Origin of the sequence: Streptococcus sp. 1001283B150225_161107_H12 (assembly GCF_015552665.1) — a bacterium.
Classification (GTDB): Bacteria; Bacillota; Bacilli; order Lactobacillales; family Streptococcaceae; genus Streptococcus.
Genome location: NZ_JADNFC010000006.1, coordinates 57,672 through 110,662, shown reverse-complemented (window position 1 = coordinate 110,662; position 52,991 = coordinate 57,672). Strand labels below are relative to the sequence as shown.

60 protein-coding genes and 2 pseudogenes (1 of these 62 only partly in view) are annotated in these 52,991 nt (G+C 42.2%); 8 read left to right on the top strand and 54 right to left on the bottom strand.

The window, feature by feature from the left end; all coding sequences use genetic code 11:
• Positions 1 to 157: 157 nt before the first annotated feature.
• The 31 genes from I2C87_RS08870 to tgt form a co-directional block, all read right to left on the bottom strand.
• Entirely contained in the window at positions 158 to 1,459 is a 1,302-nt protein-coding gene (locus tag I2C87_RS08870) for a glutamate-cysteine ligase family protein (protein ID WP_195324664.1), read from the bottom strand.
• Between the two features lie 197 nt (positions 1,460 to 1,656).
• Positions 1,657 to 2,043: a 50S ribosomal protein L17 gene (gene rplQ / locus I2C87_RS08865; protein ID WP_006595176.1), complete on the bottom strand. Its 387-nt coding sequence runs from the start codon at positions 2,041 to 2,043 to the stop codon at positions 1,657 to 1,659.
• Between the two features lie 11 nt (positions 2,044 to 2,054).
• Complete coding sequence (locus I2C87_RS08860; RefSeq protein WP_006595177.1) at positions 2,055 to 2,993, bottom strand: DNA-directed RNA polymerase subunit alpha; 939 nt, start codon at positions 2,991 to 2,993, stop codon at positions 2,055 to 2,057.
• Between the two features lie 45 nt (positions 2,994 to 3,038).
• On the bottom strand, positions 3,039 to 3,422 hold the full coding sequence (rpsK, locus tag I2C87_RS08855) for a 30S ribosomal protein S11 (protein ID WP_001118385.1): 384 nt from the start codon (positions 3,420 to 3,422) through the stop codon (positions 3,039 to 3,041).
• 26 nt (positions 3,423 to 3,448) lie between these two features.
• The gene (gene rpsM, locus I2C87_RS08850) at positions 3,449 to 3,814 is read right to left on the bottom strand and encodes a 30S ribosomal protein S13 (protein ID WP_003009631.1); all 366 of its coding nucleotides are present in this window, start codon (positions 3,812 to 3,814) and stop codon (positions 3,449 to 3,451) included.
• 17 nt (positions 3,815 to 3,831) lie between these two features.
• Entirely contained in the window at positions 3,832 to 3,948 is a 117-nt protein-coding gene (gene rpmJ / locus I2C87_RS08845; RefSeq protein ID WP_001808836.1) for a 50S ribosomal protein L36, read from the bottom strand.
• Positions 3,949 to 3,971: 23 nt separating this feature from the next.
• On the bottom strand, positions 3,972 to 4,190 hold the full coding sequence (infA, locus tag I2C87_RS08840) for a translation initiation factor IF-1 (protein WP_001029883.1): 219 nt from the start codon (positions 4,188 to 4,190) through the stop codon (positions 3,972 to 3,974).
• 116 nt (positions 4,191 to 4,306) lie between these two features.
• Entirely contained in the window at positions 4,307 to 4,945 is a 639-nt protein-coding gene (locus I2C87_RS08835; protein ID WP_006597039.1) for an adenylate kinase, read from the bottom strand.
• Positions 4,946 to 5,041: 96 nt separating this feature from the next.
• Entirely contained in the window at positions 5,042 to 6,349 is a 1,308-nt protein-coding gene (gene secY / locus I2C87_RS08830; RefSeq protein WP_195324663.1) for a preprotein translocase subunit SecY, read from the bottom strand.
• Positions 6,350 to 6,361: 12 nt separating this feature from the next.
• Positions 6,362 to 6,802, bottom strand: a complete 441-nt coding sequence (gene rplO / locus I2C87_RS08825; RefSeq protein WP_006595181.1) for a 50S ribosomal protein L15 — start codon at positions 6,800 to 6,802, stop codon at positions 6,362 to 6,364.
• Positions 6,803 to 6,947: 145 nt separating this feature from the next.
• Positions 6,948 to 7,130 carry a 50S ribosomal protein L30 gene (gene rpmD, locus I2C87_RS08820; protein WP_002894509.1) on the bottom strand — a complete coding sequence of 61 codons (183 nt, stop codon included), beginning with the start codon at positions 7,128 to 7,130 and terminating at the stop codon, positions 6,948 to 6,950.
• A 14-nt stretch (positions 7,131 to 7,144) separates the two neighbouring features.
• The gene (gene rpsE / locus I2C87_RS08815; protein ID WP_006595182.1) at positions 7,145 to 7,639 is read right to left on the bottom strand and encodes a 30S ribosomal protein S5; all 495 of its coding nucleotides are present in this window, start codon (positions 7,637 to 7,639) and stop codon (positions 7,145 to 7,147) included.
• Between the two features lie 17 nt (positions 7,640 to 7,656).
• The gene (gene rplR / locus I2C87_RS08810) at positions 7,657 to 8,013 is read right to left on the bottom strand and encodes a 50S ribosomal protein L18 (protein ID WP_003010871.1); all 357 of its coding nucleotides are present in this window, start codon (positions 8,011 to 8,013) and stop codon (positions 7,657 to 7,659) included.
• A gap of 83 nt (positions 8,014 to 8,096) precedes the next feature.
• Positions 8,097 to 8,633, bottom strand: a complete 537-nt coding sequence (gene rplF / locus I2C87_RS08805) for a 50S ribosomal protein L6 (RefSeq protein ID WP_048716291.1) — start codon at positions 8,631 to 8,633, stop codon at positions 8,097 to 8,099.
• A 188-nt stretch (positions 8,634 to 8,821) separates the two neighbouring features.
• Positions 8,822 to 9,220 (bottom strand): 30S ribosomal protein S8, encoded by a 399-nt coding sequence (gene rpsH / locus I2C87_RS08800; protein ID WP_006595183.1) that lies wholly within the window; start codon positions 9,218 to 9,220, stop codon positions 8,822 to 8,824.
• A gap of 284 nt (positions 9,221 to 9,504) precedes the next feature.
• Entirely contained in the window at positions 9,505 to 9,690 is a 186-nt protein-coding gene (locus tag I2C87_RS08795; RefSeq protein WP_001085699.1) for a type Z 30S ribosomal protein S14, read from the bottom strand.
• A 17-nt stretch (positions 9,691 to 9,707) separates the two neighbouring features.
• Positions 9,708 to 10,250, bottom strand: a complete 543-nt coding sequence (rplE, locus tag I2C87_RS08790) for a 50S ribosomal protein L5 (protein ID WP_006595184.1) — start codon at positions 10,248 to 10,250, stop codon at positions 9,708 to 9,710.
• Between the two features lie 23 nt (positions 10,251 to 10,273).
• Entirely contained in the window at positions 10,274 to 10,579 is a 306-nt protein-coding gene (rplX, locus tag I2C87_RS08785) for a 50S ribosomal protein L24 (protein WP_006595185.1), read from the bottom strand.
• 77 nt (positions 10,580 to 10,656) lie between these two features.
• Positions 10,657 to 11,025 (bottom strand): 50S ribosomal protein L14, encoded by a 369-nt coding sequence (gene rplN, locus I2C87_RS08780; RefSeq protein ID WP_002894494.1) that lies wholly within the window; start codon positions 11,023 to 11,025, stop codon positions 10,657 to 10,659.
• Positions 11,026 to 11,050: 25 nt separating this feature from the next.
• Positions 11,051 to 11,311, bottom strand: a complete 261-nt coding sequence (gene rpsQ, locus I2C87_RS08775; RefSeq protein WP_000440801.1) for a 30S ribosomal protein S17 — start codon at positions 11,309 to 11,311, stop codon at positions 11,051 to 11,053.
• A gap of 23 nt (positions 11,312 to 11,334) precedes the next feature.
• Entirely contained in the window at positions 11,335 to 11,541 is a 207-nt protein-coding gene (rpmC, locus tag I2C87_RS08770) for a 50S ribosomal protein L29 (RefSeq protein WP_003002350.1), read from the bottom strand.
• A gap of 9 nt (positions 11,542 to 11,550) precedes the next feature.
• Complete coding sequence (rplP, locus tag I2C87_RS08765; protein WP_023024998.1) at positions 11,551 to 11,964, bottom strand: 50S ribosomal protein L16; 414 nt, start codon at positions 11,962 to 11,964, stop codon at positions 11,551 to 11,553.
• A 3-nt stretch (positions 11,965 to 11,967) separates the two neighbouring features.
• The gene (gene rpsC / locus I2C87_RS08760) at positions 11,968 to 12,621 is read right to left on the bottom strand and encodes a 30S ribosomal protein S3 (RefSeq protein WP_006595187.1); all 654 of its coding nucleotides are present in this window, start codon (positions 12,619 to 12,621) and stop codon (positions 11,968 to 11,970) included.
• Between the two features lie 12 nt (positions 12,622 to 12,633).
• Positions 12,634 to 12,978, bottom strand: coding sequence for a 50S ribosomal protein L22 (gene rplV, locus I2C87_RS08755; RefSeq protein WP_006595188.1), 345 nt, complete (start codon positions 12,976 to 12,978; stop codon positions 12,634 to 12,636).
• A gap of 11 nt (positions 12,979 to 12,989) precedes the next feature.
• Entirely contained in the window at positions 12,990 to 13,271 is a 282-nt protein-coding gene (rpsS, locus tag I2C87_RS08750) for a 30S ribosomal protein S19 (protein ID WP_000533766.1), read from the bottom strand.
• A gap of 102 nt (positions 13,272 to 13,373) precedes the next feature.
• On the bottom strand, positions 13,374 to 14,207 hold the full coding sequence (gene rplB, locus I2C87_RS08745) for a 50S ribosomal protein L2 (protein WP_195324661.1): 834 nt from the start codon (positions 14,205 to 14,207) through the stop codon (positions 13,374 to 13,376).
• 17 nt (positions 14,208 to 14,224) lie between these two features.
• Positions 14,225 to 14,521 (bottom strand): 50S ribosomal protein L23, encoded by a 297-nt coding sequence (locus I2C87_RS08740; RefSeq protein ID WP_006595190.1) that lies wholly within the window; start codon positions 14,519 to 14,521, stop codon positions 14,225 to 14,227.
• Entirely contained in the window at positions 14,521 to 15,144 is a 624-nt protein-coding gene (gene rplD, locus I2C87_RS08735) for a 50S ribosomal protein L4 (RefSeq protein ID WP_003009591.1), read from the bottom strand. The genes I2C87_RS08740 and rplD overlap by 1 nt, the downstream gene beginning before the upstream one ends.
• Before the next feature lie 24 nt (positions 15,145 to 15,168).
• The gene (gene rplC / locus I2C87_RS08730; RefSeq protein ID WP_003010846.1) at positions 15,169 to 15,795 is read right to left on the bottom strand and encodes a 50S ribosomal protein L3; all 627 of its coding nucleotides are present in this window, start codon (positions 15,793 to 15,795) and stop codon (positions 15,169 to 15,171) included.
• Positions 15,796 to 15,878: 83 nt separating this feature from the next.
• Positions 15,879 to 16,187, bottom strand: a complete 309-nt coding sequence (gene rpsJ, locus I2C87_RS08725) for a 30S ribosomal protein S10 (protein WP_003009585.1) — start codon at positions 16,185 to 16,187, stop codon at positions 15,879 to 15,881.
• 433 nt (positions 16,188 to 16,620) lie between these two features.
• A complete protein-coding gene (tgt, locus tag I2C87_RS08720; RefSeq protein ID WP_195324660.1) occupies positions 16,621 to 17,763 on the bottom strand; it encodes a tRNA guanosine(34) transglycosylase Tgt in 1,143 nt (380 codons plus the stop codon).
• Between the two features lie 151 nt (positions 17,764 to 17,914).
• Here tgt and I2C87_RS08715 point away from each other — a divergent pair, with 151 nt between their 5' ends.
• Entirely contained in the window at positions 17,915 to 18,802 is an 888-nt protein-coding gene (locus tag I2C87_RS08715; RefSeq protein ID WP_229046334.1) for a DUF975 family protein, read from the top strand.
• Between the two features lie 159 nt (positions 18,803 to 18,961).
• On the opposite strand, the gene I2C87_RS08710 is transcribed toward I2C87_RS08715, so the two are convergent.
• The 13 genes from I2C87_RS08710 to asnA all read right to left on the bottom strand — a co-directional run bounded on the left by I2C87_RS08710 (position 18,962) and on the right by asnA (position 35,019).
• Positions 18,962 to 19,402 (bottom strand): CoA-binding protein, encoded by a 441-nt coding sequence (locus tag I2C87_RS08710; protein WP_129822754.1) that lies wholly within the window; start codon positions 19,400 to 19,402, stop codon positions 18,962 to 18,964.
• A 134-nt stretch (positions 19,403 to 19,536) separates the two neighbouring features.
• Entirely contained in the window at positions 19,537 to 22,182 is a 2,646-nt protein-coding gene (polA, locus tag I2C87_RS08705; protein ID WP_195324658.1) for a DNA polymerase I, read from the bottom strand.
• 575 nt (positions 22,183 to 22,757) lie between these two features.
• Positions 22,758 to 23,381: an HAD-IA family hydrolase gene (locus I2C87_RS08700; protein WP_195324656.1), complete on the bottom strand. Its 624-nt coding sequence runs from the start codon at positions 23,379 to 23,381 to the stop codon at positions 22,758 to 22,760.
• A 5-nt stretch (positions 23,382 to 23,386) separates the two neighbouring features.
• Positions 23,387 to 24,670, bottom strand: coding sequence for an MATE family efflux transporter (locus I2C87_RS08695; protein WP_129822756.1), 1,284 nt, complete (start codon positions 24,668 to 24,670; stop codon positions 23,387 to 23,389).
• Between the two features lie 122 nt (positions 24,671 to 24,792).
• Positions 24,793 to 26,277, bottom strand: a complete 1,485-nt coding sequence (gene thrC / locus I2C87_RS08690) for a threonine synthase (RefSeq protein WP_195324654.1) — start codon at positions 26,275 to 26,277, stop codon at positions 24,793 to 24,795.
• A gap of 195 nt (positions 26,278 to 26,472) precedes the next feature.
• Positions 26,473 to 27,063, bottom strand: coding sequence for an anaerobic ribonucleoside-triphosphate reductase activating protein (gene nrdG, locus I2C87_RS08685; protein ID WP_195324652.1), 591 nt, complete (start codon positions 27,061 to 27,063; stop codon positions 26,473 to 26,475).
• Complete coding sequence (locus tag I2C87_RS08680; RefSeq protein ID WP_129822759.1) at positions 27,060 to 27,578, bottom strand: GNAT family N-acetyltransferase; 519 nt, start codon at positions 27,576 to 27,578, stop codon at positions 27,060 to 27,062. The genes nrdG and I2C87_RS08680 overlap by 4 nt, the downstream gene beginning before the upstream one ends.
• Before the next feature lie 9 nt (positions 27,579 to 27,587).
• Positions 27,588 to 28,088, bottom strand: coding sequence for a GNAT family N-acetyltransferase (locus I2C87_RS08675; RefSeq protein WP_048716276.1), 501 nt, complete (start codon positions 28,086 to 28,088; stop codon positions 27,588 to 27,590).
• Positions 28,089 to 28,133: 45 nt separating this feature from the next.
• On the bottom strand, positions 28,134 to 28,274 hold the full coding sequence (locus tag I2C87_RS08670; protein WP_129822760.1) for a hypothetical protein: 141 nt from the start codon (positions 28,272 to 28,274) through the stop codon (positions 28,134 to 28,136).
• A 12-nt stretch (positions 28,275 to 28,286) separates the two neighbouring features.
• Positions 28,287 to 30,497, bottom strand: coding sequence for an anaerobic ribonucleoside-triphosphate reductase (gene nrdD, locus I2C87_RS08665; RefSeq protein WP_195324650.1), 2,211 nt, complete (start codon positions 30,495 to 30,497; stop codon positions 28,287 to 28,289).
• A 125-nt stretch (positions 30,498 to 30,622) separates the two neighbouring features.
• Entirely contained in the window at positions 30,623 to 32,404 is a 1,782-nt protein-coding gene (locus I2C87_RS08660) for an MFS transporter (RefSeq protein ID WP_129822762.1), read from the bottom strand.
• Between the two features lie 157 nt (positions 32,405 to 32,561).
• Complete coding sequence (gene hisS, locus I2C87_RS08655; protein WP_129270518.1) at positions 32,562 to 33,836, bottom strand: histidine--tRNA ligase; 1,275 nt, start codon at positions 33,834 to 33,836, stop codon at positions 32,562 to 32,564.
• Between the two features lie 190 nt (positions 33,837 to 34,026).
• Positions 34,027 to 35,019 (bottom strand): aspartate--ammonia ligase, encoded by a 993-nt coding sequence (gene asnA, locus I2C87_RS08650; RefSeq protein ID WP_048692049.1) that lies wholly within the window; start codon positions 35,017 to 35,019, stop codon positions 34,027 to 34,029.
• Between the two features lie 402 nt (positions 35,020 to 35,421).
• Here asnA and I2C87_RS08645 point away from each other — a divergent pair, with 402 nt between their 5' ends.
• From I2C87_RS08645 to I2C87_RS08635, 3 genes are all read left to right on the top strand, one after another.
• A complete protein-coding gene (locus tag I2C87_RS08645) occupies positions 35,422 to 37,143 on the top strand; it encodes an LPXTG cell wall anchor domain-containing protein (protein ID WP_195324648.1) in 1,722 nt (573 codons plus the stop codon).
• A gap of 210 nt (positions 37,144 to 37,353) precedes the next feature.
• Positions 37,354 to 37,635 (top strand): autorepressor SdpR family transcription factor, encoded by a 282-nt coding sequence (locus I2C87_RS08640; protein ID WP_195324646.1) that lies wholly within the window; start codon positions 37,354 to 37,356, stop codon positions 37,633 to 37,635.
• Positions 37,622 to 38,257: an SdpI family protein gene (locus tag I2C87_RS08635; protein WP_195324644.1), complete on the top strand. Its 636-nt coding sequence runs from the start codon at positions 37,622 to 37,624 to the stop codon at positions 38,255 to 38,257. Before I2C87_RS08640 ends, I2C87_RS08635 begins: the two co-directional genes overlap by 14 nt.
• Before the next feature lie 424 nt (positions 38,258 to 38,681).
• On the opposite strand, the pseudogene I2C87_RS08630 reads toward I2C87_RS08635, so the two are convergent.
• A pseudogene (locus tag I2C87_RS08630) lies at positions 38,682 to 39,230 on the bottom strand (IS30 family transposase); the annotation flags it as partial.
• Positions 39,231 to 39,551: 321 nt separating this feature from the next.
• Here I2C87_RS08630 and I2C87_RS08625 point away from each other — a divergent pair.
• The gene (locus I2C87_RS08625; RefSeq protein WP_195324642.1) at positions 39,552 to 40,157 is read left to right on the top strand and encodes a DUF4230 domain-containing protein; all 606 of its coding nucleotides are present in this window, start codon (positions 39,552 to 39,554) and stop codon (positions 40,155 to 40,157) included.
• A gap of 110 nt (positions 40,158 to 40,267) precedes the next feature.
• Positions 40,268 to 41,450: pseudogene (locus I2C87_RS08620) on the top strand (ISL3 family transposase).
• A 97-nt stretch (positions 41,451 to 41,547) separates the two neighbouring features.
• Here I2C87_RS08620 and I2C87_RS08615 read toward each other — a convergent pair.
• The 3 genes from I2C87_RS08615 to rpmF all read right to left on the bottom strand — a co-directional run bounded on the left by I2C87_RS08615 (position 41,548) and on the right by rpmF (position 43,160).
• The gene (locus tag I2C87_RS08615) at positions 41,548 to 42,459 is read right to left on the bottom strand and encodes a DUF4268 domain-containing protein (RefSeq protein ID WP_229046332.1); all 912 of its coding nucleotides are present in this window, start codon (positions 42,457 to 42,459) and stop codon (positions 41,548 to 41,550) included.
• Positions 42,460 to 42,812: 353 nt separating this feature from the next.
• Positions 42,813 to 42,962 (bottom strand): 50S ribosomal protein L33, encoded by a 150-nt coding sequence (gene rpmG / locus I2C87_RS08610; protein ID WP_001265622.1) that lies wholly within the window; start codon positions 42,960 to 42,962, stop codon positions 42,813 to 42,815.
• A gap of 15 nt (positions 42,963 to 42,977) precedes the next feature.
• The gene (gene rpmF, locus I2C87_RS08605; protein WP_003009516.1) at positions 42,978 to 43,160 is read right to left on the bottom strand and encodes a 50S ribosomal protein L32; all 183 of its coding nucleotides are present in this window, start codon (positions 43,158 to 43,160) and stop codon (positions 42,978 to 42,980) included.
• Between the two features lie 238 nt (positions 43,161 to 43,398).
• Here rpmF and ilvD point away from each other — a divergent pair, with 238 nt between their 5' ends.
• Positions 43,399 to 45,102 (top strand): dihydroxy-acid dehydratase, encoded by a 1,704-nt coding sequence (ilvD, locus tag I2C87_RS08600; RefSeq protein ID WP_006597056.1) that lies wholly within the window; start codon positions 43,399 to 43,401, stop codon positions 45,100 to 45,102.
• A 48-nt stretch (positions 45,103 to 45,150) separates the two neighbouring features.
• On the opposite strand, the gene I2C87_RS08595 is transcribed toward ilvD, so the two are convergent.
• On the bottom strand, positions 45,151 to 45,492 hold the full coding sequence (locus I2C87_RS08595; protein WP_048690700.1) for a metal-sulfur cluster assembly factor: 342 nt from the start codon (positions 45,490 to 45,492) through the stop codon (positions 45,151 to 45,153).
• 595 nt (positions 45,493 to 46,087) lie between these two features.
• Between I2C87_RS08595 and I2C87_RS08590 the strand changes: the two genes are divergently transcribed.
• A complete protein-coding gene (locus tag I2C87_RS08590; protein ID WP_156677137.1) occupies positions 46,088 to 47,260 on the top strand; it encodes a CynX/NimT family MFS transporter in 1,173 nt (390 codons plus the stop codon).
• 83 nt (positions 47,261 to 47,343) lie between these two features.
• On the opposite strand, the gene I2C87_RS08585 is transcribed toward I2C87_RS08590, so the two are convergent.
• From I2C87_RS08585 to I2C87_RS08565, 5 genes are all read right to left on the bottom strand, one after another.
• Positions 47,344 to 48,516: a LysM peptidoglycan-binding domain-containing protein gene (locus tag I2C87_RS08585; protein ID WP_195324638.1), complete on the bottom strand. Its 1,173-nt coding sequence runs from the start codon at positions 48,514 to 48,516 to the stop codon at positions 47,344 to 47,346.
• A 549-nt stretch (positions 48,517 to 49,065) separates the two neighbouring features.
• Positions 49,066 to 49,689, bottom strand: coding sequence for a V-type ATP synthase subunit D (locus tag I2C87_RS08580; protein WP_125329975.1), 624 nt, complete (start codon positions 49,687 to 49,689; stop codon positions 49,066 to 49,068).
• A 21-nt stretch (positions 49,690 to 49,710) separates the two neighbouring features.
• Positions 49,711 to 51,108 (bottom strand): V-type ATP synthase subunit B, encoded by a 1,398-nt coding sequence (locus I2C87_RS08575; protein ID WP_048690706.1) that lies wholly within the window; start codon positions 51,106 to 51,108, stop codon positions 49,711 to 49,713.
• The gene (locus I2C87_RS08570; protein ID WP_195324636.1) at positions 51,095 to 52,885 is read right to left on the bottom strand and encodes a V-type ATP synthase subunit A; all 1,791 of its coding nucleotides are present in this window, start codon (positions 52,883 to 52,885) and stop codon (positions 51,095 to 51,097) included. Before I2C87_RS08570 ends, I2C87_RS08575 begins: the two co-directional genes overlap by 14 nt.
• Before the next feature lie 33 nt (positions 52,886 to 52,918).
• Positions 52,919 to 52,991 carry the 3' end of a GNAT family N-acetyltransferase gene (locus tag I2C87_RS08565; protein WP_195324634.1) on the bottom strand. 632 nt of this gene lie beyond the right edge of the window, so the window shows 73 of its 705 coding nt (coding positions 633-705); its start codon lies off the right edge, out of view; it ends in the stop codon at positions 52,919 to 52,921.

Sequence of the window (52,991 nt, the reverse complement as noted above, 5' to 3'; positions counted from 1 at the left end):
ACATTGGTTCGTCTTGTTCAGTTTTCAAAGGTCTTTGTCGCTCTCGCGCGACAACTATATTAGTATATCACGACCATGAAAACTTGTCAATATCTTTTTTCTATTTTTTTAAATTTTTTGTTGTTTTTTTGATTTTAAAAAAGGAAATGCTGTTAAATCAGCATTTCCCAAGCTCTTTTATGATTTCTTCGATATAAACCTCTTCTTGGTTTCCACGATCCATCAATCCTCTTTTTGATATTTTTAACAGATCTAACGAATATTGTTTAATTTTCACCAATTCACTTTCAGTTAACTGTTTTTTCGAATATTGCCTTCTTAATTCTTTCGGATTTTCTTTACTAAAATCAAAAACTATATTTTGAGCTAAATACTCGTCTAATTCTTTGATATTATGATGCAATCCGACATGAAATGCAATTGGTGCAAATGTTTTATTTAATGGTTGAGTACAAACACTTCTATATTCGATGGTTCCTCTTGTTGTTAAATCTTGAAAATGGTAGCTTCTATGATTCTTTAGGTCCTCTTCTTGCGGTTTTATTTCTTGTCTAGATCTATCTAAGCGATAGGCTACTATTTTTTCTTTTGCGAGATAATCCTCTACTCTAATAGGTTCGAAATATAAGATTTCATTCTCACGATAAACATAAAACAAGGCTGTCTTCGCTAAATATTCTAGAAAGTCCTTTTCATTTATAAACTCTTTAGGATTTACACCAACATTTTCCTGATAATAGCCATGCATGGAATCTTCCCAGAAAATATCTCTTGAGATCTTCGTATCCCAGTCTTCTCCATCGAAAATGGAATTAGCAAACAGATATGCTTTTGCTGGCTCTACCTTATTCATCGCATTAATTATTTCCAAGTAATTCGTTCTTGAAACATCTAATTGTACTTGATTGCCACAAATAAAGGTTCCATAGTCTGGATAATCATGAAATCGATGGTTAGGATCTTGTCCAGACAGTTGTAAGAATTGAATCAGCATTTTATAACGATCAATTTTTACAGGTTGATTTTCATTTATTCTCCAATAAGGATGGATGCCTTTTCCTTCTATTTGATGCTGCCTCTCTCTTAAGAATGGTTGAATGATTCCTAAATAGTGTTGCAACCGTCTTTCGACTTCTTGGATGGTTTTAGTCTTTTTAAAAGCAAATTCAATGGTATTGTAAGATAACTCAAATACAATTTGATCTTTGTTTATTTTATGTTGTAACTGGACTGGATTCCCATCTTCATCTTGTTTAATCGCAATAAACTCTTCAACTTCTTGTAGATACCTAAAAAGAGCCTTTGTAACCAGTACATCCGTTTTATTCCCCATTGTATTTACGATTGGAAATTCGAGTTCAACCCCAATGTACTGCTCTGGATTATTTTTCAGCGAGGCAAGGTAACGCTTTGCCAATAATTGCTGGGCGAGTGCTTTTGATTTTTCTTTTACTGTCATAACTCTTCTATTATATCAAAAAAACGCCTGCTTACGAAATTGTTTTAAATTAAAGCAATTTCGTAAACAAGCGTCTACCATTTACCTCAATATGATGAGTGTTACCGCTAGGATAAATCCTAGCGGCAGACCAGAGCTAGACTAAGAAGAACCATTCAGTTCTTCCAACATCATAACACTCAACAAAATTGATGATTTTATACTAATTCGATAATTGCCATTGGCGCAGCATCCCCACGGCGTGGTTCAGTTTTAAGGATACGAGTATATCCACCATTGCGCTCAGCATAACGTGGTGCAAGTTCAGAGAACAATTTTTGAAGTGCAGTTGTTTCTGAATATTTACCAGTTTCTTCATCAAAGTTTTGTGATGCAACTTCGTTACGTACGTAAGCAGCTGCTTGACGACGTGCATGCAAGTCACCACGTTTACCTAAAGTAATCATTTTTTCAACTGATTTACGGATTTCTTTTGCACGTGCTTCAGTTGTTACGATTGCTTCATTGATGATAAGATCTGTAGTCAAATCACGAAGCATTGCTTTACGTTGTGAGCTAGTGCGTCCTAGTTTACGGTAAGCCATGTATTCCTCCTCTATTTATCGTTTTTTAGCCCAAGGCCTAAATCGGCAAGCTTAACTTTAACTTCTTCGAGACTCTTACGTCCAAGGTTACGAACCTTCATCATTTCTGGTTCAGATTTTTCTGTCAAATCATACACAGTATTGATACCGGCACGTTTCAAACAGTTATATGAACGAACAGAAAGATCCAATTCTTCGATGGTACGTTCTAGTACTCGATCATCTGATGCTGTATCTACTTCCTTCATAACATCTGTCGCAATCGCGATTTCTGTTAAGTTCGTAAAGAGGTTAAGGTGTTCTGTCAAAATACGAGCAGATAAACCTAAAGCATCTTCTGGAATAATTGTTCCATTTGTTAAGATTTCAAGGGTTAGTTTGTCAAAACCATCGTTGCTACCAACGCGAGCTGGTTCAACTTGGTAATTAACTTTTGTCACTGGCGTATAGATTGAATCTACAGCAAGTGTTCCTACTGGTGCATCATCTTTTTTATTTTGATCAGCTGGAACATAACCACGACCGCTGTTTACAGTCAAAGTCGCTTTGAAGCTTGATCCTTCACCGATTGTGAAAAGATAATGATCAGGGTTTACAATTTCAATATCACTATCTGTAAGAATATCTCCAGCAGTCACTTCTGCAGGACCTTCTACATCAAGTTCAATAATCTTTTCGTCTTGGACGTAAGATTTTACAGCGATCCCTTTAACGTTAAGAATGATTTGCATAACGTCTTCACGGACACCTGGAACTGTATCAAATTCGTGCAATACACCTTCAATGTTAATTGAAGTAACAGCAGCACCTGGAAGTGAAGCTAATAATACGCGACGAAGAGAGTTCCCTAGTGTTGTACCATAACCACGTTCAAGTGGTTCTACTACAAATACACCGTAATCTTTATTTTCATCAATTTTTGTTATATTTGGTTTTTCAAACTCAATCATTTGCTATACTCCCTCTGAAACGAAAAGCTGTGTAATTGTTGATGATTATACACGGCGACGTTTTGGAGGACGAGCACCATTGTGTGGCACAGGAGTCACATCGCGGATTGCAGTAACTTCAAGACCAGCAGCAGCAAGAGCACGAATAGCAGACTCACGACCAGAACCAGGACCTTTAACAGTAACTTCTACTGATTTAAGACCATGTTCTTGAGCTGATTTTGCAGCAGCTTCTGATGCCATTTGTGCAGCAAATGGTGTAGATTTACGAGAACCTTTGAAACCAAGAGCACCTGCAGATGACCATGCAATTGCGTTACCATGCACATCAGTAATCATAACAATTGTGTTATTAAATGTTGCGTGAATATGAGCAATACCTGATTCGATATTCTTTTTCACACGACGTTTACGTGTTGGTTTAGCCAAGATTTTTACCTCCTTATTTTATTTTCTTATTTTTTCTTACCAGCAATCGCAACAGCTTTACCTTTACGAGTGCGAGCATTGTTTTTAGTGTTTTGTCCACGAACAGGAAGTCCACGACGGTGACGGATACCACGGTATGAACCGATTTCCATCAAACGTTTAATGTTCAAGTTCACTTCACGACGAAGGTCACCTTCTACTTTAATTGCGTCAACTTCACGACGGATAGCATCTTCTTGATCTGGTGTAAGGTCGCGAACACGAATATCTTCAGAAACGCCTGCAGCAGCAAGAATTTTCTTAGATGTTGGAAGTCCGATACCGTATACATAAGTCAATGAAATTACTACACGTTTGTCATTTGGAATGTCAACTCCAGCAATACGAGCCATGTTTTCTCCTTTCTATCTTATCCTTGACGTTGTTTGTGTTTTGGATTTGCTGGGCAAATTACCATAACACGACCATTACGACGAATTACTTTACAGTATTCGCAAATTGGTTTGACCGATGGTCTTACTTTCATTTTTATCCCTCCAAGTTTTTCGATTATTTAAAGCGGTATGTGATACGTCCACGTGTCAAATCGTACGGACTCATCTCCACTGTAACACGATCTCCCGCTAAAATACGAATATAGTTTTTACGAATTTTACCAGAAACTGTTGCTAAAATCTGATGTCCATTTTCAAGTTCAACCGTAAACATAGCATTCGGCATCGTATCGACTACTTTGCCTTCTACTTCAATCACATCGTCTTTTGCCACGCAAAAGTACCTCCATAAATTTCGATTCATTCCTCTGAGCACAGAGGTAACAATTATAAGTCAGACTAATTCATTGTATCACTTGTTGTCAATTATTGCAAGTGACTAAAACGTTTTTATTTCAAATTCTCCAAGACTTTTTGGATATCTTTAAAGACGTCGTTAATGTCTTGATTTCCTTCGATATCATGGACTAACCCTTTTGCACGATAATGAGCAAGAATTGGCTCACCTTGAGCAATATTCACATCCAAGCGACGTTTAACCGTTTCTGGTTTATCGTCCTCACGTTGGTAATAGTCTTCTTCCTTGTAATCAGCTGGTGGATTGAATACCTTATGGTAGGTTTCACCTGTTTCACGGTGAATAATACGTCCACTCAAGCGTTCAAGAAGGCAAGATGGATCTACTTCGATGTTGATCACTCCCTCAAGTTCAAGACCAAGGTCGACCAAGATTTGATCCAAAGCATGTGCTTGTTCAATTGTACGAGGGAAACCATCTAAGAGGAATCCTTTTTCCTTAATATCGTCTTGAGCCAAACGTTCTTTTACAATCCCGTTTGTCACATCATCCGGCACCAATTCACCTTTATCGATGAATGATTTTGCCAACACACCCATTTCGGTTTGATTGGCCATTGCAGCACGGAACATATCCCCAGTTGAGATATGTGCAACTTGAAATTGTTCGACAATCTTAGCCGCTTGTGTCCCCTTACCTGCTCCAGGCAATCCCATGATTAATAGATTCATAATCATTTGCTCCTTATTTTGTTTTTAAATAAGTCTGTTACGATCTAACAAACTTATTCAAAAACAAAATAGAAGGTTGACAATGTCAACCTAATTCTATTCTGTTGTATCCATGAAACCAATGTATTTGCGTTTCAATAAGTAACCTTCTAATTGTTTCATTCCTTCAATACCAGTTGAGATGATGATCAAGAGACTAGTTCCTCCGAGAGCAACTGTATCTGTTAAACCAAAGACATCCCGGGCAAGAATTGGAATAATGGTGATGAATCCAAGGAAGAGAGAACCAACCGTAGCCAACCGTCTAAGAAGACGTGACATGTAGTCTTCTGTTCCCTTACCAGGACGTACACCTGGAATGTAGGCACCACTCTTTTGTAGATTTTCCGCAGTTTTTTCTGGGTTAATCTGTACAAATGTGTAGAAGAAAGTAAACAAAATGATTAGCAAAGCATACATTGCTACACCTGTTGGTGTATTGGTTGCTAACATAGATTGTGCTGTTCGAACCCATCCAGCATTGTAACCCATGGCACTAATGACCTGGAAAATTGCTGCCGGCGCAGCTGTGATCGAACTAGCAAAGATGACAGGAATAACTCCAGCTGGGTTTACCTTCAATGGAAGATATGAACTAGATGGTGCTCCTTGTGCAATCTTTGTGTATTGAATTGGAATTTTATACTGTGCTTGTTCCACAAAGGTTGTGAAGTAGATAATCACTAAAATCGCTAAGATTAACACACCTACGAAAATTAGTGAATTGTTCAATTGTCCAGAACGGACGTTGACAAATGAATCTTCATAAACACCTTTGATCATTTCTGGGATGGAAGAAACAATCCCCGCAAAGATGATCATAGAAACACCGTTTCCGTATCCTTTGTCTGAAATCTGTTCTCCCAACCAGGTCACAATCATCGAACCTGTCGTTAAAATTGCACCAATTAAGATGTAGGTTTCAACGTTCGGTGTCGATACTAATTTAGCTTGTGACAAAGTATGGAAAGTAGCTGTAATTCCAATGGATTGAACGAAAGCTAGAACCAAAGCAATATAGCGCGTTGCCTGATTTAACTTTCTCCGCCCAACTTCTCCTTGTTTCCCCCACTCAACAAACTTTGGAAGCAAATCCATTTGAAGGAGCTGAACTACGATGGAAGCCGTGATGTAAGGACTCACCCCGAGGGCGAAGACAGAGAAGTTTCTCATAGCATTCCCTGACACCAAGCTCATCATATTCAAGAAGGAAACATCTTGTAAGTTGTTAAGGATCTTCGCATTCACACCAGGAACCGTAATCGTGGTCCCAATTCGGAAGACAAGTATGATAAAAATAGTAAATAAAATTTTTGATCGTACTTGTTTAACCTTAAATGCATCTTTTAATAATTTAAAGAACATAGGTCACCCCTCTTAGATGACTTCTACTGAACCACCTTTAGCAGTGATAGCTTCTTCAGCTGATTTAGAGAATTTAGCTGCCTTAACAGACAATTTCTTAGTCAATTCTCCGTTACCAAGAATTTTAATTCCTGATTTTTCAGCTTTTACAATACCTGCTTCAACAAGTACAACTGGTGTTACTTCAGCACCATCTTCGAAGACGTTCAACTGATCAAGGTTTACAATCGCATATTCTTTAGCGTTGATGTTTGTAAATCCACGTTTTGGAAGACGACGGAACAATGGAGTTTGTCCACCTTCAAAACCAAGACGTACACCGCCACCGCTACGAGCTTTTTGACCTTTTTGACCACGGCCAGAAGTTTTACCATTACCAGATGAAGTACCACGACCAACACGGTTGCGGACTTTACGTGAACCTGCAGCAGGTTGTAATTCATGAAGTTTCATTATTATTTTCTCCTCTTTTGTAAATTGCTAACGCATGTAATCAGGAAAAGGTGTCCCGACTACAAACTCGCCTATACTTATATTTAGTTTTAGGGGATGAGAAATTTCTCATACCCCTGAAAACCTTGTTCTATTTCAAAATAGATTATTTTACTTCTTCAACTGTTACCAAGTGAGATACTGCAGTAATCATACCACGTACTGCTGGGTTATCTTCTTTAATAACAGAGCTGTTCAATTTGCCAAGTCCAAGTGCTACAACAGTTTTACGTTGTGACGGGATGCGTCCGATTGGAGACTTAGTCAAAGTAATTTTAATTTGAGCCATTTGAATCTCCTTTCTTAAGCCAAGTCAGAAACTGAAATACCACGAAGGGCAGCAACTTCTTCAGCGCGTTTCAATTGAGCTAAACCTTCCACTGTTGCACGAACAATGTTGATTGGAGTGTTTGATCCAAGTGATTTAGATGTTACATCTGCAATACCTGCCAATTCAACAACGGCACGAACTGCACCACCTGCAGCAACCCCAGCCCCTTCGATAGCTGGTTTCAACAATACACGAGCTCCACCAAACACTGATGTTACTTCGTGAGGAATTGTTGTTCCAACCATAGGAACTTCAATCAAGTTTTTCTTAGCATCTTCTACTGCTTTACGGATTGCTTCTGGTACTTCTTGAGCTTTACCTGTACCAAAACCAACACGTCCGTTACGGTCACCAACAACTACAAGAGCTGCAAAGCGAAGACGACGTCCACCTTTAACAACTTTTGTAACACGGTTGATGGCAACTACGCGTTCTTCAAGTTCAACTGCATTGTCTTTAAATGCCATTTTCTAGTGTCCTCCTATTAGAATTTCAATCCGTTTTCACGAGCTGCATCAGCCAAAGCTTTAACACGTCCGTGATATAGATATCCACCGCGGTCGAACACCACTTCAGAAATACCTTTAGCAACTGCACGTTCAGCAACAAGTTTGCCGACAACAACGGCTTGTTCAGTTTTAGTTCCTTTTGAAACTTCTTTGTCAAGAGTTGAAGCGCTTGCGAGCGTTACACCCGCTACGTCATCAATTACTTGAGCGTAGATGCCTGTATTAGAACGGAATACGTTCAAACGTGGGCGATCAGCAGTTCCAGAGAGTTTTCCGCGAACGCGACGGTGGCGTTTTTGACGGATTTTATTTTTATCTGGTTTCGAAATCACAATTTTCACCTCTTAATTTTAAAATCATGTGCTAAGCACTGAGTTGGTAAGATGAAGATTGGTTGAAAAACAACCAAACTACATTATTTACCTGTTTTACCTTCTTTACGGCGAACGAATTCACCAACATAACGGATCCCTTTACCTTTGTAAGGTTCTGGTGAACGAAGGCTACGTACGTAAGCAGCTGTTTGACCAACTACTTCTTTTGAAATTCCGCTGATAACGATAGTCGTTGGGTTTGGAAGTTCAAAAGTAATTCCTTCTGGAGCTTCAACTTCGTCTGGATGAGATTTACCTACAGCCAAGACAAGTTTGTTTCCTTGAAGTTGTGCACGGTAACCAACCCCGCGCATTTCAAGTTCTTTCTTGAATCCTTCTGAAACACCAATTACCATGTTGTTCAAAAGGGCACGAGTAGTTCCGTGGATAGTTTTCATTTCTTTTGAATCGTTTGGACGGTGAAGAGTTACTTCAGTACCTTCCACACGGATTTCAATATCTTTTGAGAACTCACGAGTAAGTTCTCCTTTAGGTCCTTTTACAGTTACAACGTTGTCATTGTTAGTGAGTTCAACACCAGCAGGCAACACGATAACTTTATTACCAATACGTGACATGTTTTTATTCTCCTGTTAAATTGTCAGGCCTTTGAAGGCCAGTTTTCACGGGGTTTAAATCATTTTGATTTAAAAGTTAATGTTTAGGTCTTAATTTCTAGGTGAATCGAGGCATTGTCTCGCAGACATAACTTTGTGTTAGGCAAGAGACAATAAGGAAGAGCCACAACGAAATTAGGAGCTAAATATTACCAAACGTAAGCGATAACTTCTCCACCAACATTCTTTTGGCGTGCTTCTTTATCAGTAAGCAAACCTTCAGAAGTTGAAAGGATAGCAATTCCAAGTCCATTAAGAACTTTTGGAAGATCTTCACGTTTTTTGTAAACACGCAAACCTGGTTTAGAAACACGTTTCAAGTTTGTGATAACTTTTTCACCGTTTGCTCCGTATTTCAAGAACACGCGGATGATACCTTGTTTGTCATCTTCGATTACTTCAACGTTTTTTACAAAACCTTCGCGTTTAAGGATTTCAGCAATCCCTTTTTTGATGTTTGATGCAGGTACTTCAAGTACTTCGTGTTTTGCTTGGTTAGCGTTACGAATACGAGTTAGGAAGTCTGCGATTGGGTCAGTCATAACCATTTTATATTTCTCCTCTTACTAGTAGTTTGAATGTTTCACTTGCTAGTTAATACATGATACAAAGAGCGTAACAGCACGAGCAAAAATAGGCAATTTAGTGTAGGAGCTCTGCTCAGAAATAAATTGGTCTTTTTTGCCAAAGCTGTAGCTCGTGTTCAAATTGGCAAGCCCAACTGAACCCGGGCTAAACTCTGTGTGAAAAAGATAAACTTTCCTAGAAACTAAAGTTTCTTCGTCAAGTTTCCTATTTTCACTTGGAGTTTTAACGCCCTTGATATCTTAAATTACCAAGATGCTTTAGTGACACCAGGGATTTGTCCTTTGTATGCCAATTCACGGAAGCAAACACGGCAAAGTTTAAACTTGCGGTAAACTGAGTGTGGACGTCCACAACGTTCACAGCGAGTGTATGCTTGAGTAGAGAACTTCGCTGGGCGTTTGTTCTTAGCAATCATAGATTTTTTAGCCATTAGTTTTACCTCCTATATTATTTTGCAAACGGCATACCAAGGCCAGTAAGCAATGCACGTGATTCTTCGTCTGTGTTCGCAGTAGTTACGATTACGATATCCAAACCACGAGTTTTATCAACATCATCAAAGTTGATTTCTGGGAAGATCAATTGTTCTTTCACACCAAGTGTGTAGTTTCCGCGTCCGTCAAATGATTTTGTTGGAACACCATGGAAGTCACGAACACGTGGAAGTGAAACTGAAACCAATTTGTCCAAGAATTCGTACATACGTTCGCCACGAAGAGTTACTTTCGCACCGATCGCTACACCTTCACGAAGACGGAAGCCGGCGATTGATTTTTTAGCTTTTGTGATAAGTGGTTTTTGACCTGAGATCAATGCCAATTCTTCAGCAGCTTTCTCAAGGTTTTTAGCGTTAGAAACAGCATCTCCAACACCCATGTTCAAAACGATCTTATCAACTTTTGGCACTGCCATAACTGATGAGTAGTTAAATTGTTCAGTCAAAGCTGGAACTACTTCATTAAGGTATTTTTCTTTTAAACGATTAGCCATTATACTTCTCCTTTCCTTCGTGATTAGTCAAGCACTTCGCCTGATTTTTTGTTATAACGAACTTTTTTGCCGTCTACGAATTTGTAGCCAACTCGTCCAGCAACACCGTTCTTGTCCAAGACTTGAACGTTTGATACATGGATTGGAGCTTCTTTTTCGATGATAGCACCTTGAGGGTTTTCGTTATTTGGACGTTGGTGTTTTTTAACAAGGTTTACACCTTCAACAACAACTTTATTTACTTTTGGAAGAGCAGCAACGACTTTAGCTTCAACACCTTTGTCTTTACCAGCAATTACACGAACTTTGTCGCCAGTTTTTACAAACATTTTATTCTCCTTTTATTCTTACGCCCGATGGGCACCCTGGCCAATGAGCCAGGGGACTGTGTTTGTGATTTTTAAAATTAAAGTACTTCTGGAGCAAGTGATACGATCTTCATGAAACCACCGTCACGCAATTCACGAGCGACTGGGCCAAAGATACGAGTTCCGCGAGGAGTTTTGTCTTCACGGATGATCACTGCAGCATTTTCATCGAATTTGATGTATGAACCATCTTTACGACGAGCACCTGATTTAGTACGAACGATAACAGCTTTTACAACGTCACCTTTTTTAACCGCACCACCAGGAGTAGCTTGTTTTACAGATGCCACAATAACATCACCGATGTTTGCAAATTTACGTCCTGAACCACCAAGAACTTTGATAGTCAAGATTTCGCGAGCACCGCTGTTGTCTGCGACTTTCAAACGAGTTTCTGTTTGAATCATTTCAGTTTTCTCCTTTCAGGTTTGATTAGATGATAACCGCTTCTTCAACAACTTCTACAAGACGGAAGCGTTTTGTAGCTGAAAGCGGACGAGTTTCCATGATACGAACGATATCGCCTTCTTTGGCAACGTTGTTTTCATCATGTGCTTTGTATTTTTTAGAATAGTTGATACGTTTACCATAGACTGGGTGGTTACGTTTAGTTTCAACTACAACTGTGATTGTTTTGTCCATTTTGTCAGACACAACGCGTCCAACAAGAACTTTACGATTATTGCGTTCCATTGAAATTCTCCTTCCCTAGTCTATTATTTAGCTTCTGATTGAACAGTTTTGATACGAGCGATTTGTTTTTTCACTTCTTTCAAACGTCCAGTTTGCTCCAATTGACCTGCAGCAGCTTGGAAACGAAGCTCAAACAATTCTTTTTTCAATTCATTTTCACGCTTCGCGAGTTCTTCTTGAGAAAGACCACGAAGTTCTTTAACAAATTCTTTTACTTCTGTAAGTTTCATGACCTCTCCTTATTTTGCTTCACGTTTTACGAATTTACATTTAACTGGTAATTTGTGGCTTGCAAGACGAAGCGCTTCGCGAGCGATCTCTTCAGATACACCAGCAACTTCAAACATTACTTTACCACGTTTAACTGGTGCTACCCAACCTTCAGGTGCCCCTTTACCAGATCCCATACGTACCCCGATAGCTTTAGCGGTGTATGATTTGTGTGGGAAGATCTTGATCCAAACCTTACCACCACGTTTCATGTAACGAGTCATGGCAATACGAGCAGCTTCGATTTGGCGGTTAGTGATCCAGTGGCTAGTTGTAGCCTGAAGACCGTATTCACCGAATGATACTTCTTTTCCACCTTTTGCTTCACCGCGCATTTTACCACGGAATTCGCGACGGTGTTTTACACGTTTAGGTACTAACATTGGTTATTTACCTCCTTTAGCGTCTTTACGAGCTGGAAGAACTTCACCACGGTAGATCCATACTTTAACACCAAGTTTACCGTAAGTTGTATCTGCTTCTTCCCAAGCGTAATCGATGTCTGCGCGAAGTGTGTGGAGTGGAACTGTACCTTCAGAGTATCCTTCAGCACGGGCGATATCTGCACCGTTCAAACGACCTGATACTTGAGTTTTGATTCCTTTAGCTCCAGCGCGCATAGTACGTTGAATCGCTTGTTTTTGAGCACGACGGAAAGCCACACGTTGCTCCAATTGACGAGCAATTCCTTCACCAACAAGGTGAGCATCCAAGTCAGGACGTTTGATCTCGATGATGTTGATGTGAACTTGTTTACCTGTCAATTTATTAAGAGCTGCACGAAGTGCATCGACGTTTGCTCCACCTTTACCGATAACCATACCTGGTTTAGCAGTGTGAAGTGAAACGTTAACTTTGTTTACTGCGCGTTCGATTTCGATAGTAGAAACCGCTGCGTCAGCTAATTCTTTTTGAATAAATTTGCGGATTGCAAGATCTTCATGAAGGTAATCCGCGTATTCTTTTTCAGCATACCATTTGGCATCCCAATCACGGATGATGCCGACACGCATTCCAATTGGATGTACTTTTTGACCCACGATGTTACCTCCTTATTTTTCTGTCACAACCACTGTGATGTGGCTTGTGCGTTTGTTGATTGGTGAAGCTGAACCTTTCGCACGTGGACGGAAACGTTTCATCGTTGGTCCTTCGTTTGCGAATGCTTCAGATACTACCAAGTTTGCTTTTTCCAAACCAAAGTTGTTTTCAGCGTTTGCTACTGCTGAGTTCAACACTTTCAAGATGATTTCAGCTGCTTTGTTTGGAGTGAATTTCAAGATTGCTACTGCATCGGCTACGCTTTTACCACGGATGTTGTCAAGAACAAGACGTGATTTACGAGGTGAAACACGCACTGTACGAGCCATTGCTTTAGCTGAAGTAATTTCTGCCATTTATGTTCTCCTTATTTTCTACGTGTCTTCTTGTCATCTGCAGCGTGACCTTTGTAAGTACGAGTTGGTGCAAATTCACCAAGCTTGTGACCTACCATGTCTTCTTGGATGTAAACAGGTACGTGTTTACGTCCATCATAAACTGCGATAGTGTAACCAATGAAACTTGGGAAGATCGTTGAACGACGTGACCAAGTTTTGATAACTTTTTTCTTTTCGTCGTTAGCTTGAGCTTCAACTTTTTTCATCAAATGCTCATCGACGAAAGGTCCTTTTTTAAGACTGCGTCCCATTTTATTATTTTCTCCTTTAAATATAGTACCACAGCGGCTTGCGCTCACAAGGAGCGCTACCGAGCTGGCGGATCATCTAGCGCTTAAGCGACTAGTTCTAAATTATTTCTCGTTGCGACGACGAACGATAAGTTTGTCTGATTTCGCTTTCTTGTTACGAGTTTTAAGACCAAGAGCAGGTTTGCCCCATGGAGTAGATGGCGCTTTACGACCAACTGGTGCTTTACCTTCACCACCACCGTGTGGGTGATCATTCGGGTTCATTACAGAACCACGAACTGTTGGACGGATACCTTTCCAACGGCTACGACCAGCTTTACCAAGGTTTACAAGCCCATGTTGTTCGTTTCCGACAACACCAACTGTAGCACGACAAGTACCAAGGATCATACGAACTTCGCCTGATTGAAGACGAACAAGAACATATTTACCTTCAGAACCCAATACTTGAGCAGAAGCTCCAGCAGCACGTACCAATTCTCCACCACGACCTGGTTTCAATTCGATGTTGTGGATCAAAGTACCAACCGGGGTGTTAGCAAGTGGAAGAGCGTTTCCGACTTTGATATCTGCTTCTGGACCTGAAACGATACGTTGACCAACTTCAAGGCCTTTTGGAGCGATGATGTATGCTTTCACACCATCAGTGTAGTGTACCAAAGCGATGTTTGCAGAACGGTTTGGATCGTACTCAATTGTTTTTACAACGGCTTCAACGTTATCTTTGTTACGTTTGAAGTCAATCAAACGGTAATGACGTTTGTGTCCACCACCTTGGTGACGAACTGTGATACGTCCGTTGTTGTTACGACCTGCTTTGCTCTTCAATGAAACGAGCAAAGATTTCTCTGGTGTGCTTGTTGTGATTTCAGCGAAATCCAAAGAAGTCATATTACGGCGACCGTTTGTTGTTGGTTTATAAACACGAATTCCCACGATATTTCCTCCTTAGATTATTCAGCTTCAGTAGCGAACAACTCGATTGCTTTTGAATCAGCTGTAAGCGTGATGATAGCTTTTTTAGTTTTTGAAGTAAAACCAGTGTAACGTCCAACACGTTTAGCTTTTGGTTTTACGTTTACAGTGTTCACATTCGCAACTTTTACACCTTCAAAGGCAGCTTCAACAGCTTGTTTGATCAAAAGTTTGTGAGCGCGAGTGTCAACTTCGAATACATATTTGCCTGCTTCAAGTTGAGCCATTGACTTTTCAGTGATAACAGGTTTTTTGATAACATCATACAAATTCATTATGCAAGAACCTCCTCGATTTTAGAGATAGCTGCTTGAGTAACAAGAAGTTTGTCACTATTTGCGATGTCAAGAACACTTGCAGTTGTAGCAGTCGCAACTTTCACGTTTGGAAGGTTACGAGCTGAAAGAGCTGCGAATTCGTTTCCTTCTTCAAGAATAACAAGGACTTTAGAATCGATGCTCAAAGCTGCAAGAACTTTTGCAAATTCAGCAGTTTTTGGAGCTGTAAATTCAAGAGAATCAACGGCTACAAATTTGTTTTCAGCAACTTTTTCTGAGTAAACAGATTTAAGTGCAAGGCGACGAACTTTTTGAGGAAGTTTGTACGCATAGCTACGTGGAGTTGGTCCGAAGACGATTCCACCACCACGCCATTGTGGAGAGCGGATAGAACCTTGACGAGCACGTCCAGTTCCTTTTTGACGCCATGGTTTGCGTCCGCCACCTGAAACAGCTGAGCGGTTTTTAACTGCGTGAGTTCCTTGACGAAGGCTAGCACGTTGGCTGATGATCACATCAAATACAACTGCTTGGTTTGGTTCGATACCAAAGATCGCATCGTTAAGAACAACTTCGCCCGCTTGTTTACCAGTTTGGTCGAATAATGTTACATTTGCCATTTTGACTGTATTCCCCTTTCCTTATTATTTACCAGCTTTAACTGCTGACTTGATAGTGATAAGAGATTTCTTAGCACCTGGTACGTTACCTTTGATAAGGATAACGTTCTTTTCTGGAACAACTTGTACAACTTCAAGGTTTTGAATAGTTACACGATCGCCACCCATGCGTCCTGCAAGGTTTTTACCTTTGAATACGCGGTTAGGTGCAACAGGTCCCATAGAACCTGGACGACGGTGGTAACGAGAACCGTGAGCCATAGGTCCACGTGATTGTCCGTGGCGTTTGATAACACCTTGGAAACCTTTACCTTTAGAAGTACCAGTTACATCAACAATGTCTCCAGCTTCGAAAGTATCAACTGTGATTTCAGCACCAACTTCCAAGCCTTCAACGTTTTTGAATTCACGAATGAAGCGCTTAGGAGCCGTGTTAGCTTTTGCTACATGTCCTTTAGCAGGTTTGTTGCTCAATACTTCGCGTTTGTCATCGAAACCAACTTGGATAGCGTTGTAACCATCTGTTTCAACAGTTTTCACTTGAAGAACAACGTTTGGAGTTGCTTCGATAACTGTTACAGGGATCAATTCGCCAGCTTCAGTGAAGATTTGAGTCATTCCCACTTTTTTCCCTAAGATTCCTTTTGTCATGAGAAAATAGTTCCTTTTCTATAGTTTTTTATTCAAAAAGTTTTTAACGAGCGTTTTTTATGCTCAAGGTATCAAGCTTTAGATTAAAGTTTGATTTCTACGTTTACACCACTTGGAAGATCCAATTTCATCAAAGCGTCAACTGTTTTTTGAGTTGGGTTGATGATATCGATCAAACGTTTGTGTGTACGCATTTCGAATTGTTCGCGAGAATCTTTATATTTGTGAGTCGCACGAATGATTGTGTAGAGGCTACGCTCAGTTGGAAGTGGGATTGGACCCGCAACTTGTGCACCTGTACGAGTAGCTGATTCTACGATTTTTGCAGCCGCTGTGTCAAGTGTACGGTGTTCGTACGCTTTCAAACGGATGCGGATTTTTTTGTTTGCCATCTTTTTCTCCTTTTCGTCTATTTAAGATAATAGGCTAGCTCCACAAGAAAACCGACGCGCGTTACGTGGCAATGCAACCGAGCGTGTCGCAACCTCTTGCATCAAAGCTAATAGCTGTTTTTCACAGCACCATAGTAGTTTAACACAATGAAAGCCCCAATGCAAGGAATTTGAGCAGATTTTTTTCGTTTTTTTGATGAAAGTGTTTTCGAAAGAAAAAGCGTGCTAAAAAAGTTGCTAATATATAGAAAAAAGGGAGCGAGACAGAACAAATTTATTTCCAAATTTGTTCATCGTCTCGCCCCCGCACAGTTGATTAGGTTATCTTTGGAGCTTAACAAGCGAACAAAGATACCAATCAACCACTGCGTCTATCAGTTATTCCTATTATTCTCAGATGGCTGTAGTCTTTTTTCTTTCTATTTAGCTTTTCCTAGAAATTCCGCCCTGATTTGTTATAGCCATATTTTTCGACGAAATGCTCACGGAATTCTAAAAGATTGTCATCCATGATGGCTTGACGGACCTGCTTCATGAGGTTGATCAAGAAGTAGAGGTTGTGGTAGCTGGTCAAGCGAATGCCGAAGGTCTCATCTGCCTTGAGGAGGTGGCGAAGATAAGCACGGGTGTAATTCTTACAAGTGTAGCAATCACACTCGTGGTCTAGCGGTGTAAAGTCTTCTGCAAATTGCGCATTTTTCACCACCAGACGTCCTTGACTAGTCATACAGGTGCCATTTCGCGCAATCCGCGTCGGTAAGACACAGTCAAACATGTCCACTCCACGAATAACGCCATCGATCAGACTGTCTGGTGCTCCTACTCCCATGAGATAGCGAGGCTTGTTCTCTGGTAAGAGCGGAGTTGTGAAATCCAGCACGGCATTCATCTCTTCATGGCTTTCTCCAACAGCTAACCCACCTATAGAATAGCCTGGGAAGTCCATGCTAACAAGATCACGCGCAGACTGACGGCGCAAGTCTTCAAATCCAGCCCCTTGAACAATCCCGAAAAGACCTTGATTATGAGGGCGACGATGAGCCTTAAGGCCACGTTCTGCCCAACGACTGGTCCGTTCGATTGATTTCTTCACATAATCATAGGGTTGATAGAACTGAGGACATTCGTCAAAGGACATCATGATGTCGCTCCCTAGATTATTTTGGATCGAGATGGCCTTTTCTGGGGAGAGGAACATCTTCGAACCATTGAGGTGGTTTTTAAAGGTTACCCCTTCTTCGGTGATATTTCGGGTATCCGCTAGTGAATAGACCTGGAAGCCTCCACTATCTGTCAAAATGGGCTGGTCCCAGTTCATGAACTGGTGCAGTCCTCCTGCTTTTGCGACTAGATCATCCCCCGGACGAAGCCAGAGATGGTAGGTGTTGGCCAAAATAATTCCGGACCCCATTTCCTTGAGTTCTTCTGGTGATTGGGTCTTAACGGTTGCCTGAGTCCCTACAGGCATAAACATTGGAGTTGGGAAAGTCCCGTGGGGGGTGATAATTTCTCCCAGACGAGCTCCTGTATGCTTTTCTTTTTTGATTAATCGATATTGAATCGGTGAATCTGTCATGGTTACCTCCGTACTGGGAAAAACAGTCCCAGCCTTCTTATTCCTGTCACAGGATCTCCTGTGAGCACCTGTACGATTGTACCAAATTTTACCAGCTCTGTCACGGACTTGTGTTATAATAAAGGGTACTACTACCATGAAAGAGGACATTATGAATATAAAATTGGTTCGTGCTCAAGCTCGTCAGCTGCAATTGCAACATCCCAAAGTCTTCTCCTACTTTGCCTTACCAACTTTCCTGACAATCCTTGCAAGTTACATGCTGACAGGGACAGACATCACTGAAACACTTGCTCACATGGAACTTAGAGAAGGGATACTCTTTCTTCTAAGTCGGCAGATTTTTCCTGCGATTGTTGGTTTTATCCTGTCTTTTCTCTATTTAGGGGCAACTTTTCGCTTTTTGATTTCTGCCTCTAGCAAGGGAGAAAAGAACTTTGGTATCTTCACCATCTTTCAGAGCCAGTATTTTACACCTGCGTTTTTGACGCTATTCATTAAGCAAGTGATCCTGTCTTTGTGGGGGAGTCTCCTCTATGTGAGTCAACTCCTCTTAACGGTGGTCAGCTATCACGTTCTCGCTATCAATGAATCCTCCTCCACTACGTCTACCCTTAGAGCGGATACTCCAGAAGTTCAAGCAATTCTAAAGTTAGCTCCAACGATGACGACCGGCCTCTTAATGGCTCTGGTTGGGCTCCTGCTCTTCCTCCCTTTTTATTACCAGTATAGTTTGGTCGAGTTGATCCTATATAGTCGACTGATGACAGGAACCTATGATGGGCCTATGTCTATCCTCCGCCAAAGTAAGGAAGAGATGAAAGGCTTTAAGAGCCACCGCCTTGTTCTTGATTTGAGCCTGCTTGGTTGGCAAATTCTATCTTTTTTCACTTTAGGAATGGCGAATTTTTATGTCAAACCTTATGCAACCAGTTGCCAAATCATCTTCTACCATACCCTCCTTCAAAAACGGATGCAGGCGGACAGTCGCTTCCAGCAAAAGGCGCCGGATCTACCAAAGTCTAATCCACTTGATTAACAAAGAAAACAAGAAAACCCACCTTCGATTGGAGCCATTCTCCAAAGCACTAGGTGGGTTCTTTTATCTCTGTTAGGGAAATCCGTCTGTATTTATTTCATCTCCCGTATCAGTTTAATCACCGGATGAAAGACGCGAGGTTCTGGGATAAATCAAAGGCTATCCTTCTCCTAAGACCAAACGAGTGTGCTCGCGTTTGATACAGCGGTTCATGACGATATCTTCTCGTCCAGCTCCACGAAGGATTTCTTCTGCTTCTTGATTTTCCAGCTCCAATTGTGCCCAGAAAATCTTCGCATCCGACTCGATAAAGTCACGCGCTACATCTGGCAAAAACTCACTGCGACGGTAAACATCGACGATATCTACTGGGAAAGGAATTTCCTGCAGGCTAGCGTACACCCTTTCTCCAAGGATTTGGCCACCGGCTGCACGAGGGTTGACAGGAATAATCCGATAGCCCCGCTCTTGCATCTCCTTGCTAACACGATGACTGGTCGTATCTTCACGGTCAGATAATCCAACCACAGCGATGATCTTGCTGGTTTCTAGGTAATGTTTGATAATGCCATCACTAGGATTGCGAAATGAATAAGCCATAAGAATCTCCTTTTGTATGCGTTTCCTTTATTTAAATAGTATAACAATACGGAAGGCATTGCAAGTGTTTGTCGTTAAAAGCGGTAGGAAACTGAAAAGTTTCCTACCGCTTTCTGTTTTGAACAAACTTAATCTTATTTGGCTTCATACCATGTTTTGCCTTCATTCTCATCGGCTTCCAGTGGTACCGCAAGTTCGATAGCGGATTCCATGGTCTCTTTGACGAGCTCTTTGATCGCTGCCAGTTCATCACTTGGTACTTGCAGAACGATTTCATCGTGCACCTGAAGGAGCATCTTGGTCTTGTATGCTCCTGCTTCTAGCGCTTGGTCCAAGTGGATCATAGCAATTTTCAAGATATCGGCTGCCGATCCTTGGATTGGTGAGTTGATAGCTGTTCGCTCCGCAAAGCCTCGAACATTGAAGTTGCGAGAATTGATATCTGGAATCTCCCGACGACGCTTGAAGAGAGTCTCCACATAGCCTTTATCACGCGCTTCCCGCACCACTCTCTCCATATAGTCCTTGATGCCAGGGTAGCGTTCGAAGTAAGTCTCAATGTAGGCCTTGGCTTCTTTTCGACTGATCCCTAGGTTGTTAGACAGTCCAAAGTCGGAAATTCCATAAACCACACCGAAGTTTACCGCTTTTGCATTCCGCCGGTCATTCGGCGTTACATATTCTGGTTTTTCAATGTTGAAGACGCGCATAGCAGTCGATGTATGGATATCTGCCCCATGCTGAAAGGCATCAATCAAATGCTCATCTCCCGAAATATGGGCCAAGACGCGCAATTCAATCTGTGAATAGTCCGAACTGAGCAAGACACTATTTTCCTCTTCTGGGACAAAGGCCTTACGAATGAGACGGCCTTGTTCCAAACGGACAGGAATGTTTTGCAAGTTGGGATCCACGCTGGACAAACGGCCTGTCTGCGTCAAATCCTGCACATAGCGGGTATGGATTTTTCCATCCTCTAGGATAGCCTCTTGCAAGCCCACCACATAGGTAGACTGGATTTTTGCGATTTGGCGGTATTCAAGAATCTTAGATACAATCGGTGCAATTGGAGCTAGGCGTTCCAAGACATCGACGGCTGTTGAATAGCCGGTTTTGGTCTTCTTCGTATATTCAAGAGGGAGTTCCAATTTTTCAAAGAGAATGACCCCCAATTGTTTTGGAGAATTGATGTTAAACTCTTCTCCTGCAAGCTCATAGATTTCTTGAGTTAAGCGTTCCAAGACCACCTCGTTTTCCACCTGCATATCTTCTAGGGTCTGGCGCTCTACCTTGATCCCCGCGATTTCCATCTTGGCCAAAACAGCTGCTAGTGGTTGCTCCATATCATAGAGCAAATCTAATTGGTCATGGGCTTGCAACTGCTCCACCATGGGCCCTTCGGTATCCAGTAGAACAGCGACTTTTCGTGCCAAATGCTCTAATAGGACCGCCTTTTCTGGGATAGCTTTTTTGGCTCCCTTGCCATAAACGACTTCGTCCAACGGTAGCGCAATCTGACTATAGAGACTCGCAATGGTTGAAATTTCATTGTCCTCTACGGTCGACAAGAGATACTTAGCCAATCGACTATCAAAAGCCGGCTTTTGCAAGGTAATGCCCAAGTGGCTGAGCAAGACCTTGGCCCGCTTAAAGTCATAGACCTTGAGGGGCGTTTTTTCGAGAAATTCTTTGAAAATCGGTGTTTGTAAAAGACCAGTATCTGTACTCGCGTAGAGCTGACCTTTGGTCCCCCATGCAAAGCCGATGATGGGTTCCGTATGGTAGTTGTCCCCAAAAATCTCGAAATGGAAGAAACTATCTTCCGCAAGCATATCTGAAGTGACTTGCTCGACTTCTGTATAGTCAATGGCTACAGGAGCTACTTCTTCTCCACTGAGATCCAAGGCTTGGCGAAGTTGCTTAAAGCCCATCTCCTCATAAAACTTGGCGAGATTTTCTAGATGAGGGCCTGTATAGATGATATCATCCAGGCCAAGCTCAATGGGCGCATTGGTATCAATGGTCGCGAGAGTCTTGGATAGGTAGGCCTGCTCCTTGTCGTTGATGAGGTTTTCCTTCATCTTAGAGGCCTTCATCTCATCGATATGCTCGTAAATGCCATCGAGAGAGCCATACTCTAGGAGTAGTTTGATCCCTGTCTTTTCTCCGATTTTGGTGACACCCGGGATATTATCCGACTTATCTCCCATCAAGGCCTTGAGGTCAATAAACTGCTCTGGTGTCAGTCCCATCTTTTCTTTCAGATAGGCTGGAGTGAATTCTTCAAACTCTGCCACCCCTTTTTTGGAGATTTCAACCACCGTATTATCATCTGTCAGCTGGATCAAATCCTTATCCCCAGAGACAATGGTGACATCAAAGGGCACCGAGCTAGCTTCGGCCATCTTATCTATCGTTCCAATGATGTCATCTGCCTCATACTGGGCTAGCTCATAATAGCGGATCCCCAAATGATCCAGTTGTTCACGAATGAAAGGAAACTGCTCACGGAACTCATCTGGAGTTTTTGCCCGGCCTCCTTTGTAGTCGGCATACATCTCCGTCCGAAAAGTCGTCTTGCCTGCATCGAAAGCAACGAGGACATGGGTTGGTTGGATGCGCTCCAAGAGATGGCTCAACATGAGGTTAAAACCATAGACCGCATTGGTATGCAACCCATTGGCATTTTTGAAGCGATCGATTTGATTATAAAGTGCAAAAAAGGCACGAAAAGCGACGGAAGACCCGTCGATGAGTAGTAATTTGTTCTTTTTTTCCATAGGCTTATTATACCACGAATCACAAGGTCTCTGGTACATAAAAACTCTACCCTTTCGGGTAGAGCCTTCTTTAGGAATTTCTTATGAAAAATGAAGAGAAGTGTTTATTCGCCGTAACAAGAACCTTGTTGTGGCAATTTCTTAAAGCGTTTTGGATAATTAACTGAGATTTTCATTTTCTGTACCTCATTTCTTATTGGATGAGTTTAGTATACAGCTCAAACCTAAACCATTCCTTATAGAAAGCTTTAAGAAAACTAAAAGCTGAGGCGCAAAGCATGCAGTTGTTTTTTGCTGCAGACCGGTAACTGAAGATGGAGCCCTTGCCATCGTAGCCCTAAGAAAAGCAAAGTAAAAGACCACCGGATTTGGTGGCCTTTTAGGGAGATTATTATGAAAAAGAAAAGTTTTAGGATTTCATAAACAAAGTTAGGAGGTCTTTGTTTATGGTTTTATTATATCGGATTTATCTTAAAGATTTCTTAAGGAATTATTTCATTTCCAAAACAAATTGTTTACGGATTCTTTTCATAGCGCCATTCCAGCAACAAAGAAGCCTAGCTTTGTTAAATAAGTTAACTTTTTTCTTCTTCAAAATAGAGGCGAATGTCATCCAAATGACGAATCGCATGATTGACATCCGGCTTGTAATCCAAAAAATTAATACTCCCGATTCTTGCATTGTCTGCCAGATCAACATCCAATGTTCGATCTCCAATATAATAGGTCTCACTCCGATCCAGTTGATACTTATCCACTAGATAATCGACTCCTTCTGGATCTGGTTTTCTTCGAAAGCCATTGTCCGTTGTGACAACCTCTTGGAAATAGGATAAGATCCCTAGATCTTCCAGAATTGGATAAGCATTTTTCCCCTTGTGGGTATAGACGAATTGGACAATCCCTTCCTCTTTGGCCCAAGCTAGAATGTCTCTAGCTCCTGACATCAGATGCACTTGGGCATTTTTCTCACGCAGGCTAGACGCGCGATAACGATTCATTTCTTCCGCATCCAAACCATGTTCTCTAGCCACTTCTTCAAGAAGTGCCTGGACGGATTGTTGAAGGATAAAGGCATGGACCGCTTCTCGATCAAAGTCCAAAGAGTAATGCGCATAAGTCTCAGCAATCCCATCTAAAATAGCTTCATAAGAATCCAAAAGAGTTCCATCCAAATCCCAAATAAAAGCTCGTGTCATACATTTTATTCCTTCCATGTCCGATGATAGAGTGTTTTTAAGAAAATCCAGCGAAATCCATTGTCCAAAAGGGTACCAGCCCAAATCCCTGGCAAGCCCCAACCGAGGCTAACCCCCATCAGATAACCTGAGCCAATCCGAATCACCCACATGCCGATAGTGGTCGCATAGAAGGGAAGACGCGCGTTGCCTAACCCTTGCCAGACCGCGGTATAGATGACGGTCCCAGCTGTCAGAGGCGTTCCAAGTAAAGAGAACAAAATGACGGATAAGGAGGCAGCAAGGGCTCCTGGATCCTTAGTGTAAAGGGCTGTCAAAGGACTTCCAAACAAGAAGATGGTAAGGGCGAGGGGAAGCATGGTGAGAAAGGAAATCCAAAAACTCCTACTGATGATTTGCTTGATCCCTTGTAAATCATTCTGTCCCAAACTTTTGGCGACCAACATGACTGTCGCTGTCGCAATCCCAAAGACCGGCATATAGTTGAACTGGGTCAAGACTTCCCCAATAGCATTCCCAGCTACCGCTCTAGTACCAAAAACGGCCACCATAGCAATGATGACAATATCCCCTGCTCGCATCATGAGGCGCTCACCAGCAGCAGGCAAAGCAAGGGAGAGCAAGTCTCGATCCAAGCCCCAACGAAAAGGAGCAAAGGGAAGTTGAACCTGACGCCAGAGCAAGAAAGCCCCTAATAAGCGAGAGAGAACCGTTCCTAAGGCAGCCCCGGCGATGCCCAGCCCAAAAACAAAGATCAAGATGCTCGATAATAGAGCATTCAAAACATTGGTCAACAAACTGACATACATGGGTAGTCGCGGGTTATGGGCCACACGGACTAGGGCTCCCAAGGTCGTCATCAGACCTAAAAGCAAAATACTTCCTCCGACAAGGGATAAATAAATTCCTCCGGCTTCTGCAACCGCTGCTTCAACCCCCAAGAGGGCAATCAATTCCTTGCCAAAGCAGAGGGATAAGACCCCCAAGATACAACTTAATAAAACCGTGACTTTAATAGATTCAGTCGCCTGACGAGCTATGGCTTTCTGATCTTTTTGTCCCATACTTTTAGATAAGAGACTCACGACCGCTGCTCCAAGAGCGATAAAAATAGCTTGGTAAATCGTAATGATATTGCCTGCAACGGATACACCCGATACAGCTACTAAACCCAACTGAGCAACCAAGTAGCTATCTACCATCCCCATGAGCATTTGGAGAAAGTTTTCTCCGATGGCTGGAAGGGCAATTCTTAAAATTTGTCGATCTACTTGTTGTTGACGTGACACACTTTCCTCCTGATGAAAAGAAACTCAGCTAGTTGCCTAACTGAGTTCTGCTTGTAGAACTATTGTGAGATTTATTCAGTCAAGTCCTAGAGACTTCTGCTTTCTAATTTTGGGACTCCCACTTACAATCCCAAATAGGCTTCAACTGCAGCCTGCATATCTGTTGCTGCAACAGTTGTCTTGTGACGAACTGGAGCAGTTTCGAGACCATCCACTGCTGGTGGCAAGGCTACACCTGAGATTTCATGTAATTGAGCCAAGGCTTCAAAGTCGCTCAAACCTGATTTCCCTGTTACAGCTTCCACCGCAACCACTGGGAATTTGTAAGGACTAGCTGTTGATGCAATTACGGTCTTGGCCGCATCGCCTGTCGCTGCTTGGTATTTTTTATAAACTGCTGAAGCAACCGCTGTATGAGGGTCCTCAATATAAGAATCTGACTCATAAACACGCTTAATTTCTGCTGCTGTTTCCGCTTCCGTCGCATACTCAGCTGCAAAGAGGTCAAGGATTTCTTCATCAAAATCTGTCAATTCATACTGACCTTGCGTATTCAAGGCAGTCATGAGTTCAGCCGTCTTAACCGCATCATTTCCCAAAAGATGGAAAATCAAACGCTCCAAGTTTGAAGATACTAAGATATCCATAGATGGACTAGTGGTTACCTTGAATTCACGCTTCTTGTCATAGACACGAGTTTTAAAGAAGTCTGTCAAGACATTGTTGTCATTTGAAGCACAGATCAACTTGCCGACTGGTAGGCCGATTTGTTTTGCGTAAAAGGCAGCTAAGATATTTCCAAAGTTTCCTGTTGGAACAGTAAAGTTAACCTTGTCACCAGCATTAATTTCGCCAGTTTTAACAAGCTGAGCGTAGGCATAAACATAATAGACAATCTGTGGGACCAAACGACCGATATTCATAGAGTTAGCTGATGAGAACTGAAGCTTGTTGGCTGCCAATTTCTCACGAAGAGCCACATCATTGAACATATGTTTCACATTGGTTTGGGCATCGTCAAAGTTTCCATCAATGGCGATGACATGGGTATTTTCACCCGTTTGAGTGGTCATTTGCAACTCTTGGACCTTGCTGACACCATCTTTTGGATAAAAGACGATAATTTCCGTACCTGGAACATCCGCAAAACCTGCCATAGCAGCTTTCCCAGTATCTCCAGACGTCGCTGTCAAGATGACAATCTTGTTTTCCAAGCCGTGTTTCTTAGCTGCCGTTGTCATAAAGTAAGGCAAGATAGACAAGGCCATATCCTTGAAGGCAATGGTTGAACCGTGGAACAATTCCAAGTTGTATTGGCCATCTAGTTTCACAAGAGGAGCAATGGCTGGCGTATCAAACTTGCTGTCATAGGCGTTGGTGATACAGTAGTCCAACTCTTCTGCTGTAAAGTCATCCAAGAAAGCTGACAAGACAAGCTTAGCTACTTCTTGGTAAGAAGCGTCTTTCAATGTGTCAAAATCCAAATCTACCTTTGGATAGCTAACTGGAGTAAATAAGCCTCCATCTGTTGCCAAACCTTGCAAAATCGCTTGGCTGGCTGTTACGGTATTTTTCGCATCACGCGTTGATTGATAAACTAATGTCATGTCAATTTCCTCATTCTGTTCCTTAAATGTACGAGTTGGATCACTCTAACTTTCGTACAATCCATTCCATTATACCATGAATCCTTCTGAATTTTATCAGTGAGAATGAAATTGTCTGAAAAAAGAGCCCCCTTCTTGCAAACTGAAAAACCACGAAAACCTCTCTTCATCAATTTATTTGCCCTCCGACTCTTGCTACTCTCTTTTCACTTGTTCATAGGATTCCTTGCCATCATTGAGCTTGTCCCAGATGACGACTTTTCCTTCTTTGAGGGACTGTTGGACATCGATGATCCGCTGGTTGGAAGAGCCACGAAACTGCAACATGAGGTTGCGTTTGCTCTTATCATAGCGACCATCCACCAGAATATCAATCAGCGAAAGCAGCTCCAGTTTGTCCGGTGTTTCCAGCATCATTTCTTCCCAGGTGTAGCCGGTCCAAGACCAGATATCTTTGTCAGGCAACTCTCTTTTCACCCGCTTGACCAAGGGCAGCAGGATGCCAGTGTTGAGAAAAGGTTCACCCCCAAGCAGGGTCATGCCCTGAACATAGGGTTGGGCCAGATCAGCCATGATCTGTTCTTCTAACTCTTTGGTATAGGGAATGCCAGCGTTGAAAGACCAAGTTGCTTCATTATAGCAGCCTTCACAGTGAAACATACAGCCACTGACATAGAGGGAGTTGCGGACGCCTTCGCCATCCACAAAGTTAAAGGCCTTATAGTCAATGATTCGCCCCTTACTCAGCTCCTCGCTTTTCCATTCTTGAGGTTTGGGATTGTTCATGACACCTCCCCATCTAACTCTATCCAGTAGCGCTGACTTCTGTCGATTGTATTTTCGTAAACACCGCCAGCAGATAGAATCGTGCGACGGCTAGCTTCGTTGTCTTCATCACAGGTAATCAGCACTCGTTCTAGTCCTTGTTTTCGAGCCTCTGCTAGTCCTAGCTCTAGCTGCAACTTAGCCAAGCCCTTTCTGCGTTGACTGGGCCGGATGGAATAGCCAATGTGACCACCCTCTACAAATAATTTGTCATTCAAGGACAAGCGCAGGGCTAAAAAGCCCAGAGGGTAGCCAGTCTCATCAAAGGATAAAAATTGAATGGTAGGAACCCAGCCTTCTGGCAGATTCTCAGTATCCTCCTGCTGCTCTACGATTCGCAACCAATCCGCAAAATCCTTTGCTCGCTTCCAAGTGGAGCCCATGCCACCGTGCATATAGGATTTTGCAGCATCGAACTCAGCAATCATCTCTAAAATCGCGTCTTTATCTTCTAAAGTTGGTCGTTGTAACTTCATAAACTTTCCTCAATCTAAATCAATCCAATAGCGCTCTTTCCCGCCTCGAACATCCTCTAAAGCTCCGCCATTAGTCAGAATCACTGCTCGACTGGCAGCATTGTCACTATCACAAGTCACTAAAGCACGTTTGATATTTTTACTTTTGGCTACTTGCAATCCTTGCCGCAGCTGCTCTTTTGCCAATCCTTGCCCACGCGCAGAGGGACGGATACTATAGCCAATATGACCACCTACCTCCAGCAAATAGTCACTAAGACGCAATCTCAGATTGAGAAACCCTACGGCTTGTCCATCTCTCGAAAAAGCAACTAACTGAATATCAGGCACCCACCCTTCAGGCAAATTAATCCCCATTTCATGATTCTGATTACTTTCCAACCACTCTTCATAAACAAAATTCTCAGCATCCCAAAATCCGCCATCGTGAGCTGATTGATTCGCTTCAAACTCTGCCATCATGTCTAATACAGTTTCTTTATCTGCTAGAGTCGGTCTGCGTAGTTCCATCTTTACCTCCCCCCATACGAGAAAAGCGAGAGCGGACTCTCACTTTTATTTTTTCTTAGCCTTTTTTAAAAATTTCTCTCTTAGGCTGGCCACGCGGTCTTTTTTATTGACTCCACCTGTCGAATGCTTTTCGTGGAATCGTTGAACCTGGGCCTTGCCTTTATCGTCTAATTGGTATTTTCCCATAATCTTCCTTTTCTAATCTGTCACTTGCTGTCCAGCTGATTTGATCGTGGAGCCATTCATGTGTTTCACCCGTGCAGCTATTTCCTTATGGCGGCCATTGACCATGGGGCGAGCTTGAGGATTTCCGAGATAGCCGCAGGTCCGTTTGACCACATCTACTGTCTTGGGATCACTATTGCCACAGTTTGGGCAAGTAAAACCACGCTCGGTTGGTGTGAAGTCCCCTTCGAAGTCACACTTGTAGCAACGGTCAATCGGTGTATTGGTTCCGAGATAACCGACCCGGTCATAGGCATAATCCCAAACCGCCTCTAGGGCTTTTGGATTTTGTTGGAGCACTGGATACTCGCAATAGTGGATAAAGCCACCGGAGGCCCCTGCTTCTGGATAGACTTTTTCAAAATCCAGTTTCTCAAATGGAGTTGGGTTCTTGCGAACATCGTAGTGGAAACTATTGGTGTAATATTCCTTGTCTGTGATATCCGGAACCTGACCAAATTTCTCCGTATCCAGGCGACAGAAGCGATCTGTCAAGCTTTCTGACGGCGTCGAATAAATCGAGAAGTGGTAGCCATACTGGTCGGACCATTCTTCGACCCGCTTCTTCATATCCTTGATGATGGCGATTGTAAATTGTTTGGCTTCTGGATTTGCTTCCCAATTTGGACCATAAAAGACGGTTGCAACTTCATAGAGTCCGATATAGCCAAGAGAAACAGTTGCTCTGCGATGACGGAAGAGCTGATCTACCTGATCGTACTTGCCCAAGCGTTTCCCGAAAGTCCCATATTGGTAGAGAATCGGCGCATTAGCTGGTGTCGCTTCTTTGGTGCGTTCCACCCGGTAAACCAAGGCATCTTCAGCGATGTTCATCCGTTCATTAAAAATTTCCCAGAACTTTTCTTTATTCCCTTCTGACTCCAAGGCAATCCGAGGGAGATTGACTGTCACAACCCCTAGGTTCATCCGACCAGAATTGACTTCAACGCCATTTTCGTCCTTCCACCCTTGGAGGAAAGAGCGACAACCCATGGGCACCTTGAAGGAACCCGTCAACTCGACAATCTTGTCATAAGACAAAACGTCTGGGTACATGCGCTTGGTCGCACATTCCAAGGCCAACTGCTTGATGTCGTAGTTGGGACTACCTGGTTCTAAGTTGAGGCCTCTTTTTAAACTGAAAATCAACTTAGGGAAAATAGCGGTCCTGTGTTCTGAACCAAGTCCCTTGATTCGAATTTCCAGAATGGCCTTTTGAATTTCCCGTTCGAAGCGATTGGTTCCAAGACCAAAGCCAAGCGAAGTAAAGGGCGTTTGCCCATTTGAGGTAAAGAGGGTATTGATCTCGTACTCCAAGGACTGCATGGCATCATAGATGTCCTTTTTCGTTTTCTGCCAAGCATAGTCCTCGCGTTTTTCAGGGAGAACCCACTCCTCTGCATCTTTCAAGTGCTTCTGATAATTCTTTTCTGCATAAGGAGCCAAGACCTCGTCGATCCGGTCTGCTGAGCAACCCCCATACTGGCTAGAGGCTACATTGGCAATGATTTGCGAGATCTGAGCCGTTGCAGTTTGGATGGACTTAGGACTTTCTACTTCTGCATTCCCAATCTTAAAACCATTGCGTAGCATGCCTTCAAAATCGATCAAACAACAGTTGGTCATCGGAGTGTAAGGACTATAATCCAAATCATGGTAGTGGATATCCCCTTTTTGGTGGGCATTGGCTACGTGTTTGGGCAACATTTTAAGACCAATAGACTTGCCGACAATTCCTGCTGTCAAATCGCGCTGGGTATTAAAAACGTCGCTGTCCTTATTGGCATTTTCATTAACGACAGCTTGGTCCTTGTTGAGTAGCTTGCCGATGGTAAAGTTGATATCCGTTGCCTTTGAGCGCTCAAAATCACGCTGCGTGCGATAGGTAATATAGCTCTCGGCAATCGCATATTCATTGGCTTGCAGCAACTCGTGTTCAACGACATTTTGAATCTCGTAGATTTTTACGCCACGAGGGAAGCGTTCCAAAATTTCAGCCACAATCCGGTCTGTTACGGTTTCTAATTTCGCTTCCAAGGCTGGAGTGAGACCGGCCACTTCTTCTGTCGCTTTGACCAAAGCACGGTAAATTTTATCGACATCAAACTTGACCTTCCGCCCATCTCTCTTTTCCACAAAGAGTTGGGGGAGACTTTGGATATGCTCTTCTCGTAACGTTATCATACGCTCGCCCACTTTCTTTTTTATACAAATAGAATTCACTCCATATTATATCACTCAAAAATAAAAAATCAATATCTTGTGGCACAAAATGTTATTTCATTTCAAAACCACAAGATATTGATAGTCTATTTATATTGGTACAAGGTATACTGGGAACCTTTCTGGTTCACTTTTTCATAATTTTTAGTTAAAACTTTTTGCAGAGCAGACGTTACATCTAGGTCCTTATTGACCACAATAAACTTCGGCTTGTCTTGCTTAATCTGATTAATCAGATTGGTTCGATTTTCCCTCGGACCTAGATAGGCCGTCGGAGTTAGGAGGGACGAAGATGCCAGGCGACCACTTTCCTGATAGAGATGGGCCGTCTGATCCCAAGCATAGATGGTATCCTTGGAATCACTATGACTCTTGATATAGTGGGCAATGGTGCTTCGTTCACTCGCTAGGTTGTTTTGGAGAACAAATTGATTCACAACTGGATAGCCAACTAGATAAGCCATTGCCAAAAACGGTAAGAAGGCTTGACTGGAGAAATAAAGGTCCCAGATAGAATTGTTCTTCATCTTCCGGCGCTGATAAGTGGACTCTTCTCCCGCAAACCAAAGAGCGAACAAAGGGAAACCAAAAGGCAAGAAGCTAAGGAACTGATAGGCCCCTTGCTCTGGTGTCCCAACCACAACAGTGGCAACCAGCAGAAGACCAAACCAACTCATAAACCGAATCACACGTTGACCGCTTGTCGATACTTTTCGGAAAGACATGACGAAAGCTGAAGCGAAACCAAGGGTCAACAGCAATAAACAGTAATAAACCAGGTTGGCAAATAGGTGCCCCGCATCAAACTGGAGGGAGCGGAGACTATATAAGGTCTGATGAATTGCATACCCAAAGGAGCCGTTCCACACAGTGATGTAGCCTAAGGGATAGAAAAGAAGAGAGAATCCCAAGAGGGCAGCAAGGAATTGATAGAAGCCGTGGGAAAATTTCTTTTGCTTCACATGATAGGCTGTCAATCCAAGGAAGGCAAGCAGATAAAAAATCACACTCAGCCATGGCACCATCATAAATGCCAAACAGGCTCCTGCGCCATAAGCGACAAAGGATTCATCTGTTTTCTCACCCTCTAGATAAGCGAGAATGAAATTCATAGAGCCAAATAGGAAGGGTAGGGCATAAAAGACAGCGTAATTGCCGCCAAATCCAAGCACTCCAGCAAGTAGGTAGAAGAGCAGCTGGACTTGTCCTGCAATTTTTTCACTTGCAACTAAGCTTCTGACCATCCGATACAGGCTCGTCCCAGCAAAAAAGTAGGCTAAAATCTGGAAGACCACCAGGAGAACTTGACCTCCTACCAAACTTCCTAAACCGCTGATCCCGTAGTAGAGCAAGCCATTGACCCCAAAGAAATGACCATAGGGAACTTGACCTTGAGACATTGCCCAACCGGCATATAAGTCCTGGGTTTGCTGATTGGTCGCCAGTAAGTTGATAAAAGGAAGGGCTACATGGACCAGCCCAAGTAGGACACTAAGAGCAATTGGTAGTGACAAGGGAACTGGTCGCTTAATGGCATAGCGCCCCAACGACTTTTCATCTTCTTGCTCTTCTAATGTCTCTTCTACATCCTCTTGGTCTTTCGATCTCGCTTCAACCTTCTCTTTGCGACGATGACCAGATTGTGATAGGCGACTTAGAGTTCCGGTCGAAGCTTCTGTTTCCACCGCTTCTCCAGCAACCTGGCTCTCTTCCTGGTTCTGCTCTGATTCCACCGGTTGACTAGCCGTCAAAACTTCTTCTTCCCGGCTAATTGATTGTTCCAATACCTTTCGTAGCTCTTGAGTATCTTGAAAATTGGACCCGACACTCAAGCCAAGTTTATGCGATTCTTTTTCTTTTTCACTCATACCGTGTTTTTTCCTTTACTAGAATTGCAAGTGCTAAAGGGCACATGCATACCCTACTAGTATATCAAAAATGGGCCCAGCTGTCAGCTTTCTCCACAAGGAGAAAGTAGAGGACATGCAAAAAGACTGACACCTTCTCGGCATCCGTCTTTTCTTTTTATAGTTGATTCAAAATAGTCTGAAAATCTTTTTTTACTTCTTCGATGGACGTGGTCATTTCCTGGCGAGTCTGGTTGTTTTTGACGGTGATTTGCCCACTTTCAACCTCGCTACCACCTAAGGCAATGATAGTTTTGGCCCCAAAGACGTCAGCTGACTTGAACTGAGCCTTCAACTTACGGCCTAGGTAATCACGTTCTGCGATGAAGCCTTGACGACGAAGGGCCTGAACCAATTCCAAGGCAGCTACTTCTGCTTCTGAACCCAACACAGCAATGTAGACATCCAATGACGTCTCAACAGGAAGCTCAACTCCTTGTTTATCGAGGATCAACAAGAGACGCTCAAGTCCCATCCCAAAACCAAAACCTGGTGTTGCTGGTCCACCAAAATATTCTACCAAGCCATCGTAACGACCTCCCGCACAAACGGTCAACTCATTCCCATCTACTTCTGTCACGAACTCAAAAATAGTGTGATTGTAGTAGTCTAGGCCACGTACCATATTGGTATCGATGACATAGTCAATTCCGAGACCGTCTAGCATAGCCCGTACGGCATCAAAGTGTGCCTGGCTTTCTTCGTCCAAGTAGTCTAGGATAGATGGAGCATTCTCAACCGCTTGCTTGTCTTCTTTTTCTTTTGAGTCCAAGACGCGGAGCGGATTTTCTTCTAGACGACGTTGACTATCTTTTGAAAGTTGGTCCTTCATTGGAAGGAGATAGTCGATCAAAGCTTGGCGATAAGCTGCCCGACTGGCTGTGCTACCTAGGGTATTCAAGTGGAGGACGACATTTTCAATGCCAATCTCTTTGAAGAATTGGTCAGCCATGGCAATCGTCTCGACGTCTGTGGCTGGATTGCTAGATCCAAAACACTCTACACCAATCTGGTGGAATTGACGCAAACGGCCAGCCTGAGGACGCTCATAACGGAACATGGGCCCAATATAATAGACCTTGCTTGGTTTTTGAACCTCTGGTGCAAAGAGTTTATTTTCAACATAGGAGCGGACCACTGGTGCTGTCCCTTCCGGACGCAAAGTGATATGACGATCACCCTTATCATAGAAGTCGTACATCTCCTTGGTCACGATATCCGTTGTATCCCCTACCGAACGACTAATCACCTCGTAATGTTCAAAAATAGGTGTGCGGATCTCTGCGTAATTGTATTTTTTAAAGGTTTCGCGAGCAAATCCTTCTACATATTGCCACTTAGCGGATTCCTGTGGCAGGATATCTTGGGTTCCTTTTGGTTTTTGTAATTTCATAGACACCACTCCTTTGCTTGCTTTGTACTATTTATTTTATCATAATTTCTAGTTCGTGACAGCGCTCAAGCGATAAAATCAGCCTACAAGCCCATCAGGAATAGAAAAAGGGAACTTCTCCAGCCCCATAAAAATCGAGCCCGCATCACATGCAAGGCTCGATTTCTTTCGTTTCTTTCTTTCAACTATCTTATAAGATATTTTCATATTGTTCGCGAACTTCCTGCGGCCAGACGCTGGTTTGGACTTCTCCGATATGTTTCTTACGAAGCAAGAACATAGCCATCCGCGATTGACCAATCCCACCTCCGATAGTTAGTGGAAAGAGTCCATTCAAGAGCGCGCGGTGCCATTCCAATTCTAAACGATCTTGATCTCCTGTAATAGCAACCTGGCGCTTGAGGGTGTCTTCATCAACCCGAATCCCCATAGAAGATAATTCGAATGCCGCCCCTAAGTTATCGTTCCAAACAAGGATATCCCCGTTTAAGCCCTTGTAGCCATTTTCAGTTTCTGTTGTCCAGTCGTCATAGTCTGGTGCCCGTCCATCGTGCGGTTTACCATCTGATAAGACGCCACCAATCCCAATCAAAAAGACAGCTCCATATTCTTTGGTGATGGCATTTTCCCGCTCTTTCGGCGTCAAGTCAGGATAACGCTCTACCAACTCTTCTGTGTGGATAAAGGTGATTTGCTTCGGCAGGATCGATTCAATATCATAGCGAGCTTCAACTGCCAACTCTGTTAGACGAATGGCCTTGTAGATTTTTTCAACTGTTTCCTTCAAGTAGGCTAGGTTACGGCTCCCATTTGGAATGACCTTTTCCCAGTCCCATTGGTCGACATAAACTGAGTGGGTCGCATCCAGCGAATCTTCATCTGGACGAAGGGCCTTCATATGGACGAAGAGACCTTCCCCTTCCCCAAAGCCAAATCGCGCCAAGGTATGACGCTTCCATTTTGCAAGGGAATGAACCACTTCATAGGTCTCATTGGGAATTTGTAAGACCTTTACAGAGACAGGGTTTTCCACACCGGATAGGTTGTCCTGCATCCCATCTCCTACCTTGCTCAAGATTGGACCTTGAACCTCAACGACTTCTAGTTTGTCTTTCAAATATTGAGTAAATGTTGTTTTTACAAATGAAATTTCTTCTTGCTGATGAATAAAACTCTTCTTCATAGAGACTCCCTTTAAATAGTATGAATTTGATTATACGCTTTTTTAGAGAAAAAGCAATACCTACTGCTTCAAAAAGGGGTTTTGAAAGCTGTTTCAAGACCCTCTCCTTTCAGCTATTTAACCTATCTATTTTATACTCATTTTTATTTTAACAATCAAAGTTATACTGTTGAAATAAGGTGCTTTTTGTGCTACAATCTATCTAAGAAAACAATTTTATGATTGTTTGAACAAAGGGAGGATTTTATTCTTAACAACACCATAACTAACAACCGAGTAACCTGTCGCAATACCGTGTCGTTTAATAGCGATTCCATCTTTTGGAAGCCTACTGTTCGTCTTAGTTGAACTAAGAGTAGGATTGTTTATTAAACACCCATCTTATGAAAAAGGAAGAAAATTATGGATAAAAAGAAATTTTGGATTTTCCCATTTGTTCTTTGTTTGCTAGCCACCCTATTCACTTTAGGGTTGAATAGATTATCTGCTGAAACATCGACTGTTTCGGTAACAGGAAAATTTGCGGACACGATTACCAGTGTCAACGTCACCAATAACGAAGGTGGAGATCTCACTTGGGAGTTGGAGCAATGGGCTACTTTCCGAATTAATGCCACTTACGATTTAGCTGGAAAAAATGTCAAGGCAGGAGACACCACCGTCGTGACTGTGCCAGATGCCCTCATCATTTCTTCAGACAGCTTCGAGATTCGAGATATTAACACCAACGAGGTCATCGCTCATGCAACCGTAGATGCTGCAAAAAAATCGATTTCCCTCACCTATACAGACTATGTTGAAAAACACTCTGACACAAATGGCTCCTTCTTCTTCTATGCACGGATTGATTTCCAAAAGCACCCTGAAAAAGGAGAAATCCCAATTGAAATTACCATTAACAACGAGGTAAAGGTCGGCGGAAAAGTAACCTTCAAGGGAGTTGGAGACGGCAATCCCAAAGTCTTGACAAAGACGAGCTGGGTGAATTCAGACAATCACAAGAAGGTATCCTATACCATTTCTGTCAACCGAACCAGAGAAAATATCAATAGCGTGACCATTGAAGATCACATGAAATTTACCAACGCTTCTTATGTGCCTGGCAGCATCAAAATCTTAAAAGGTACCTTTGCCTTTGTAGCAGGTGAATGGCAATTTAGCGATCGAACAGATGTCACTGACCAACACAAGGTGACGATTAGTGAAGACGGTCAATCCTTTGTAGTTGACTTAGGCGATATCACTGAAAAAGACCAGTATCGTATTGCTTACGACGTTGAGCTCAACTACGAGCCTGTAGATGGCGAACTCCTAAAAAATGATGCCATCTTGAAAGGAAAAAATACAGTAGTGAAAGAAGTAACCAATGCTGCCGCTGTACAAATCGCTGGTGGCTCTGGTGTTGGCTATGTATTTACTATCAATATCCACAAAGTAGATGATGCCAACCAACCTCTTCAAGGTGCCAAATTCAAGGTCGTACGTCAAGCGAACAACCAAGTCATCGGTGAGTATGTAACCGACGAAAACGGGAACATTACTGTCAGTGCTTTGCTAAAAGATAAGTATATCTTAACTGAAACAGAAGCACCCGCAGGCTACACCATCAAATCTGCAGATACAGAAGTCAATACTGAAGATTTCGGAGCCGATCACTCAGTAACTAAGACGATCGTCAATCCGAAGGAAGAAACGACCACGACTACGACTACGACCACGACTACAACGACTACTACAACAACTTCGACTACGACAACAACCGAAGAGCCAACTACTACTTCAACCACTACAGGTGAAACAACGACTACTACGACTACAACTGAAGAACCGACTACATCTTCAACTACTACAACAACCAAAGAAGATACAACCACTTCAACCACTACAGGTGAAACAACTACAACTACAACTACTACAAGTGAAGAACCGACTACAACTTCAACGACTACTCCAACACCAACTCCGTCATCTTCAACAACTGAAGGTACCGGCGACGGCAAAGGTAAAGGTCGTAAGAAAGTTCTCCCAAGTACAGGTGAAGTCGCAGCTACTGGATTCATTGTCCTAGGAGCAATTGTTCTATCAGGTGCTATCTTATTGAAACGTAAACTTTCAAATCAATAAACCTGACTAAATCGCAACCTCTAGCTAATGGCTAGAGGTTTTTTGTCTTCTAAAACAACATTCCTACTGGCAACAGCATCTTCCTAGCAGGTCGTAAGGAGATTCAAGATGGACCTATTTAGATATTTTTCTAAATAGAGTTGACAAAATAATAGTGGAGTTGTACAATCTATTTAGAAAGATATCTAAATAGATTAGAGGAGATAGAGAATGAATTTTGCGCAAACATTTAAAGCTTTATCAAATCCGATAAGAAGAAGTATCTTAGAACTGCTAAAGGCGGGGAAATTATCTGCTGGTGATATCGTTGGCCACTTTGATGTAGCAGGACCGACCATTTCCCATCATTTAAGTATTCTCAAGCAGGCGGATTTAATTCGAGAGGAAAAAGAAAAGAATTTTATCTACTATGAACTCAATACTTCTGTCTTAGAGGATTTAATGGTCTGGCTCGTTGATTTGAAAGGAGACTCTACTGATGAAAACAAATAAAACCCTATTGACTGTAACTTCTACCGTAACACTCTTCCCCATACTTTGGGGCTTGTTGATTTGGTCGCAATTGCCTAACCAAATCTCGATTCACTTTAACGCTGCTGGTCAGGCCAATAACTTCCAATCGAAAGCACTAGCTGTGTTTGGTCTTCCTGTTTTCCTTCTCTTGGTGCATCTGTTTGTGATCTTTATAATCGGACGTGATCCTAAGAATCGCACGATGAATGAGAAAATGGTCAAAGTGATCTACTGGTTGATTCCAATAGTCTCCTTAATCGTCTCCTATCTCATCTATAGCAAAGCGCTAGGTTCTACTACCAATCCATCTATTTTTGTTTCGGTTTTGCTAGGCCTTATCTTTGTCATCATGGGCAACTACATGCCTAAGCTAAAAGTGAACCATACGGTTGGAATCCGCCTACCTTGGACTTTACAGAGTGAAGATAACTGGCACAAAACCCATCGCTTGGCTGGGAAACTGTGGGTCCTCGGAGGCTTGATCCTCCTACTGGAAGCAGGCCTTCAGTTCGCGCTTTCTTATGTACTGGTGCTGGTCATCCTCGCCATTGTATTTATCCCTGTGATGTACTCTTATCAATTAAGTCGAAAAAATCGTTAGTATAACAAACGTAAAAACCAGTGGAAATCCGTGTTAGGGTAACTTCTACTGGTTTTTATAGTGTTTGATTTCATCGTTTTCTTAGCCAAAACAAATTGAAAAAAGAGCGCACTTATCGCATATTGAATCGAACTAAGTGGTGTCTAGTTTTGAGTTGATGGAGCATAGCAGGTTAGCCTAGATTTCGAAGAATTTCGATATATATGCCATTCTTACTACTACTCCGATAGAGAAGAAGTTATCTTATTAGCAGAAGAGTCTGGGACAAAGATCCTAGCCTCTCAATTGTCTTTGGATTGTCGAGCAAGACGCAGTGGTTGAGTGGGCTCTACTACGCTGATTTCATCAGCTTTTACAGCCCTACTCAACTGTGCAGAGGTGGGACGACGAAATCGAATTCTAACGAATGACCGATTTCTGTCCCACTCTCATAATTTTGAGAAACATTCGTAAAATCCATTTGTTTCGGTAGTCCATTTCGTCTTAATAAGCCATTAGAATGTTCATTGAGACCTCGTTGCCCAGGACATCCTGGATCCGCAAAGAAAATATCAATGTCATGTGCATTGGAAATAGATTTCCAATTATAAAATTCTTTTCCACAATCAAAAGTAATCGACTTAAAGAGATGACTGGGAACTTGAGACAACCATTGATTGATGGAGGCCTCAATATCGCTTGCTTTCCGTCCATTGGTTTTCAGTGTGATGATGGCTTTTGAGTAGCGTTCTACTAAGGTAATGACTGCACTTTTGTGTTTTTCTCCCACAATTGTATCCCCTTCTAGATGACCGAATTCCGTCTTAAAATTAGGATAACTGTCTGCTCTCTCACATAAATCTCTGCGCAACGCTTGTTTTCCTCGTTTTTCGCTATGACCATTTGGTTTTCTTTTGCCTTTCCAAGGGAGATCCTCTTTCTTTAAAATACCCCGGTCTGCTAGTCGATAGAGAGTTCTCATAGAACAAGAAACCCTATCTGGATAAGTTCCGGATTATTTTAATAACAAAAATGTTTAGCCCAAAACAAAAAGGGATTAAGCAACAATTAGTTGCTTAATCCCTTCTCAAATTTCTTCACCAACACTATTTGACAAAGAGCCCTTTTTTAGTGCTCAAAATAGCACTCAATTTTAAATGGATTTGGTGTTCAAAAAATATAATCAAATGCAACAAACTAATTTCATTTTTAAATAGGTACAATTGATTTTAGAAGATAGTACGAAAAAATATTGACTGTTTTTTTTAGAATGTGTAAAATTTAGATAGATTATTTAAAGTGAGGTTTTTTTATCTTGTCTATATTAAAGAAGAAAGTTAATAAGTTTAGTATTCTGTTGAATGTGGTATTAATAGCTATTATAGCTATTGGAGTGCTATTTTTCTTACCTAAGGAACAAAAATCAGAAGTCAAATCGTCAATTAATATCGAAAGTATTGAAAAAGTGAATGAAGTTGTATTTTTGAATGCGGGAATTAATGAAATTATTACTAAAACAAATACAACTCAAGTTTTTGGGCATGATGTGCCATTCTCTAAAAAAACAGCATTAGTAATTTTAGATTATAACGCTAAATTTGGGATTAAAAGTAGTGTAAAGGTTGAACAAGTAGGTGAAAAAGAATATAAGGTTATTGTTCCAAAATTTGAAGTAATTGGTGTGGAACTTTCAAAAGATAATCCTTACAATTTGTATGATAATCATGGAGAGTTGTTAAGTGGGACTACAGAAGATGTTGATACTGGGAAATTGGTCACAAACCAACTTTCTAGTGATAAACAAGCAGAGTATTTAGATAAATTTAAAAGTGAAATTAAAGAATCTGCAATCAATTATTATAAAACAATATTTTCTTCAATGGATTCTGAAGTAAAAGTAACTATAGAATTTACAGAATAATTTTTAGGGTTGATGGAATTTTTCCACCAACCCTATTTTAGTGTATACAAAAAGGCCAACATCCATTATATTAAAAGCGCTTAAACCTAAAACAAAAGGATGATGACCATATGAACAATATACTAGAAGCTACGCTACAAATCGAAGATAAAAACATGATTTGGGATAATAATGTTCAAGAGAAGATATTTAAAAATAGAAAATCTTTATTTTATTCAGCTACATATACGCATAAACCAGAATTTTGTGCCGTTTGTGGGTGCGTTAGCCAAAATAACAATATTGTTAAAAAGGGACGAAAACTTCTCGTATCACTCTCTGTTCTATTTCAGTCCTTCCGGCCTACTTAAATCTACGAAAGCAGAGGTTTCTCTGTAGAGAATGTGGTTCTTCATTTACTGCAGATACTAGTCGAATTGTTGAAAAATACTGTCATATCTCGAAACGATTAAACCATTACATAATTTACCTGAGCATTTGTGTTTTGATGAATTTAAATCTGTTAAATCTTCCGATAGCAACATGAGTTTCATTATTTGTGATAGCACTACATACAAGTTGGTCGATGTTGTACGAGATAGAAAATCTTACAGTTTGAAACAATATTTTTATCGTTTTGAGCCTAAGCTAGATTAAAGGTGAAAACTATCTCCATCGATATGTACTTGCCATACATTCAATTAATAAAAGAAATGTTTCCTAACGCAAAAATTATCATTGATCCTTTTCACATTGTACAAGCCTTGAATAGAGAATTAAATCGAACTCGGGTACGTATCATGAATCAGCATCGTTATAAAATCCTAAAATATATCGAAAGTTAAAACATTATTGGAAGTTAATTTTAAAGAACCCTAATGAACTTCAGAACTATAAATATAATCGTTATGAAGCTTTTCGAAAGCTTCATAACAAGTAAAGGAATCGTAGATTATATCTTAGAAAACAATCCATCTCTAAAAAATGATTATGAGGTTGTACATTCACTTCGTGAACGTATACAGGATAGAGATTATATAGAATTCAAGGAAACGATTGAAGCAGCTACGCAATTAGACCTATCTCCTGGTTTAAAAAGAGTATTAAAGAGTATTAAAAACTCTTATGACTTACTTGCCATATATTCAAAATACTTGTGAGTATCCAACTAGAACAAATGGCCCTATTGAAGGAATAAACAATAAAATAAAAGTGCTTAAAAGAAATGCCTACGGCTTTAGAAACAGGATTATTTTAATAACGAAAATGTTTGGCCCAAAACAAAAAGGAATTAAGCAACAATTAGTTGCTTAATCCCTTCCCAAATTTCTTCATCAACACTATTTGACAAAGAGCCGAATATTAAGGAGACCGTGGCAAAATTTAAGTTACCTATCTAATCAATAATATTCTATTTAATGTACTTTTTAAATATTTTTCTCATTTTTATAACTTGATCAAGTACTTCATTCATTAATTCTGGATAATTTTCTTGGTTTTCAAAGTCCAATCCATCCATTAAATAACGAATTCTTGAGGCTTTTTTACCGTCTAATCTTTGCCAATCGAATATTAACCCTGTCTCGTCTTCTATTTTTTCTCGCAAAGCAAATAATTGATCAAATAAAGTTTTATCATTCTGAATATAAACCTCAATACCTACTGCTTTTTCTTTTGTGTTTAGAGTTATTGATAACTTAGCTTTAGAACTTCCTAAGCTAACATTATACCAATGATTCGTTGTAGCTTTACATATGTTAATAGATTTATCTCTTTCTTTAATAACCTCATTAAACTGTGTCCAGAAGTTCAAGCGTTCAGATTCTACAAATGTTAGTTCTCCACTTCTTGAATTTCCTTTTGTTATTTTGACAAAATCGTTAGGTTTTTCAACAACTTCAAATTTAGGAGCAGGCAATGAATCGCCAATTTTATAAGCATGGATTTCAATTAGGAAAAATGACACATCTTCTGTTGTTTTACTGTTTAACCACTCGATTGCACTGCGATGTTCTTCGCGAGCTTCCTTAACAATCCAAATAACAACTGTTGCCTCTAAACCTGAAGCATAAGTAATAATTTTCCCTAAATGATCGTGATTTGTCACTTCTAACTGATTCTCAATAATAATCTTTGCTCCACTAGTTTCATCCTGTGCAACTAAATCACATCTGTACGAACCAACAAAAACTTCTTTTTTAATTTCAGCAAAAGTTACTCCAACCTCATCTCCAAGCATTTCTATGTTTTCTTCTTTTGCTAACCATTCAGAGAAATTATATTGTTCATGTTTCCATAATTCTCTCACATCTACTTCTTTCAACTTTCCAAACTCCAAAGCAATCCCCCTCAAATTGATATAAATTTATAAACTTAATAATTAAACCCTTCACACTGAAGTATACCACTTTAAATCAGTTTATACACCCTTTTCTAAAAAAATTCTATTTTTTCTAGATTCAACTTGGAGGTGTTTTTATTTAATTCTCATTTACGGGGGTCAGTGCCCACTAAAGTTCCTCTTTTTTTAAATATCCGAATCATTATTCTTATTTCTAAAAAGGTAGAGAAAAAGGTAGAGTTTGAACTGAAATATAGTGCAATATATCGCATTTAGCAAAAAGAAAAAACGCTTGAAATCAGCGTTTTTCTTATGTATTGATTCGTATTGAACCTCTACTTAACCTCTGTAAACACAACGTGTTTGCGAAGTTTTGGTGAGTATTTCTTCAATTGAAGACGGTCTGGAGTGTTACGTTTGTTTTTAGAAGTAAGGTACAAGCGTTCACCAGATTCTTTGTGTTCAAGTGTAATATTTACGCGCATGGTATCTCCCTTCTATTATTCAGCTGATGCAGCTTTAGCGATCTTACGTCCTTTGTAGTATCCTTTAAGTGATACACGGTGTGAACGTGAGTAATCTCCAGTTGCTTCGTCAAAGTTTACAGATGGAGCTGTTACTTTGTAGTGCGTACGACGTTTGTTTTTCTTCGCTTTTGATGTGCGACGTGCAGGTACTGCCATTTCGTTTTTCTCCTTTTAAGATATAAATTCAATTAGGTTTGATTTTCATCAACTGTAACAGTATAACAAAACTTTTTTGTAAAGTAAAGTTACTTGACAACTTTTTTCAAATAATTTCTTTCATCCTGCTGTTCTCCATCCTCGTTCTGTTAAATTGTCTGAAAATTCAAGAATTTTCTTCTATCGTTGGGCTGTAAATTGTGCTATAATAATAAAAAAATACGTGAGAGGGAATCAGATGACAGAATTAGATACACGCCATCGCAGTAGTGTCTACGACAGCATGGTCAAATCCCCTAACCGGGCTATGCTTCGGGCAACTGGGATGACAGATGAAAACTTTGAAAAACCAATCGTAGGGGTAATCTCTACTTGGGCTGAAAACACGCCTTGTAACATGCACTTGCATGATTTTGGGAAACTAGCCAAAGAAGGCGTCAAAGATGCGGGAGCTTGGCCAGTCCAATTCGGAACCATTACGGTTGCCGATGGGATTGCTATGGGAACGCCTGGGATGCGCTTCTCCTTGACTTCTCGTGATATCATTGCGGACTCTATCGAAGCGGCCATGGGTGGTCACAACGTCGATGCCTTTGTAGCCATCGGCGGTTGTGATAAGAACATGCCTGGTTCGATGATTGCCATTGCCAATATGGATATCCCTGCGATTTTTGCCTATGGTGGTACCATTGCACCGGGTAATCTGAATGGCAAGGATATCGACTTGGTTTCTGTTTTCGAAGGGATCGGGAAATGGAACCATGGTGATATGACTGCTGAAGAAGTGAAGCAACTGGAATGTAATGCCTGCCCTGGCCCTGGTGGCTGTGGGGGTATGTATACGGCCAACACCATGGCGACAGCGATCGAGGTTCTTGGAATGAGCTTGCCAGGTTCCTCTTCTCACCCTGCTGAATCAGCTGATAAAAAAGCCGATATCGAAGAAGCAGGTCGTGCAGTTGTGAAAATGCTTGAAATGGGACTAAAACCATCTGACATCTTGACCCGTGAAGCCTTTGAAGATGCGATTACAGTGACCATGGCACTGGGTGGCTCCACCAATGCGACCCTTCACTTGCTTGCGATCGCTCATGCGGCCAATGTGGATTTGACCCTTGAAGACTTCAACGATTTCCAAGAGCGCGTGCCTCACTTGGCTGACTTAAAACCATCAGGTCAATACGTCTTCCAAGACCTTTACAATGTCGGTGGTGTGCCAGCCGTCATGAAATACCTTCTTAAGAATGGTTTCCTTCATGGGGATCGCATCACATGTACTGGTAAAACAGTAGCTGAGAACTTGGAAGCCTTTGCTGATTTGACACCAGGTCAAAAAGTTATCATGCCACTTGAAAATCCAAAACGTGCGGATGGTCCATTGATCATCTTGAAAGGGAACTTGGCTCCAGAAGGGGCGGTTGCCAAAGTATCAGGTGTGAAGGTCCGTAACATCACGGGCCCTGCTAAGGTCTTTGACTCAGAAGAGGCTGCCATTGAAGCGGTTCTTTCGGATGAAATCGTGGATGGCGACGTTGTTGTTGTTCGTTTCGTAGGTCCGAAGGGTGGTCCTGGTATGCCAGAAATGCTGTCCTTGTCATCCATGATCGTTGGGAAAGGCCAAGGAGATAAGGTGGCCCTCTTGACAGACGGACGCTTCTCTGGTGGTACGTATGGTCTCGTTGTTGGACACATCGCGCCTGAAGCTCAGGTCGGCGGTCCAATCGCCTACCTCCACACAGGGGACCTGGTGACAGTTGACCAAGATACCAAAGAAATCACCATGCATGTCTCAGACGAAGAGTTAGCCAAACGGAAGGCTGAAACAACTCTACCACCACTGTATAGTCGTGGGGTTCTGGGTAAGTATGCCCACACGGTATCCTCTGCTTCACGCGGTGCCGTGACCGACTTCTGGAATATGGAACAGTCTGGTAAACAATAAGATATGAAAAAACTCACTTTACGAATTTGTAAAGTGAGTTTTATTGATTTATCGCGGAGGAAGGCCAAGTGCAATACGCCCATAACGGCTGATCCGTGTAATTTTCCAGGCGGGCGACCAGGTTACTTCTACTTTGACGTCTTCAATACCGTCAATTTCTTTTAGGCGAGCGACGATTTCAACAGGCAAACTTTCCGCACAGTCACAAGCGGTATCGGTAAAGGTCATGACTACCTTGCAAGTCCCTTCCTCATCCAGATCCAACTCATAAATCAAACCAAGGTTGTAGACGTCCAATTCAACATCGGTATCAAACACAAGCTCTAACTTTTCAATCAATTGTTTCTCCAGTGCTAGGGCACGGTCGTTAATCTTGATATCCTCTCTCATCTCACTATCCTTTCCCTCCTTTAATGAAGACTATTTTCTCACAATTCTGACAATAATGCAAGTTCACCTAGAATGAGATCGAATGACAGCTACAAATCAAACCATCCGTCTTAAGACTGATTTAAAATTACAGGAACTTATCTTAAGTTTTCTTTAAGTTTTCCGATTTATACTAGTACCATCAAATGAAGACCTCCTAACTTTGTTTGATAGAAAATCCTAAACTTTTTCATAATAATCTCCCATAAAGGCCACCAAATCAGGTGGCTTTTTTCTATGTACCTTGGCGAACGTTAGTGAGCTTAGGTACATAGATGCAGTTCGAACGCTAGTGAGATTTTTTTACGAGCATCAGCGAGTTTAGGTACGTTGACGCAGTTTGAGCGGAGATAACTAGACTCCTATAAAAAGGATGTGTGAAGAAAGTTTTAAAACCTTCAAAAATTTTTTTCAGCTCTATCTTTCTATTATTTCCTATATTTGTAGGCGAAATAGCTATTTTACGGGCTTTGTCCCCCGATAATTCCTTTTGCCTCCTCCAAGTTCTTGTGCTATAATGATACGGATACTGTTCATTTTAACAAGGAGGCACATTATGAAACAAAACCATTCACGTTTTCTCATTCCAGGGATCCTTTTACTAGGAGTGGTCTTGCGGGCCCCATTTACGACCCTCTCCACTGTCTTATCAGATATTGCTGCTAGCTTTGGTGTCGAGGTGAGTTCTCTTGGCCTCTTGACGAGTCTACCCCTCCTAACATTCGCTATTTTCTCTCCTTTTGCTACTAGCTGGGCGAGACGCTTTGGGATTGAGCGACTCTTTCTCGGGGTCTTGATCCTGATGACGATTGGATCTGCTCTACGCACCATCAATCTGCCTCTCCTCTATGTGGGAACTCTTTTGATTGGTACTGCTATTGCCTTTATCAATGTCCTTCTACCAAGCTTGATTCAAGCTAATGAACCAAAACGTCTTGGCTTCTTAACAACCCTTTATATCACTGCAATGGGCTTGTCTACTGCGGTAGCTTCTTCTGTCGCTGTTCCTATCACTCAAGCCACCTCTTGGCAAGGTCTGGTTTGGGTGCTGACAGTTGTCTGTACGCTTGCACTTGTGATCTGGCTCCCCAATACTCGTCATAATCATTATTTGAAAAAAAGCTCTTCTTCTAATGAAAATAAGACTAGTTGGTATAAGAATGGCAAGGTTTGGGCCATCATGCTTTTCTGTGGTCTCCAGTCTCTCTTATTCTATACCACGATGACCTGGCTTCCTACTATGGCAACCCAAGCCGGCATCAGTCAAGCCAATGCAGGAATTTTAGCATCTGTATTCACCCTGATGAGTCTTCCTTTCTCTATGACCATTCCAAGTCTCACTACCAGCCTTTCTAAACGAAACCGTTGCATCATGCTGATAACGACTGTTTTAGCTGGTTTTACTGGAATTGCCATGCTGTTACTGAAAACAGACAACTTCATTTACTGGTTGATCCTGAATATCTTAATCGGAAGTTTTACGAGTATCTTATTCCCTTACCTCATGGTCACCTTCTCCATGAAGTCTAGCTCTCCCGAGAAAACTGCTCAGCTCTCAGGACTAGCTCAAACAGGAGGATACGTCTTTGCTGCACTTGGGCCTATCTTATTTGGTTCAAGCCAACAAATCTTCCACTCTTGGACACCCGGGATTCTTATTCTTCTTGTTGTTGCTTTGTTTATGAGTATGGCTCTCTATCAAGTTGAAAAATCTGATATCATCCTTTAATCCGCTAGGTCCCATTGAGCAATGGGATCTATTTTTATACAAAAAAAGAATCAGGAATATCCTGATTCTTTGCTATGTCTTAATTATTCGTAAAATGATACGTGTACGTGGTCGTAATGATTTTCTGTCACGCTACCACGGTCTGGCATTTCATTCCAAGTGTTTGCTGGTCCATAAATATTATTTACTGGAGCATAGAAACGTTGTTTCCAGATGATGTAAGAAATTCCATTTTCTTGCATGTGATCGATTGCATATTGAGCTACTCGATCACCAATCTCTGAACTTTCTGGAACCATAACGTCGACCGCAAGACCTTTACCGTGATCTTCTGGGTCACCAGGACGGTAACCACCGATATCAGTCAAGCCAAGTTCATTAATCACTTGTTCTTTGAATTTAATTGTTTGAGGTCGAAGACCTTCATTTGAAGTTGGAGTTGCTGTTGAAGGAGTTGCAACTGTCGTATCAACAACTGGTGCTGGTGCACCATATTGTGGTGTTGAAGCAACCGCAGTAACTTCTGGTTCTGCTGGAACTTCTACGACTGGAGCTGGTTCAGCTACTGGAGTCGCTGGGGCTTCCTCAACAACTGGTGCTTCTACAGGAGCCGCTACTTCAGCTGGCGCTGCAGCAGGTTGCGCAGGTGCTTCTTCAACAACTGGTGCTGGCGCTTCCTCTGCTACTGGAGCTGCTGGTGCAGGTGTTTCAGCTGGCGCTTCTGGAGTTGACAAGCTTTCTGATACTTGCTCTGCCACTGCTGCTACAACTGCAGGTGCTTGAGGGAGTTCTACAGCTTGGTTGCTTTCATCTGCTACTGGTTTTGTCAAATCACCCACTGCAACAGTTTGGTTGTCTACTTTGATTTGGTTGTTTGTCAAATCAGCAGAAGTTGTCACAGTTGCATCAGCATTGCCTGCTGTAGGAGTTTGGATTTCTACACCTGTCACTTGGTTCTGATCATTGACAGTTGTTGTCAAGACAGTTCCTGGGAAAATCAAATCAATGTTGCTGATTTGGTTCAAGTTTGCCAAAACAGTTACGTCAACATTCAAAGCTTCCGCAATCGTGCTTAGGGTATCTCCATACTTGATTGTGTAGGTTTGTTTGTTTTCTGAAGTTGAAATATCTGCACGAATTTCATCTACAGAACGGGCAACCCAGTCCCCATTTGATTCTGCTTTACCAGTTGTAAATGGCAAAACCGCCATAGCAACAGTAGAAGCGATCAAAGCTTTTTTATTTACTTTCTTCATACGTTCTTTCCTCGTTTTCTTATTATCGGAGATTTATCTCCAGACAGATACATTTAATATTCTACCACATTTTTTGTCTTTAAAATGGCTCTTCTTTTCTTTTAATCTAACTGACCCTAATTTGTAACATTAGTCCTTTCTTGTTACAATCTCTTAATAATTAACGACAGTTAGTACTATTTGGATAATCAAACAAATTCATTGTATCAGAAGCCTTTGAGAGTCCTGAACGAAGGGATTTTAGAAGATTTTTCAGTTGAATAGAGGCTAAAAAACACCCCAAGTTCGTGTCCTGTAGACATCACTTGAGGTGCTGTTTTAACGGCTTTGTGTCTTATTAATTGAACACGCCCTAAATTCTGTGTGTAAAACGCAAACTGTAATAGTACTAACTTCAAAGGCACAGTAGCTGATTGGATTTTTCTCTCGCTTTAAGAGCTCGGAAAAATCCTAATCAGCCTTGTGGGGGCAGGACAACGAAGCATTCTATACAACAGTGCTTCTGTCCTGCTCCCTATTTTCCTTTGAGTTGCTTAACGGCTTTGTATCTTATTTGACCTTCATCATTCGGACCAGGTTGGCGCGTTCGGCTTCTTCGAGTTTCATTTCGATATAGTAGATGGTTTCCTTGAGATCTGGGATGGTCGCATATTCCAATCCATTGACCCGACGGCGCGTTTTTTCAATTTCATCGGCCATGAGCTGACAAGTTTTTTCAATCTCTGCTAAGCGCAACAGGTCTGGAAGGAGTTCTTCCATTTCTTGAATGGTATTGTCCATCTGGCTATTGGAAGCCACATAGCTGTAGACCACGTCTCCCTCATCGTCTCCATATGGATTGTCAATATGGGCATGCATCTTGGGCACACGCACACTCATGATGTTCTCCGTCTCTATATGCAGGCTGACTTCCCGCGTCGGAACTGCAAAGATTTCCTGGACCATGAGGTCGTTTTCCAGACATTTGGCCAGGACAAACTCTTGCATATTGCCAATGAGAGCAGCTTCAATCTTCTGACGGAGGCGGTCATTTTCACGGACCGATTCGATGAAGCGTCGCATGAGCTCATCTCGTTTGTCCTTGAGAAGTTTATGCCCTCTGGTTGCTGTTTTCAGACGCTCTTTGAGGGTGTTTAACTCCATCCGGGTGGGTTTGACATTTAATCGTGCCATCTGACTTCCTCCTTTCTACTCCTAGGCTTGTGCTTCCTGAGAAGTTTTTGGGAGGTATTCGTCAATCATGTCATCCTTGATCCGCTTGAGCTCTGTCCGTGGCAAGATAGCCAGCAATTCCCAACCTAGATCCAGACTTTCTTGAATGGTCCGATTGGTGGTAAAGCCTTGGTTGATGTACTCCTTCTCAAAGCGATCGGTAAACTTAACATAGAGCTTGTCTGTATCGGACAAGGCGGATTCTCCAAGCACCACGGCTAACTCTTTGGCTTGTTTCCCTTGGGCGTAAGCCGCAAAGAGCTGGTTCATAGTCGCCGCATGGTCTTTCCGAGTCTTGCCTTCACCAGAACCCTTGTCCTTCAAACGAGAAAGGGAGGGAAGAACATTGATCGGTGGACGGTAACCACTATTGTAGAGATCGCGAGACAAGATAATCTGACCTTCTGTGATGTAGCCTGTCAAGTCAGGGATGGGGTGGGTGATGTCATCTTCTGGCATGGAGAGGATTGGAATTTGGGTCACAGATCCTTTCTTTCCAACCAAGCGTCCTGCACGTTCGTAGAGGGTTGAGAGGTTGGTATAAAGGTAACCTGGATAGCCCCGACGTCCTGGAACCTCACGGCGGGCAGCAGATACTTCCCGAAGGGCCTCACAGTAGTTGGTCATGTCGGTCATAATGACCAAGACGTGCATGTCTTTTTCATAGGCCAAATACTCGGCAGCTGTCAAGGCGATCCGAGGAGTGGCAATCCGCTCGATAGCTGGGTCATTAGCTAGGTTGATGAAGAGGACAGAGCGATCAATCGCACCTGTTTCCCGCAGGTCGTTCATAAAGAATTCGGCTTCTTCGAAGGTAATCCCCATGGCCGCAAAGACCACGGCGAAGTTTTCTTCCGAATTAAGCACAGTAGCTTGACGAGCAATTTGAGCGGCCAATTCTTTATGAGGAAGCCCTGATCCAGAGAATACTGGGAGTTTTTGGCCCCGAACCAAGGTATTCAAATGGTCAATGGCTGAGATCCCTGTCTGGATAAATTCATCTGGATAGTCCCGTGATACTGGGTTGATGGCTTGACCGTCAATGTCCAAGTACTTCTCTGGGATAATCTCTGGACCACCATCAATCGGTTTGCCCATCCCGTTAAAGATGCGTCCGACCATGTCTTCAGACACAGGAAGTTCTAGGGGACGTCCGGTAAAGCGAACCTTGGCTTTTTCCAAATTAATCCCGCTAGATCCTTCAAAGAGTTGGACCATGGCCTTGTCTTCTTGGACTTCGAGGACTTGTCCCTGACGGGTTGTTCCGTCATGGAGCTTGATTTCTACGAGTTCATTGTAGTGAACCCCCTCGACCTGATCGACAATCATCAAGGGGCCAACAACTTCGCTGACAGTACGGTATTCTTTAATCACGCTCATTGTCTACTCCTCCTTTTGCGACGATTTGGTGTAGGGATTCTACGATTTCTTCTTTTAAAGCTTGGATGGTGGCCAACTGATCCTCATGGATGAACTTGCTCCGGGCAATGCGGTCCCGAAGGTCTACAGTTCCTTCCATGATTTCTGTGAAGTAAGCTCCCAATTCTAGTGCTTTTTGACTTTCTTGGTCAAAGGTCAAAATGTTGGTCAACAAGGCCACCTGCTTGCTGAAAGAGGTATAGGTATCGACCTCATCAAAGGCATTTTGTTGCAGGTAGTCTTCGCGGATCATCTTGGCCGCATTCATGGTCAAGCGGTCTTTTTCAGACAAGGAATCCAGACCAACCAAACGCACGATCTCTTGCAATTCACTCTCTTTTTGCAACAGGTTCATGGCGCGGGTCACTTTTTCTGCCCAGCTAATCTGCTCATGTTGATCGATATATTGGCCTACCTCATCCTGGTAAAGGGAATAAGAACTCAACCAGTTGATGGCTGGGAAGTGGCGGCGTTGCGCCAACTGAGCATCTAGTCCCCAGAAGACCTTAACAATTCGCAAGGTATTTTGCGTTACCGGCTCTGAAATATCTCCACCCGGAGGAGAGACGGCACCGATGGCGGTAATCGAGCCTTCACGCGCAGTAGTTCCAAGTGTCTTGACCCGACCTGCACGCTCGTAGTATTCGGCGATCCGGCTACCAAGGTAGGCTGGGTAGCCTTCATCCCCTGGCATTTCTTCTAGACGACCAGACATTTCACGGAGAGCTTCTGCCCAGCGCGATGTCGAATCCGCCATGATGGCAACGGAATAGCCCATATCACGGAAATATTCTGCAATAGTGATCCCTGTGTAGATGGAAGCTTCCCGCGCCGCTACTGGCATGTTCGAAGTGTTAGCGATCAGAACGGTCCGTTGCATGATGGATTGACCAGTCGTTGGATCGATCAATTCTGGAAATTCATTCAGAACGTCCGTCATTTCATTTCCACGTTCCCCACAACCCACGTAAATTACGATGTCTACATTGGCAAACTTGGCCACCTGGTGTTGCACAACCGTCTTTCCAGCTCCGAAAGGACCAGGAACAGCTGCAGCTCCACCCTTAGTCACAGGGAAGAAGGTATCGATGACCCGTTGACCTGTAACCAAAGGCTCTACTGGAATCAGTTTTTGTGCAAAGGGACGGCCTCGACGAACCGGCCATTTTTGCATCAAAGTACCAGTAAAGAGACTGCCATCTGCCTGCTCGATCTCATAAACCGGCTCTTCTACTGTGTAAGAACCTGCTACGATCTTGGTCACACGTCCACTGACTCCAAATGGCACCATGATGCGGTGTTCCACCATATTGGTCTCCTGAACGGTACCAACGATGTCTCCTGCGACTACCTCAGTTCCTTCTGCTACACTTGGTTCGAAGGTCCATTTGGTGTCACGATCGAGATTAGGAACTTGCACCCCACGAACCAAAAAATCGCTGGCGGTGACTTCTTGGAAACGTTCCAAGGGGCGTTGGATTCCGTCAAACATCTGAGAGATCAAGCCTGGTCCCAACTCGACAGAAAGGGGAGCTCCAGTTGTTACCACTGGTTCTCCTGGACCGACTCCAGACGTTTCTTCATATACTTGGATAGATGCTTCGTCCCGACGCATCTCAATAATTTCGCCAATCAAACCAAGATCGCCGACCCGGCAAATGTCTTGGATATTGGCCTCCTGCATCCCTGATGCGACCACCAAGGGGCCGGAAACTTTAATAATTTTTCCTTGAGTCATGTATTCCTCCTGGGAATCCTTTGTTTCTTTGTTTTACTTTTGTACTATCTCTCTTAGAGATTGCTTTTGTTGACCATTGGCCTCGAAATTAGTTGGATCCAACCAA

Coding starts and splice junctions, on each gene's coding strand:
- I2C87_RS08870 (WP_195324664.1), bottom strand. CDS start 1,459: ATGACAGTAAAAGAAAAATCAAAAGCACTCGCCCAGCAATTATTGGCA.
- rplQ (WP_006595176.1), bottom strand. CDS start 2,043: ATGGCTTACCGTAAACTAGGACGCACTAGCTCACAACGTAAAGCAATG.
- I2C87_RS08860 (WP_006595177.1), bottom strand. CDS start 2,993: ATGATTGAGTTTGAAAAACCAAATATAACAAAAATTGATGAAAATAAA.
- rpsM (WP_003009631.1), bottom strand. CDS start 3,814: ATGGCTCGTATTGCTGGAGTTGACATTCCAAATGACAAACGTGTAGTA.
- rpmJ (WP_001808836.1), bottom strand. CDS start 3,948: ATGAAAGTAAGACCATCGGTCAAACCAATTTGCGAATACTGTAAAGTA.
- I2C87_RS08835 (WP_006597039.1), bottom strand. CDS start 4,945: ATGAATCTATTAATCATGGGATTGCCTGGAGCAGGTAAGGGGACACAA.
- secY (WP_195324663.1), bottom strand. CDS start 6,349: ATGTTCTTTAAATTATTAAAAGATGCATTTAAGGTTAAACAAGTACGA.
- rplO (WP_006595181.1), bottom strand. CDS start 6,802: ATGAAACTTCATGAATTACAACCTGCTGCAGGTTCACGTAAAGTCCGC.
- rpmD (WP_002894509.1), bottom strand. CDS start 7,130: ATGGCTCAAATTAAAATTACTTTGACTAAGTCTCCAATCGGACGCATC.
- rpsE (WP_006595182.1), bottom strand. CDS start 7,639: ATGGCATTTAAAGACAATGCAGTTGAACTTGAAGAACGCGTAGTTGCC.
- rplF (WP_048716291.1), bottom strand. CDS start 8,633: ATGTCACGTATTGGTAATAAAGTTATCGTGTTGCCTGCTGGTGTTGAA.
- rpsH (WP_006595183.1), bottom strand. CDS start 9,220: ATGGTTATGACTGACCCAATCGCAGACTTCCTAACTCGTATTCGTAAC.
- I2C87_RS08795 (WP_001085699.1), bottom strand. CDS start 9,690: ATGGCTAAAAAATCTATGATTGCTAAGAACAAACGCCCAGCGAAGTTC.
- rplE (WP_006595184.1), bottom strand. CDS start 10,250: ATGGCTAATCGTTTAAAAGAAAAATACCTTAATGAAGTAGTTCCAGCT.
- rplX (WP_006595185.1), bottom strand. CDS start 10,579: ATGTTTGTAAAAACTGGCGACAAAGTTCGTGTAATTGCTGGTAAAGAC.
- rplN (WP_002894494.1), bottom strand. CDS start 11,025: ATGATTCAAACAGAAACTCGTTTGAAAGTCGCAGACAACAGCGGTGCT.
- rpsQ (WP_000440801.1), bottom strand. CDS start 11,311: ATGGAACGCAATAATCGTAAAGTTCTTGTTGGACGCGTTGTGTCTGAC.
- rpmC (WP_003002350.1), bottom strand. CDS start 11,541: ATGAAACTTACAGAAGTAAAAGAATTTGTTAAAGAACTTCGTGGTCTT.
- rplP (WP_023024998.1), bottom strand. CDS start 11,964: ATGTTAGTACCTAAACGTGTAAAACACCGTCGCGAATTCCGTGGTAAA.
- rplV (WP_006595188.1), bottom strand. CDS start 12,978: ATGGCAGAAATTACTTCAGCTAAAGCAATGGCTCGTACAGTGCGTGTT.
- rpsS (WP_000533766.1), bottom strand. CDS start 13,271: ATGGGACGCAGTCTTAAAAAAGGACCTTTCGTCGATGAGCATTTGATG.
- I2C87_RS08740 (WP_006595190.1), bottom strand. CDS start 14,521: ATGAATTTGTATGATGTTATCAAAAAACCTGTTATCACTGAAAAGTCA.
- rplD (WP_003009591.1), bottom strand. CDS start 15,144: ATGGCAAATGTAACATTATTCGACCAAACTGGTAAACAAGCGGGCGAA.
- rplC (WP_003010846.1), bottom strand. CDS start 15,795: ATGACAAAAGGAATCTTAGGGAAAAAAGTGGGAATGACTCAAATCTTC.
- rpsJ (WP_003009585.1), bottom strand. CDS start 16,187: ATGGCAAACAAAAAAATCCGCATCCGTTTGAAAGCGTACGAACACCGT.
- tgt (WP_195324660.1), bottom strand. CDS start 17,763: ATGACAGATTCACCGATTCAATATCGATTAATCAAAAAAGAAAAGCAT.
- I2C87_RS08715 (WP_229046334.1), top strand. CDS start 17,915: ATGAATATAAAATTGGTTCGTGCTCAAGCTCGTCAGCTGCAATTGCAA.
- I2C87_RS08710 (WP_129822754.1), bottom strand. CDS start 19,402: ATGGCTTATTCATTTCGCAATCCTAGTGATGGCATTATCAAACATTAC.
- polA (WP_195324658.1), bottom strand. CDS start 22,182: ATGGAAAAAAAGAACAAATTACTACTCATCGACGGGTCTTCCGTCGCT.
- I2C87_RS08700 (WP_195324656.1), bottom strand. CDS start 23,381: ATGACACGAGCTTTTATTTGGGATTTGGATGGAACTCTTTTGGATTCT.
- thrC (WP_195324654.1), bottom strand. CDS start 26,277: ATGACATTAGTTTATCAATCAACGCGTGATGCGAAAAATACCGTAACA.
- nrdG (WP_195324652.1), bottom strand. CDS start 27,063: ATGAACAATCCCAAACCTCAAGAATGGAAAAGCGAGGAGCTGAGTAAG.
- I2C87_RS08680 (WP_129822759.1), bottom strand. CDS start 27,578: ATGAAGTTACAACGACCAACTTTAGAAGATAAAGACGCGATTTTAGAG.
- I2C87_RS08675 (WP_048716276.1), bottom strand. CDS start 28,088: ATGGAACTACGCAGACCGACTCTAGCAGATAAAGAAACTGTATTAGAC.
- I2C87_RS08670 (WP_129822760.1), bottom strand. CDS start 28,274: ATGGGAAAATACCAATTAGACGATAAAGGCAAGGCCCAGGTTCAACGA.
- nrdD (WP_195324650.1), bottom strand. CDS start 30,497: ATGATAACGTTACGAGAAGAGCATATCCAAAGTCTCCCCCAACTCTTT.
- I2C87_RS08660 (WP_129822762.1), bottom strand. CDS start 32,404: ATGAGTGAAAAAGAAAAAGAATCGCATAAACTTGGCTTGAGTGTCGGG.
- hisS (WP_129270518.1), bottom strand. CDS start 33,836: ATGAAATTACAAAAACCAAAAGGAACCCAAGATATCCTGCCACAGGAA.
- asnA (WP_048692049.1), bottom strand. CDS start 35,019: ATGAAGAAGAGTTTTATTCATCAGCAAGAAGAAATTTCATTTGTAAAA.
- I2C87_RS08645 (WP_195324648.1), top strand. CDS start 35,422: ATGGATAAAAAGAAATTTTGGATTTTCCCATTTGTTCTTTGTTTGCTA.
- I2C87_RS08640 (WP_195324646.1), top strand. CDS start 37,354: ATGAATTTTGCGCAAACATTTAAAGCTTTATCAAATCCGATAAGAAGA.
- I2C87_RS08635 (WP_195324644.1), top strand. CDS start 37,622: ATGAAAACAAATAAAACCCTATTGACTGTAACTTCTACCGTAACACTC.
- rpmG (WP_001265622.1), bottom strand. CDS start 42,962: ATGCGCGTAAATATTACACTTGAACACAAAGAATCTGGTGAACGCTTG.
- rpmF (WP_003009516.1), bottom strand. CDS start 43,160: ATGGCAGTACCTGCACGTCGCACATCAAAAGCGAAGAAAAACAAACGT.
- ilvD (WP_006597056.1), top strand. CDS start 43,399: ATGACAGAATTAGATACACGCCATCGCAGTAGTGTCTACGACAGCATG.
- I2C87_RS08595 (WP_048690700.1), bottom strand. CDS start 45,492: ATGAGAGAGGATATCAAGATTAACGACCGTGCCCTAGCACTGGAGAAA.
- I2C87_RS08590 (WP_156677137.1), top strand. CDS start 46,088: ATGAAACAAAACCATTCACGTTTTCTCATTCCAGGGATCCTTTTACTA.
- I2C87_RS08585 (WP_195324638.1), bottom strand. CDS start 48,516: ATGAAGAAAGTAAATAAAAAAGCTTTGATCGCTTCTACTGTTGCTATG.
- I2C87_RS08580 (WP_125329975.1), bottom strand. CDS start 49,689: ATGGCACGATTAAATGTCAAACCCACCCGGATGGAGTTAAACACCCTC.
- I2C87_RS08575 (WP_048690706.1), bottom strand. CDS start 51,108: ATGAGCGTGATTAAAGAATACCGTACTGTCAGCGAAGTTGTTGGCCCC.
- I2C87_RS08570 (WP_195324636.1), bottom strand. CDS start 52,885: ATGACTCAAGGAAAAATTATTAAAGTTTCCGGCCCCTTGGTGGTCGCA.